The organism is Corynebacterium sp. LK14, assembly GCF_008042215.1.
Classification (GTDB): domain Bacteria; phylum Actinomycetota; class Actinomycetes; order Mycobacteriales; family Mycobacteriaceae; genus Corynebacterium; species Corynebacterium striatum.
This window is the reverse complement of sequence record NZ_NOVQ01000012.1, coordinates 114,291-171,961: the sequence shown is the minus strand read 5'-3', so window position 1 is coordinate 171,961 and position 57,671 is coordinate 114,291. Positions and strand designations below refer to the sequence as shown.

At 59.0% G+C, this 57,671-nt stretch carries 49 protein-coding genes (2 of these 49 cut by a window edge); 31 read left to right on the top strand and 18 right to left on the bottom strand.

Annotated features, from left to right (window positions below):
- Window positions 1–222: the final stretch of a GtrA family protein gene (locus CHU71_RS08240; protein WP_046645485.1), read on the top strand. Its footprint begins 342 nt before the window's first position; only the last 222 of its 564 coding nucleotides appear in the window; its start codon lies beyond the left edge, outside the window; it ends in the stop codon at window positions 220–222.
- 29 nt (window positions 223–251) lie between these two features.
- Window positions 252–815: a hypothetical protein gene (locus tag CHU71_RS08235; protein ID WP_147760762.1), complete on the top strand. Its 564-nt coding sequence runs from the start codon at window positions 252–254 to the stop codon at window positions 813–815.
- Window positions 816–872: 57 nt separating this feature from the next.
- Here the strand turns inward: CHU71_RS08235 and CHU71_RS08230 are convergent, their stop codons facing one another.
- The 3 genes from CHU71_RS08230 to CHU71_RS08220 all read right to left on the bottom strand — a co-directional run bounded on the left by CHU71_RS08230 (window position 873) and on the right by CHU71_RS08220 (window position 4,956).
- Window positions 873–2,306 (bottom strand): amino acid permease, encoded by a 1,434-nt coding sequence (locus tag CHU71_RS08230; RefSeq protein ID WP_147760761.1) that lies wholly within the window; start codon window positions 2,304–2,306, stop codon window positions 873–875.
- Window positions 2,307–2,535: 229 nt separating this feature from the next.
- A complete protein-coding gene (dapD, locus tag CHU71_RS08225; RefSeq protein ID WP_147760760.1) occupies window positions 2,536–3,513 on the bottom strand; it encodes a 2,3,4,5-tetrahydropyridine-2,6-dicarboxylate N-succinyltransferase in 978 nt (325 codons plus the stop codon).
- 81 nt (window positions 3,514–3,594) lie between these two features.
- Entirely contained in the window at window positions 3,595–4,956 is a 1,362-nt protein-coding gene (locus CHU71_RS08220) for an amino acid permease (RefSeq protein WP_147760759.1), read from the bottom strand.
- An 89-nt stretch (window positions 4,957–5,045) separates the two neighbouring features.
- Here CHU71_RS08220 and dapE point away from each other — a divergent pair, with 89 nt between their 5' ends.
- From dapE to CHU71_RS08185, 7 genes are all read left to right on the top strand, one after another.
- Complete coding sequence (gene dapE / locus CHU71_RS08215) at window positions 5,046–6,131, top strand: succinyl-diaminopimelate desuccinylase (RefSeq protein ID WP_147760758.1); 1,086 nt, start codon at window positions 5,046–5,048, stop codon at window positions 6,129–6,131.
- A gap of 77 nt (window positions 6,132–6,208) precedes the next feature.
- Window positions 6,209–6,973, top strand: coding sequence for a TIGR00730 family Rossman fold protein (locus tag CHU71_RS08210; protein WP_147760757.1), 765 nt, complete (start codon window positions 6,209–6,211; stop codon window positions 6,971–6,973).
- A gap of 13 nt (window positions 6,974–6,986) precedes the next feature.
- A complete protein-coding gene (folP, locus tag CHU71_RS08205; protein ID WP_049160678.1) occupies window positions 6,987–7,799 on the top strand; it encodes a dihydropteroate synthase in 813 nt (270 codons plus the stop codon).
- The gene (locus tag CHU71_RS08200) at window positions 7,796–8,530 is read left to right on the top strand and encodes a glucosyl-3-phosphoglycerate synthase (protein WP_005531898.1); all 735 of its coding nucleotides are present in this window, start codon (window positions 7,796–7,798) and stop codon (window positions 8,528–8,530) included. Before folP ends, CHU71_RS08200 begins: the two co-directional genes overlap by 4 nt.
- 3 nt (window positions 8,531–8,533) lie before the next feature.
- Entirely contained in the window at window positions 8,534–8,878 is a 345-nt protein-coding gene (locus CHU71_RS08195; protein ID WP_049160596.1) for a hypothetical protein, read from the top strand.
- A 120-nt stretch (window positions 8,879–8,998) separates the two neighbouring features.
- Window positions 8,999–9,166 carry a DUF3117 domain-containing protein gene (locus CHU71_RS08190; RefSeq protein WP_005531903.1) on the top strand — a complete coding sequence of 56 codons (168 nt, stop codon included), beginning with the start codon at window positions 8,999–9,001 and terminating at the stop codon, window positions 9,164–9,166.
- 9 nt (window positions 9,167–9,175) lie between these two features.
- The gene (locus CHU71_RS08185; protein ID WP_046645493.1) at window positions 9,176–10,042 is read left to right on the top strand and encodes a methyltransferase domain-containing protein; all 867 of its coding nucleotides are present in this window, start codon (window positions 9,176–9,178) and stop codon (window positions 10,040–10,042) included.
- Window positions 10,043–10,155: 113 nt separating this feature from the next.
- Here CHU71_RS08185 and CHU71_RS08180 read toward each other — a convergent pair whose 3' ends face one another.
- Window positions 10,156–11,598, bottom strand: coding sequence for a GH32 C-terminal domain-containing protein (locus CHU71_RS08180; RefSeq protein WP_046645494.1), 1,443 nt, complete (start codon window positions 11,596–11,598; stop codon window positions 10,156–10,158).
- Between the two features lie 23 nt (window positions 11,599–11,621).
- Window positions 11,622–12,776 carry a glycogen synthase gene (gene glgA, locus CHU71_RS08175; RefSeq protein ID WP_100087685.1) on the bottom strand — a complete coding sequence of 385 codons (1,155 nt, stop codon included), beginning with the start codon at window positions 12,774–12,776 and terminating at the stop codon, window positions 11,622–11,624.
- Window positions 12,777–12,885: 109 nt separating this feature from the next.
- Between glgA and glgC the strand changes: the two genes are divergently transcribed.
- Window positions 12,886–14,103 (top strand): glucose-1-phosphate adenylyltransferase, encoded by a 1,218-nt coding sequence (gene glgC / locus CHU71_RS08170; RefSeq protein ID WP_147760756.1) that lies wholly within the window; start codon window positions 12,886–12,888, stop codon window positions 14,101–14,103.
- Window positions 14,104–14,225: 122 nt separating this feature from the next.
- Here the strand turns inward: glgC and CHU71_RS08165 are convergent, their stop codons facing one another.
- Window positions 14,226–14,870, bottom strand: a complete 645-nt coding sequence (locus tag CHU71_RS08165; RefSeq protein ID WP_005531912.1) for an O-methyltransferase — start codon at window positions 14,868–14,870, stop codon at window positions 14,226–14,228.
- 132 nt (window positions 14,871–15,002) lie between these two features.
- Between CHU71_RS08165 and sigE the strand changes: the two genes are divergently transcribed.
- The 3 genes from sigE to CHU71_RS08150 all read left to right on the top strand — a co-directional run bounded on the left by sigE (window position 15,003) and on the right by CHU71_RS08150 (window position 16,908).
- Window positions 15,003–15,668, top strand: a complete 666-nt coding sequence (gene sigE, locus CHU71_RS08160) for an RNA polymerase sigma factor SigE (protein WP_005531914.1) — start codon at window positions 15,003–15,005, stop codon at window positions 15,666–15,668.
- 99 nt (window positions 15,669–15,767) lie between these two features.
- The gene (locus CHU71_RS08155; RefSeq protein ID WP_070419873.1) at window positions 15,768–16,253 is read left to right on the top strand and encodes an anti-sigma factor; all 486 of its coding nucleotides are present in this window, start codon (window positions 15,768–15,770) and stop codon (window positions 16,251–16,253) included.
- 67 nt (window positions 16,254–16,320) lie between these two features.
- Window positions 16,321–16,908 (top strand): Sec-independent protein translocase TatB, encoded by a 588-nt coding sequence (locus tag CHU71_RS08150; protein WP_147760755.1) that lies wholly within the window; start codon window positions 16,321–16,323, stop codon window positions 16,906–16,908.
- 22 nt (window positions 16,909–16,930) lie between these two features.
- Here CHU71_RS08150 and CHU71_RS08145 read toward each other — a convergent pair whose 3' ends face one another.
- Entirely contained in the window at window positions 16,931–18,067 is a 1,137-nt protein-coding gene (locus CHU71_RS08145; RefSeq protein WP_147760754.1) for an Mrp/NBP35 family ATP-binding protein, read from the bottom strand.
- 158 nt (window positions 18,068–18,225) lie between these two features.
- Here CHU71_RS08145 and CHU71_RS08140 point away from each other — a divergent pair, with 158 nt between their 5' ends.
- A complete protein-coding gene (locus tag CHU71_RS08140) occupies window positions 18,226–19,011 on the top strand; it encodes a hypothetical protein (protein ID WP_147760753.1) in 786 nt (261 codons plus the stop codon).
- Window positions 19,012–19,183: 172 nt separating this feature from the next.
- Here the strand turns inward: CHU71_RS08140 and CHU71_RS08135 are convergent, their stop codons facing one another.
- Both CHU71_RS08135 and CHU71_RS08130 read right to left on the bottom strand, forming a co-directional pair.
- Window positions 19,184–22,903: a multifunctional oxoglutarate decarboxylase/oxoglutarate dehydrogenase thiamine pyrophosphate-binding subunit/dihydrolipoyllysine-residue succinyltransferase subunit gene (locus CHU71_RS08135; RefSeq protein ID WP_187272051.1), complete on the bottom strand. Its 3,720-nt coding sequence runs from the start codon at window positions 22,901–22,903 to the stop codon at window positions 19,184–19,186.
- Between the two features lie 173 nt (window positions 22,904–23,076).
- Window positions 23,077–23,880, bottom strand: coding sequence for a hypothetical protein (locus CHU71_RS08130; protein ID WP_147760751.1), 804 nt, complete (start codon window positions 23,878–23,880; stop codon window positions 23,077–23,079).
- Between the two features lie 181 nt (window positions 23,881–24,061).
- On the opposite strand from CHU71_RS08130, the gene CHU71_RS08125 reads away from it, so the two are divergent.
- The 3 genes from CHU71_RS08125 to CHU71_RS08115 all read left to right on the top strand — a co-directional run bounded on the left by CHU71_RS08125 (window position 24,062) and on the right by CHU71_RS08115 (window position 27,725).
- On the top strand, window positions 24,062–25,756 hold the full coding sequence (locus CHU71_RS08125) for a carboxylesterase/lipase family protein (protein ID WP_147760750.1): 1,695 nt from the start codon (window positions 24,062–24,064) through the stop codon (window positions 25,754–25,756).
- 60 nt (window positions 25,757–25,816) lie between these two features.
- Window positions 25,817–26,686: a DNA primase gene (locus CHU71_RS08120; protein WP_147760749.1), complete on the top strand. Its 870-nt coding sequence runs from the start codon at window positions 25,817–25,819 to the stop codon at window positions 26,684–26,686.
- Between the two features lie 322 nt (window positions 26,687–27,008).
- Window positions 27,009–27,725, top strand: a complete 717-nt coding sequence (locus CHU71_RS08115; protein WP_147760748.1) for a hypothetical protein — start codon at window positions 27,009–27,011, stop codon at window positions 27,723–27,725.
- Window positions 27,726–27,752: 27 nt separating this feature from the next.
- On the opposite strand, the gene CHU71_RS08110 is transcribed toward CHU71_RS08115, so the two are convergent.
- Window positions 27,753–28,316 (bottom strand): hypothetical protein, encoded by a 564-nt coding sequence (locus CHU71_RS08110; RefSeq protein WP_223197284.1) that lies wholly within the window; start codon window positions 28,314–28,316, stop codon window positions 27,753–27,755.
- A 124-nt stretch (window positions 28,317–28,440) separates the two neighbouring features.
- On the opposite strand from CHU71_RS08110, the gene CHU71_RS08105 reads away from it, so the two are divergent.
- From CHU71_RS08105 to CHU71_RS08095, 3 genes are all read left to right on the top strand, one after another.
- Window positions 28,441–29,691 (top strand): MFS transporter, encoded by a 1,251-nt coding sequence (locus tag CHU71_RS08105; RefSeq protein ID WP_147760747.1) that lies wholly within the window; start codon window positions 28,441–28,443, stop codon window positions 29,689–29,691.
- Window positions 29,692–30,080: 389 nt separating this feature from the next.
- Window positions 30,081–31,430, top strand: coding sequence for a TRAP transporter large permease subunit (locus CHU71_RS08100; RefSeq protein ID WP_147760746.1), 1,350 nt, complete (start codon window positions 30,081–30,083; stop codon window positions 31,428–31,430).
- Window positions 31,431–31,445: 15 nt separating this feature from the next.
- Window positions 31,446–31,706 carry a hypothetical protein gene (locus CHU71_RS08095; protein ID WP_005531942.1) on the top strand — a complete coding sequence of 87 codons (261 nt, stop codon included), beginning with the start codon at window positions 31,446–31,448 and terminating at the stop codon, window positions 31,704–31,706.
- Window positions 31,707–31,723: 17 nt separating this feature from the next.
- Here CHU71_RS08095 and CHU71_RS08090 read toward each other — a convergent pair whose 3' ends face one another.
- Entirely contained in the window at window positions 31,724–32,515 is a 792-nt protein-coding gene (locus tag CHU71_RS08090; RefSeq protein WP_147760745.1) for a GntR family transcriptional regulator, read from the bottom strand.
- 129 nt (window positions 32,516–32,644) lie between these two features.
- Between CHU71_RS08090 and CHU71_RS08085 the strand changes: the two genes are divergently transcribed.
- Window positions 32,645–35,608 carry an FAD-binding and (Fe-S)-binding domain-containing protein gene (locus CHU71_RS08085; RefSeq protein WP_147760744.1) on the top strand — a complete coding sequence of 988 codons (2,964 nt, stop codon included), beginning with the start codon at window positions 32,645–32,647 and terminating at the stop codon, window positions 35,606–35,608.
- A gap of 242 nt (window positions 35,609–35,850) precedes the next feature.
- Here the strand turns inward: CHU71_RS08085 and CHU71_RS08080 are convergent, their stop codons facing one another.
- Window positions 35,851–38,964 carry a DUF3427 domain-containing protein gene (locus CHU71_RS08080; protein WP_147760743.1) on the bottom strand — a complete coding sequence of 1,038 codons (3,114 nt, stop codon included), beginning with the start codon at window positions 38,962–38,964 and terminating at the stop codon, window positions 35,851–35,853.
- A gap of 26 nt (window positions 38,965–38,990) precedes the next feature.
- On the bottom strand, window positions 38,991–39,395 hold the full coding sequence (locus tag CHU71_RS08075; protein ID WP_147760742.1) for a (deoxy)nucleoside triphosphate pyrophosphohydrolase: 405 nt from the start codon (window positions 39,393–39,395) through the stop codon (window positions 38,991–38,993).
- A 133-nt stretch (window positions 39,396–39,528) separates the two neighbouring features.
- Between CHU71_RS08075 and CHU71_RS08070 the strand changes: the two genes are divergently transcribed.
- Window positions 39,529–40,875, top strand: a complete 1,347-nt coding sequence (locus CHU71_RS08070) for a YjiH family protein (RefSeq protein WP_147760741.1) — start codon at window positions 39,529–39,531, stop codon at window positions 40,873–40,875.
- A gap of 98 nt (window positions 40,876–40,973) precedes the next feature.
- Window positions 40,974–41,408, top strand: a complete 435-nt coding sequence (locus tag CHU71_RS08065; RefSeq protein WP_239238765.1) for a hypothetical protein — start codon at window positions 40,974–40,976, stop codon at window positions 41,406–41,408.
- A 40-nt stretch (window positions 41,409–41,448) separates the two neighbouring features.
- Here CHU71_RS08065 and hutG read toward each other — a convergent pair whose 3' ends face one another.
- Window positions 41,449–42,381, bottom strand: a complete 933-nt coding sequence (gene hutG, locus CHU71_RS08060) for a formimidoylglutamase (RefSeq protein WP_062039024.1) — start codon at window positions 42,379–42,381, stop codon at window positions 41,449–41,451.
- Between the two features lie 98 nt (window positions 42,382–42,479).
- On the opposite strand from hutG, the gene CHU71_RS08055 reads away from it, so the two are divergent.
- The 5 genes from CHU71_RS08055 (at window position 42,480) to hutI (ending at window position 48,094) form a co-directional block, all read left to right on the top strand.
- The gene (locus CHU71_RS08055) at window positions 42,480–43,187 is read left to right on the top strand and encodes an IclR family transcriptional regulator (protein ID WP_147760801.1); all 708 of its coding nucleotides are present in this window, start codon (window positions 42,480–42,482) and stop codon (window positions 43,185–43,187) included.
- A gap of 78 nt (window positions 43,188–43,265) precedes the next feature.
- Window positions 43,266–44,819: a histidine ammonia-lyase gene (gene hutH, locus CHU71_RS08050; protein WP_147760740.1), complete on the top strand. Its 1,554-nt coding sequence runs from the start codon at window positions 43,266–43,268 to the stop codon at window positions 44,817–44,819.
- 1 nt (window position 44,820) lies between these two features.
- On the top strand, window positions 44,821–45,060 hold the full coding sequence (locus CHU71_RS08045; RefSeq protein ID WP_222709850.1) for a hypothetical protein: 240 nt from the start codon (window positions 44,821–44,823) through the stop codon (window positions 45,058–45,060).
- A gap of 164 nt (window positions 45,061–45,224) precedes the next feature.
- A complete protein-coding gene (gene hutU, locus CHU71_RS08040; RefSeq protein ID WP_147760739.1) occupies window positions 45,225–46,901 on the top strand; it encodes a urocanate hydratase in 1,677 nt (558 codons plus the stop codon).
- Window positions 46,902–46,915: 14 nt separating this feature from the next.
- The gene (hutI, locus tag CHU71_RS08035) at window positions 46,916–48,094 is read left to right on the top strand and encodes an imidazolonepropionase (protein WP_147760800.1); all 1,179 of its coding nucleotides are present in this window, start codon (window positions 46,916–46,918) and stop codon (window positions 48,092–48,094) included.
- Here the strand turns inward: hutI and CHU71_RS08030 are convergent.
- The gene (locus CHU71_RS08030) at window positions 48,091–48,939 is read right to left on the bottom strand and encodes an SGNH/GDSL hydrolase family protein (protein ID WP_147760738.1); all 849 of its coding nucleotides are present in this window, start codon (window positions 48,937–48,939) and stop codon (window positions 48,091–48,093) included. The genes hutI and CHU71_RS08030 overlap by 4 nt on opposite strands.
- 234 nt (window positions 48,940–49,173) lie before the next feature.
- Here CHU71_RS08030 and CHU71_RS08025 point away from each other — a divergent pair, with 234 nt between their 5' ends.
- Window positions 49,174–51,210 carry a DEAD/DEAH box helicase gene (locus tag CHU71_RS08025; RefSeq protein ID WP_005531973.1) on the top strand — a complete coding sequence of 679 codons (2,037 nt, stop codon included), beginning with the start codon at window positions 49,174–49,176 and terminating at the stop codon, window positions 51,208–51,210.
- Between the two features lie 291 nt (window positions 51,211–51,501).
- Here the strand turns inward: CHU71_RS08025 and CHU71_RS08020 are convergent, their stop codons facing one another.
- The 3 genes from CHU71_RS08020 to putP form a co-directional block, all read right to left on the bottom strand.
- On the bottom strand, window positions 51,502–51,945 hold the full coding sequence (locus CHU71_RS08020; protein ID WP_147760737.1) for a DUF2269 domain-containing protein: 444 nt from the start codon (window positions 51,943–51,945) through the stop codon (window positions 51,502–51,504).
- Between the two features lie 37 nt (window positions 51,946–51,982).
- The gene (locus CHU71_RS08015; protein ID WP_052953135.1) at window positions 51,983–52,519 is read right to left on the bottom strand and encodes an HNH endonuclease family protein; all 537 of its coding nucleotides are present in this window, start codon (window positions 52,517–52,519) and stop codon (window positions 51,983–51,985) included.
- Between the two features lie 64 nt (window positions 52,520–52,583).
- A complete protein-coding gene (gene putP, locus CHU71_RS08010) occupies window positions 52,584–54,146 on the bottom strand; it encodes a sodium/proline symporter PutP (protein WP_147760736.1) in 1,563 nt (520 codons plus the stop codon).
- A 237-nt stretch (window positions 54,147–54,383) separates the two neighbouring features.
- Here putP and CHU71_RS08005 point away from each other — a divergent pair, with 237 nt between their 5' ends.
- Window positions 54,384–57,425, top strand: a complete 3,042-nt coding sequence (locus CHU71_RS08005; RefSeq protein WP_005531979.1) for a DEAD/DEAH box helicase — start codon at window positions 54,384–54,386, stop codon at window positions 57,423–57,425.
- On the top strand, window positions 57,425–57,671 hold the 5' end (the start) of the coding sequence (locus CHU71_RS08000) for a hypothetical protein (protein ID WP_110333308.1). It continues 596 nt past the right edge of the window; only the first 247 of its 843 coding nucleotides appear in the window; its start codon is at window positions 57,425–57,427; its stop codon lies off the right edge, out of view. Before CHU71_RS08005 ends, CHU71_RS08000 begins: the two co-directional genes overlap by 1 nt.

The window sequence follows — 57,671 nt, the reverse complement described above, 5'->3', positions numbered from 1 at the left end:
GTTTCGCAGATTGTTATGGTCGCTTTGATCAACACGAACTCGCCGGTCCAGCTACCAAGCGATATCTTCGATGACTCCTCTGGATTAAGAAACAAGAGCTACTGGGCGAATGCGATTTCCATCGTGGTCGCTATGCCGATAAATTTTGTCATCAATAAGCTGTGGACATTCCGCTCGAAGCCAAAGTCGCCTGTCGTCGTTGCCCAAGAGGATCCGCTCTAAAAGTACTTTGGCGGCAGTAAGGTGAAGGTATGAATAAGCTGTTTTCTCTCCTTTCCTGCGCTGCCCTCGCTGGTGCGTTGACTGCTTGCTCGTCTGGTTCCTCCGACAATTCGCAGGATTCTGAGCCTAGATTCGCGGCCGCTGTGTCTGCGTCGGTGACGAGCTCGGCGACGTCGGAAGAGAGCACCGCTGCACCGAGCCTGAAGGTTGTGGACGAACAGTACTTTATGGTTAATGAGATAACTTGGGTCGTGCTCATCCGCGACGGTTATTGCTTCGTTAAGCAGAGTGGCAGTTATGCAACTTGCCAAATGACAATGGTTGATACGCCACAAGTGGAAACCCCTGTGGGAATGGATTCGGCCGATACCGTCGCTAAGAGTGAATCAGGACAACTGGAATTTGTTAAGTCGATGACCGCAGGCCTACCGGGCGGCGGCCTGGCGGACTCGGCGCCTAAGACAATGGAACCGGGCACTCGCACCACCATTCAAGGCATCACACTGACTAATGACTTTGATGGAACGTTCGCCATGGAAAGCGGAGGCAGTGTAGCGACTTTTACTCCTGACGGACATGTGTCTATAAACTAGGAGGTCCTAAAAAGGCAGTAGCACCGGCGAGGGGCCGGTGCGATCTGTTGAGGATGGCTAGTCCTCGAGCTGCTTATTGAGGCGCTTTTCGACGTCGGGAAGCGGCAGCGTCGAGGTCGGGGAAATCCCGCGCATCTTCGCATTGATGACGCTGGCGACTGCGAGAATTGCAAACATCGCTGCGGCCGAGAGCAGCTGAACACGGGCACTGGCGTCGGTCAGCATGAGCACCGCAATGGCCGCGAAGATGGCCAGGGAGAACCACGTGAGGTACGGGAAAGCCCACATACGAATGGGCAGCGGGTGGATAGCTTCCAGGCGGCGGCGCAGGCGCAGCTGGCTCACCGCGATGAATACCCACACGATGAGCAGGGAAGCGCCAGCAGAATTGAGCATGAAGCGGAGCAACCAGCCCGTGTCGGCGTAGTTGAGCACGACCATGACCACAGAGAGGAGCACCGACAGGGCGATGGCGTTGGTGGGGACGCCGCGCTCGTTGGTCTTGGTAAAGATCTGCGGTGCCTCGTGGCGAGAGGCCAGCGAGTGCATCATGCGCGAGGAGGCGTAGATCTGCGCGTTGAATGCGGAGAGCAGTGCCAACACGATGATGACTTCCATGAAGCCGGCCGCCACCGGAATGCCAGCGCGGTCGAGCACCTGAGTAAACGGTGACTGTGCTGCGGTGTCAGCGCCGCCGAGAGTGGAATACGGTAACAGGAAGGTGATGACCAGGACGGAGCCCAGGTAGAAAACCGAGATACGCAAGATGGTGGAGCGCACCGCGTTGACGAGGGACTTCTCAGGGTCCTCAGACTCGGCGGCCGCAATGGCTACTACCTCGATGCCGCCGAATGCGAAGGCAACGGCGAGCAGACCTGCAGCGACACCGCCGAGGCCATTCGGCATGAAACCGTCTTCGAGGAACACCTTGGTACCGATGAACTCGTGCCCTGGTAAAAGGCCGAAAATGAGCAGGAAGCCCACGAACAGGAAGGCGACGATGACAATGACCTTGATGGCAGCGAACCAGTATTCAAACTCGCCGAAGAGGCGTACACGCATGAGATTGACGATGCCGAAGAATGCTACGCACACTGCGGCCGGAATCCACGGCGACACATTGAACCACGAACCGATGAAGCCGGCCGCTCCGGTGATTTCAGCGCCTAGGACTGCAACGGTAGCGAGCCAGTAAATCCAGCCTTGGGTAAATCCGGCCCAGCGTCCGATGCCGTGCTCGGCATACTCGGAGAAGGAACCGGAGGCGGGGATAACGGTGCCCATCTCGCCGAGCATCTGCATCACGAGGATGGCGAGGAAACCAGCGATGAGGTAAGCGAGGAGCACTGCGGGGCCTGCGGCGGAAATACCAACGCCGGTTCCAAGGAAAAGGCCCGCGCCTATAGTGGAGCCGAGGCCCATCATGGTGAGGTGGCGGACCTTGAGGCCGCTGCCAAGAGCGTCTGATGAGGAAGATGTCGATGCAGTCATCTTCCCAGTTTAGAACTCGGCTGCGAGGGGTCTATGAACCGGGGTCTCGGCGGCTTGAGGAGAAGTGTGCATTTGCTGCACGCTAGGGCGGGTTTGGGCCCAAATGTGGGCCTTGCATGCGGAAATGCACAACAAAACCAGCAAAACCGGCAAACCTGTACAAGTACCCCGAAAACTAAGAACCCCGCGCCCGCAGCATTGTCGCTGCGCACGCGGGGTTGACAGAAGTCTAGTTCTTGTGCAGATCCTCGTTGAGAGCGATTGCGTCAGACTTCCACTCTGTGGCCTCGACGGCACCGGAGACGGAGTTGCGGCGCAGCAGGACGCCAGACGCGCCGGAGAGCTGTGAGCCCTTGACGGTGTCGCCTTCCTTGACGCCAAGAGCCTCGGCGATCTTGCCGAACACGGCGATCTTCGTGCCAGCGGTGACGTAGAGGCCGGCCTCGACTACGGCGTCGTCGCCAAGCGAGATGCCAATACCCGAGTTGGCGCCCAGCAGGCAGCGCTCGCCGATGGAGATGACTTCTTTGCCGCCACCAGAAAGCGTGCCCATGATGGAAGCGCCGCCGCCAACATCAGAGCCGTCACCGACCACAACACCCGCGGAGATGCGGCCCTCAACCATGGAGGCGCCCAGGGTTCCGGCGTTGAAGTTCACGAAGCCCTCGTGCATAACCGTGGTGCCCTCAGCGAGGTGAGCACCGAGGCGGACTCGGTCGGCGTCGCCAATGCGGACGCCGGTCGGCACGACGTAGTCCACCATGCGCGGGAACTTGTCCACCGAGTAGACGGTAACCGGGCCGCGGGAGGACAGGCGGCCGCGGACCATCTGGAAGTCGGCAACCGCGCAAGGACCGTAGTTGGTCCACACAACGTTAGCCAGCAGGCCAAAGATGCCGTCCATGTTCAGGCCGTGCGGCTTGACCGCGCGGTGGGAGAGAAGGTGGAGGCGCAGGTATGCGTCGTAGGTGTCCACCGGGGCCTCGTCCAGATCCTTGATGGCGGTCTCAACTGCAACGCGAGCCACGCCGCGTTCCTCGTCCGGGCCCACCAGCGCAGCGAATTGCTGTGGGGTCTGCTCCAAGCGGGTGGTGCCGGTCTCCGTGACGTTAGCGTCCTCGCCGATGTGAACGGCAGGGAACCACACGTCAAGGACGGTTCCATCGTGGGTCAGGGTGGCAAGGCCGCGGGCGGATGCAGAAGTCATATCTAGAAGTGAACCTTTTGATTGCCGGGAATCGCCCGAGAAACCCCGGGCGACATCTTTTCACCGCTACAGCTTACACAGCTAGTTAGTTTCCGTAGCTACTTGGCGTGGTTTTGTGAACTGCGACGCAACGACGAGGAAGACCGTTAGAACGAGCACGGCAATGACCTGGTTGCGGGCAGAAGGATCGAAGAGCATGAGCACGACCAGCGCTGCCATGGCCAACAAAGTGGCCCATGGCAGTACCGGGTAGGCGATGACGCGGATGGTGGTCAGCTCGTTATTGGCAACCATGATGGGGTGCAGCTTCAGGTAGGAAGCAACCACGAAGATCCAGATCACCAGCAGGCAGCCGCCGACCGCATTGAAGAGGAAGGACAGAAGTCCTGGTGGGTTCCAGAACTGCAGGAGAACCGAAGCGAAGGCGAAAACAATCGAGAGGATGACCGCAAGGACCGGGGAGCCGGAAGGGTTCTTCTTGAGGAAGACCTTAGGTGCGGAGCCGTCCTTGGCCATGTCATGAACCAGGCGGGAGGTGGCGTAGATCTGCGCGTTGAACGCGGACAGCAGTGCCAGGGCGATGATGACTTCCATGAAGCCCGCAGCGAATGGGATCTTGGCCGCTTCCAGAACCAGGGTGAACGGGGAATCCGCGGCAGCGTCGGCATCCTGAATCTTGGCGAATGGCAGGATCATCGTGATGACCACGATGGCGCCGATGTAGAAGACCATGATGCGGAAGATGACCGCGCGGACTGCGGTTGCCACGTTGTGTGCTGGGTCCTCAGACTCAGCGGCGGCGATGGTCACTAGCTCAATACCGCCGAAGGCGAAGGCCACAGCAAGCAGTCCAGCCGCAAAGCCAGGTAGGCCATTAGGTAGGAAGTTCTCAGTGAAGTTTGTGAGGGCCAAGTCGCCGTTGAATCCAGGCAGCACGCCCACGAACATGAGGACACCAACGACGAGGAAAGCGATGATAACCGCGACCTTGATGATGGCAAACCAGAACTCGAACTCACCGAATCCGCGGACTGCGGCGAAGTTCACCACGGCGAAGAAGGACACAGCGATGAGCGCTGGGATCCAGGGGGCGATGTCAAACCACGAGGAGATAATGGCGGCAGCGCCGGTAATCTCTGCGCCCATAACCATGACTAGCATGAACCAAAAAATCCAGCCCAGGGTGAAACGGGCCCAGTTGCCGAAAGCCTGTCCGGCATAGGTAGAGAAGGAGCCCAGGGAAGGGCGGGCTGCGGCCATTTCGCCGAGCATCCACATGATGACGGCTACGAGGGCGCCGGCTATCGCATAGGAGACGAGAACCGAGGTACCGGAAATCTGAATACCGAGACCAACGCCGAGGAACAGACCAGCGCCGACGGCCGATCCGAGACCCATCATGGTGAGGTGGCGAGTCTTTAGTTGCTGTGTGGCATCTGCCATATTCATCCGCCTTTTGTGACGTGCTTTAAGTTGACCAAGGGGATATTACACAATGCAGCAGACATCCGTGGACGCTACGATGGCGCTTTGTGACTTTAGATCTGTTTGCGTCCCCGATCGAATTGACCAAAGCGCTCGTTGATATTCCGAGCCCATCGCATCACGAGGAGGCGATTGCCGATGCAGTCGAAGCCGCCCTGCGCGGCCTCGACAGCGAAAAAGTCGAGGTAGTGCGCTATGGCAATACCGTATGCGCGCGCACCAACTGGGGCAAAGATTCCCGTGTGGTCTTGGCTGGCCACATCGACACCGTGCCTTTGGCTGACAACGTTCCCCACCACATGGAGGGGGACATCATGTGGGGGTGCGGCACCGTCGACATGAAATCCGGCATGGCTGTGTATTTGCATGCTTTCGCCGCGCTTTACGACGCCCCAGAGCTCGCCCACGATCTCACCGTCATCGCCTATGAGGGCGAGGAGGTGGCCACCGAGTTCAATGGCCTGGGACACCTACAAAAGGATCATCCGGAGTGGTTGCACGGTGATCTGGCGCTGCTCGGCGAACCCTCCGGCGCCATGATCGAGGCAGGCTGCCAGGGCACCATCCGCCTGCGGGTCACGGCCCACGGCACCCGCGCCCACTCTGCCCGCGCCTGGCTGGGCTCTAATGCTGCCCACACGTTGGCTCCGGTGATGATGAACGTGGCCAACTATGTTCCGCGTGTGGTCACCATCGACGGCTGTACCTATAAGGAAGGCCTGAACATCGTGCACCTGGAGTCGGGGGCGGCCACGAACACGATTCCCGACGAGGCCTGGATGTTCGTCAACTTCCGCTTCGCGCCGGACCGCAGCCTGCCCGAGGCAATGGCGCACATGCGCGAGGTCATCGGCGAGCACGAGAACGTCAGCATCGAGGTTGACGACGAAGCTGGCGCGGCACTTCCCGGGCTGGGACAGCCTGCGGCACGCGCGCTTGTCGACGCCGTCGGCGGCCAGTTCCGCGCCAAGTTTGGCTGGACCGACGTGGCCCGCTTCTCCGAGATGGGCACGCCGGCCGTGAACTTTGGCCCGGGCGATCCCGGGTTTGCTCACAAGAAGGACGAGCAGGTCCCCATCGAGCAGATCACTACCGTATCCACTGCACTCCTGCAGTACCTGACCACCGCTTAGGCGCTACAGTCGTACAAGCCACCCTCCCGCAGGACCCCGAAGCGTCCCAAAGCGCCCCGAATACAAGGAAGTATCCCATGTCGCCTGAAAGAAACCGCACCCTCCGTGGCCCACTGCTTTTGCGTACCGATGGCCAGCAAGAGTCCACCTTCGATCAGCGCCTTTTGGAGTCCGGCGCTGACCACGAATGGCAGCACGCCGATCCGTGGCGAGTGTTGCGCATCCAGGGTGAGTTCGTGGCCGGATTCGACGCTCTTTCCAAGCTGCCCAAAGCAGTTACCGTGTTTGGCTCGGCGCGCATGGGGGAGGGCACACCAGAGTACGACCTGGGCGTGCGCGTTGGCGAGGCATTGGCCAAGGCAGAATATGCCGTCATCACTGGCGGTGGCCCTGGCATCATGGAGGCCGCCAACCGCGGCGCATATGAAGCAGATGGGCTCTCCGTGGGCCTGGGCATCGAGCTCCCGCACGAGCAGGGGCTCAATGAGTACGTGGACCTGGGACTGAACTTCCGTTACTTCTTTGCTCGCAAGACGATGTTCCTCAAGTACTCTCAGGCGTTTATCTGCCTGCCTGGTGGCATGGGCACCATGGACGAGTTCTTCGAGGTGCTGTGTATGGTACAGACCGGCAAGGTGACCAACTACCCAATTGTGCTCATGGGCACCGAGTACTGGTCGGGTCTCGTTGAATGGCTCAAGTCCACCTTGGCGGCGGGTGGTTTCATCAACCCGGAGGACCTCGATCTCTTCCTCATTACCGATGACGTCGATGAGGCAGTCGCCCATATCGTGGAGCGCCACAAGGTGATGAGCGACAAGCGAGTCCGCAATGAGCGCTAGCCTCGCCCGAGTCATGGCGATTGTCAATCGCACCCCTGACTCTTTTTATGACAAAGGCGCCACCTTCGCGGAGGATCTTGCCATTGAGCGTTGCTCGGAGGTCATCAAACAAGGGGCCAGCATTGTCGACATTGGCGGAGTGAAGGCTGGGCCTGGCGAAGCCGTCGATGCACAGGAAGAAATCGATCGTGTGGTTCCCACCATCGCCGCGGCGCACGAACGCCATCCGGACGTGATCATCTCCGTCGATACGTGGCGTGCCAGCGTGGCCGAGGCAGCCATCGCTGCCGGCGCCACGCTCGTCAACGACACCTGGGCTGGATGGGACCCCGAGCTCATTGAGGTAGCCGGCCAGCACAAGGTGGGCTACGTCTGTTCCCATACAGGCGGCGTGACACCGCGTACGCGTCCGTATCGCGTGCACTTTGACGACGTCGTCGCAGACGTCATCGCCGAAACTACGGCGCTGGCGGAAAAGGCAGCCACGCTTGGCTGCCCGGAAGAGCTGGTCTATATCGATCCCACACACGACTTTGGCAAGAATACCTTCCACGGTTTGGAGCTGCTGCGTCGCATTGACGAGGTGGTGGCCACCGGTTGGCCGGTGCTCATGGCCCTATCAAACAAGGACTTCGTAGGGGAGACCTTGGATCGCGGCGTCGGCGAGCGCGTCTTTGGCACTCTGGCGGCCACGGCTTGGTCTGCCGCGCATGGCGTGGCAGCATTTCGCGTCCACGAGGTTGCGGAAACCCTCGACGTCATCCGCATGACCGCCGCCATCCAGGGGCACATGGCGCCGCTGAACACAACACGTGGGCTTGCATGAACGTCAGCGTTATCATCCCCGCGTTGAATGAGGAAGCCACCGTCGCCGATGTCGTACGCGCCTGCCGTGCGGATAACCCGGCAGAGGTCCTCGTCATCGATGCCGACTCCGTCGATCTCACTGCGCAACGCGCGCGTGACGCCGGGGCGACGGTGCACAACTGGCGGGACATCCTTCCCGACATTTCTCCTCGCCCAGGAAAAGGCGAATCCCTATGGCGCGGGGTAGCTGCCGCGCGAGGAGACATCGTGGTTTTTGTCGATGCAGACTTAGAATCTGCCCGGCCGGGAATGGTCAAGGAGCTTGTTGCTCCGTTTACTGAACCGCGAATACAAATGGTGAAGGCTACCTACCGCCGCACTATCGACGGCGCTCCCAGCGGCGGTGGCCGCGTCACGGAGCTCACAGCAAAGCCGTTGTTGCATATGTTTTTCCCTGAGCTCAGCGTCATCTCCCAACCGCTGGGCGGGGAGTATGCGCTGCGACGCGACGTCGCATGTGCCCTGCCGTTTGTCTCCGGGTACGGGGTCGAAGCAGGACTGCTAATCGACGTCGCCAAGCGCTACGGCGTGGAATCAATCGCCGAGGTGGACTTAGGAGAGCGCGTGCATCGCAACCGACACCTCCACGAGCTTGCCCCCATGGCTGATGTCGTGGCGCAGACAATCCTCTCGCGTGCCGCAGTCGTAGGTCCTATTGATCAACGCCTCGCCCTTAACAGTAAGCTCTAGCCTATGCTGTCGTGGATTTTGTTAATTGCAGTTTTGCTCGCGCTCGTGATCCTAGGAACCTGGGTGTGGGGTTCTATTTTTGGGCGTGGCGAGGTGTTTTCCGACCTTGACGAACGCCGTGACCTGGTTAAAGACAACCGGGAGGCGTTGCGCGAGGATCGCTTTGATGACATCCGCTTTGACGTTGTCTCTTATGGCTACCGTCAGACCCAAGTCGACGCTCTCCTTAACGAACTGGAAAAACGTTTGACCTCCACAGGCTCCAATTCTGAAGCTTCCACCGGCGAAACGGCTGCAGCTGCAGAGGAATCCGCCGAATCTGGAAAGCCAAAGGCCACTGAGGGCTAAGCAAGAAAGCAAAGCCGAGCTGCGCCGCTTAAAAACACTAGTCCGCAACGTGACTAGGAAAACGGCGTAGAGTGGTTGGGGTAACCCAAATAATTTGAATCCCAAAGGAGCGGAACAACTATGGCAGCTATGAAGCCACGCACGACAGGTGGGCCAATGGAAGCAGTTGAGGAGTCCCGCAAGATTGTTATGCGAATCCCCTCCGATGGTGGTGGCCGAATCGTCGTTGAACTCACCAAAGAGGAAGCAGCTGAACTCGGTTCACTCCTAACTGAAGTTTCCAGCTAGTCTGAAAGCATGCTTTCACACATCATCGATGTTCTGGCCGACCCCAATGATGGCTCTGCTCTCACCGGTGCGGATGATTTCACCCGCCTGGTATCGGGATCGGGCCATTCCTTTGATGTAGCCAAGCAAGGCTACGTCACGCTCTCGGCAGGCGCAGGGCTTAAACATAAGGGCGACTCCATCGAGATGGTCAATGCCCGCGAGACCTTCCTCTCCCTCGGGCACTTTGCTCCGTTCGTGGAAGCTGTCACTGGCGCGGTCCAGGATGCACTGGATGCAGCCGAACTACCAGAAACCGTTGCCCCGACTCTGCTTGAAGTAGGTGCTGGCACAGGCTATTACCTAGCGCACACCCTCGACTCCATCGCGGACGCACGCGGCGTCGGCCTCGATATTTCACCACATGCTGCCAAGCATTTGGCAAAGTGCCACCCACGCGTCGGCGCAGTTGTAGCGGACGTGTGGGAACGCCTTCCGTTGCAGGACGATTCGGTGGATGCGATTTCCGTAGTTTTTGCCCCTCGCAACCCAGCCGAGTTTCAGCGTATTTTGCGCCCGGGTGGCGAAGTTATCGTCTTGACCCCTGGTGTGGGGCACTTGGATGAATTGCGCGAACCTCTAGGAATCTTGGGCGTAGAGGAAGGCAAGATTGAGCGCATGTACGAGCAAGCCGCAGGCTATCTCGAACAAGCGGCCGACCCTGTGGACCTATCCTTCCCGATGAACCTCGACCGCGCTTCCATCGCAGCACAGGTGGGAATGAGCCCTTCGGCCCGCCACCTGGGCGCTGAAGTTCTTGCAGAGCGGATGGAGCTGCTTCCTGAATCTATGACGGTTACTGCGCGTGGGCGTCTCGACCGATTGCGCGCAGTATAACCCAATTAAAAGGCGTGAATTCCCGGGTCCTAGGCTAAGGGCTAGGGGGGACATGAAGAAAGGCTGGAGACCACGTGGGGGTCTCCAGCCTTTTAGTCTTTAAATGTTGTGCCTTAGAGCTTAGAGCCCTTGCGCTGCCAGGATTGCTCGATTACAGCATCGCCGGAAGTCTCAACGATGACATCGGAGCAGCCCTTCTCGAAGTAGACCCGGGAGCCCATCGCTACCTGGCCGCCGTCGGCGTAGACCTCTACAGTGGCGCCGTCGACTACGACGGTTAGGGAATCAGAGTCGCCTTCCGCGAGTTGAGCTATGGCCGGCTCGGAGTCCTTGAAATAGGAATCAAAAGCCTTAGCCATAGAACGATCAAGCGTCAAGGTGCTGCCTGCGTGGGTGACCACGGCCGCTGGTTCACCGTTGCCGTCCAACAGAGTTACCGTGACGGAAGAGCCCTCTGGGACGTCCAGTACGCCGGTCCAGGAACGGGCGCGTTCAGACTGACGGATTGCGTCCGGTAGGCCACGCGGCGGAGTCTGGAAGAGCTTTCCACCCTGCAGGGTCAGGTGGCGCGGCAGCGCCAGCGTATTGGCCCACCCCTCCTCCTTGAAGGATGGGTGCAGCGAGGGATCGTCGCCGCGGCCATTGCCGTTGAGCAAACCGAAGATGAGGGCTTCGTCGTAACGCGTCTCCTGCGGAATGGTTCCATCAGTGGTGTTGGTATTGCGCGGCCGCGAGAAGTCATGGCCGAAGTCAATGCGCTGGAAGCCAGACGCAATAGTAAAGGTGGTTCCTTCCAAGCGACCCACCAAGTATCCGGAGACGTCGCGGTTGTTGCGTTCAAGGGTAAGAAGGAGGACGTCGTAAATGCGGCCGTCCACCTCGTCACGCAGACGCACCAAGCGAGGGGAAACCACGGGCGGAATAGAGGAGTTCGCCGGCACCTCGCCCTGGTTGAAGCCTGGCTCGCCATTGAATTCGAGCGGACCCTCGACTTCCCAGGATAGGCCGTCTGCGGAACGGAGAATTACCGGAAGCGGCGCATCAGAGTGCCCAGTCAGTGCAAGCATGAGCCAGCCCGCGTGGCCCTCGTCGCGGTCCTTTGCCGCCCAATCCGGAACAACCGAAGGGGAGCGGAAGCGCGAGTAGTTGGTGACGGAGCTAGCCACTTCGCCATAACGGACAACGTTGGGATCCAACGAGTGACGATCATCAGAAATCTCGCACACGTCATGGAAGTCCGTGAAGCGGGCCAAACGCACCGAAGTGCCGGTGGAGGTCACTGAGGTGAAGTAAAGATTGATGGCGTCTTCTCCCGCTGCCACGGAGCCCGCGCGCAGGGAGAGCTCGCCGCCGACAGGGGCCAGGACGTCGTCGCATTCCAGCCAGTCGAAGGGGAGTTCTTCAGAATATGTGTGGCCCCAATGCGCCGGAGCAGAAAGCTCATGACGGTACTGGAAGAACAGATGCCAAGTGGTGCCATCGAGAAGGACCCCGGCAGGTGCTTCAAGAATTCCCGATTCCGGAACAAAGTGCAGTTCAGGACGATGAGTTGTCACGAATAACCTTCCTAAAAATGTGCCTATACGAGGGCGCGGTAGATGTCGACGGTTTGGGAAGCGATGGTGGCCCACGAGAACTCGTCGACTGCGCGTTTGCGGCCAGCTTGGCCGAATGCAGCAGCCCGCTCTTTGTCAGTAGCAACCTGATTGACAGCCGCGGCGAGGTCCGACTCAAAGGTAGCTGTATCGTTCTCGTCGTAGTGGACCAGCACGCCGGTCTCACCATTCACGACAACCTCGGGGATGCCGCCGACGTCAGAAGCGACGACGGCGGTGCCACACGCCATGGCTTCGAGATTCACGATGCCGAGCGGTTCGTAGATAGAAGGGCACACGAAAACTTCGGCGCCCGAGTAGACCTCCTGGATAAGGCTGCGCGAAAGCATCTCTTGTACCCAGAAGACCCCGTCACGGGTGGACTGTAGTTCCTCGACCAGAGCCTTGGTTTCCGCAGCGATTTCAGGGGTATCTGGAGCACCGGCGCAGAGGACCAGCTGGATGTCCTTGTCGAACTGGGCTGCAGCCTTGAGTAGGTGCTTTACGCCCTTTTGGCGGGTGATGCGGCCGACGAAAGCAACGACGGGGCGCTGCTTGTCGACGCCCAGGGTGTCGAAGTAGTCAGCCTGGCGCGGCTGCCACAGCTGGGTGTCAATACCGTTGAGAACAACGTGCACCTTGGACTCATCGATGCGGGGATAAGCATCCAAGATAGCGCCCTTCATGCCGGCAGACACAGCGATGACGGCATCGGCATATTCCATGGCGTTCTTCTCTGACCACGAGGAAATCTCGTAGCCGCCGCCGAGCTGCTCGCGCTTCCATGGGCGATGCGGCTCCAAAGAGTGCGCAGTGACTACGTGCGGGATGTCGTAGAGGCGCGCCGCAAGATGCCCAGCCAATCCGGCATACCACGTATGTGAGTGTGCGATATCGATGTCGGAGGCGGCAGTGGCCATGCGCAATCCGGTGGACAGCGTTTGGATAGCGGGGTTAGCTTGCGTCAGCTCCGGATCAACCCCGTGGGTGAAGACATCTTTTTCGTCGCGGGGCGCGCCAGTGCAATGCACTGATACGTCGATGAGTTCGCGCATAAAACGGGTTAGTTCGGCGACATGTACGCCTGCGCCACCATAAATCTCTGGTGGATATTCTTTGGAAAAAATTCCGGCTCTCATGCCCTCCCAGAATACGGATTAAGTTAACCGTGTGCAGAAAAAGACCGCGGGGGTAGTTTCACAGATATTTCTCCTGCGAAACGTTTGAAAAGTGAATAGGTTGGAATATGTGAAAACGCAGCCTAATGTCCTTGCCATTGTCCTCGCCGGCGGCGAAGGTAAGCGTCTCTTCCCGTTGACGGAGGATCGCGCGAAGCCCGCCGTTCCCTTCGGCGGCTCCTATCGCTTAATCGACTTCGTCTTGTCGAATCTCGTCAACGCGGGTTATCTCAAGATTGCGGTCTTGACTCAGTACAAGTCCCACTCCCTCGACCGTCACATCTCGCAGGCCTGGAATTTATCGGGCCCTACTTCCCAGTACATCGCTTCCGTTCCGGCGCAGCAGCGTCGTGGCAAGCGTTGGTACAACGGTTCTGCGGACGCCATTGTGCAGTCTCTAAACCTTATCTATGACGAGAAACCTGACTATGTCATCGTCTTCGGTGCTGACCACGTTTACCGCATGGATCCCCAGCAGATGGTCGAAGAACACATCGCCGCCGGCTTGGACTGTTCCGTTGCTGGTATTCGCGTACCGCGCTCAGAGGCTTCTGCATTCGGTTGTATCCAGGCTGATGGCATGGGCTCAATCACTGAGTTCTTGGAGAAGCCAGAGAACCCGCCATCAACGCCAGATGATCCGAACATGACTTATGCGTCGATGGGTAACTATGTCTTCACCGCCGACGCTTTGATTGAGGCGCTGCTTGCGGATGAGCAGAACGAGAATTCTGATCATGACATGGGTGGCGACATCATCCCTTATTTCGTTGAGCGGGGTCAGGCCCATGTTTATGACTTCATGGCTAACGAGGTTCCTGGCTCAACTGAGCGTGACCACGGTTACTGGCGCGACGTAGGTACCATCGACTCGTTCTACGAGGCGCACATGGACCTCATCTCTGTGCACCCAATCTTCAACTTGTACAACAACCGCTGGCCGATTCACTCCACCGATGAGTCCAACCTGCCGCCAGCAAAGTTTGTGCAAAATGGTATCGCACAATCGTCAATGGTGGCTCCTGGCTGCATCGTCTCTGGCGGTACGGTCCGCAACTCCGTCCTTTCTTCGGACGTCCATGTTGCAGACGGTGCAACGGTAGAGGGCTCTGTCCTTTTGCCAGGTGTGCGCGTAGGCAAGGGGGCGGTGGTTCGCCACGCCATCTTGGACAAGAACGTTGTTGTTTCCGATGGCGCAATTATCGGCGTTGACCGCGAGCGCGATGAAGCCCGCTTCAAGGTCTCTGATGGCGGCGTAGTGGTTGTGGGCAAGAACGAGACTGTCTAAAACCGCCACTTAGGACTCGGGTTGCGATAAAAGCCGGGGCGGAGCTTCCTTTCAAAGGTCGGCTCCGCCCCGGCTTTTTGTGCCCAGTTCGTCGCTAGTCTTTCAAGAGTTGTGACAGCTAGCTACTGCTTGGTGATGAGTGTAAGTCCCGAGCCCAATGGAAGACGCGTGACAATCGCGCCCTCGAGGGAGCGTGCGAGTTCATCTGCCTCGCGGGCTGCCGCAGTGTCGCGGTCAGTACGCGTGGTGTCTGCGAGCGTTCCGTCGAGGAGGGAATTGGCCAGTACCAAGGTGCCGTGCTGGCGCAGCAGAGGGAATGCGGCGTTGATGAGTGCAGGCATATCCAGTGCAGGAACGTCGGCGAAGATGAGCTGGTATGCGTCAGTTGCAAGGCGGCCCATCACCTCGAGTGGACGAGAAGGCAGGAAGCGTGCACGCGTGGTGGCGAATCCAGCCTCACGGAAGGTGGCCTTGGCCATGGCCTGGTGCTCTGCCTCCGGGTCGATACAGGTGACGATGCCGTTTTCAGGCAAACCCTGGAGGAGATAGATTCCTACCACGGCGGCAGCCGGGGTGATTGCTACTGCCTGCGCGCGCTCAGCACCAGTACTGGTGGCGGTGAGGGAGGTAAGCAGCTGTCCCGTTGCTTCATCAGGAACGGACAGGCCGTATTCCTCAGCATGGGAGCGTGCTCCGGCGAGTGCCTCAGAAACGTCGCTGGTGGATTCGATGTAAGAACGCAATGCGTCGTATGCCGTAATAGTCACAACCTAAACCTTAGGTAATTTTGTACGTGCGCGGTGTCATGACGCCAGGATTGTTACTGATGAGATAAATGATTTCTCTTCACAGAGTCTTAGCAGAATAATGTCTGGCGTTTTGAAGCTAGGTATAGAAAAATGATCGGCATGACAAAAAAGCAGATCGTTGAATCTTCTCTCGGCGAAGCACACGAGGGGGCTCCTGCATCCTTCGCTGATGCCCAAGAGGAACTGACTGGAACGGCTGCTTTTGACGCGGGCACTGCAGCCATGCCCTCCTGGGCTGAGCTGGTGGCTGAGCACGCAGACTCCGTTTACCGCTTGGCGTACCGCCTTTCTGGTAACCAGCAAGATGCGGAGGATCTCACTCAAGAAACGTTCATGCGAGTCTTCCGTTCACTGGATAAGTACCAAGCCGGCACCTTTGATGGATGGCTGCACCGCATCACCACGAACTTGTTCCTTGATATGGTCCGTCACCGCGCCAAGATCCGTATGGAGGCTTTGCCGGAGGACTACGAACGTGTCCCAGGAACGGACATGACCCCGGAGCAGGCCTATTCCGTGGCGAACTTGGATCCAGTTCTGCAAAAGGCTTTGGATGAGCTTGCCCCTGATTTCCGCGTCGCCGTAGTCCTTTGTGACGTTGTGGGCATGAGCTACGACGAAATCGCAGAGACTCTGGGGGTGAAATTGGGTACTGTTCGTTCCCGCATCCACCGTGGCCGTTCGCAGCTGCGCGCTGCCTTGGAGAACGCGGCACAGACCAACGACGACGCTCGCGTGCTGTTGCGCACTCGCTAGCGTTGCGCACCAAGCGCCGTTCGGCGTCTATGGTGGGAGATAGCAACGCGCCGCAAAATAACGGTGACGCCTCGATAAGAAGGAAGGTGGGAATAGTTCATGGAATCCTTCGAACGTAAACGCCGCGCCGCCTTCTCTCTGCGTGGGGTGGTGGGCACTGAAACCAGCATCGATAATGCCCATTCCAAAGCCCGCGATAAAGCCAAAGCTAAGGCGCGGCGTGGCGACACCATTGGTCACCTCGGACCAGAAGCTGTGGCAGCCTTTGTCGACGGTGAAATGGAGCCGAAGGCAAAACACCGCGTGCGAGTGCACTTGGTTCATTGCTCGGAGTGCCGTGCAGACGTCCACGAGCAGCGGCACGCTTCCGAGTGGCTGCGCCAGTGCAACGTCGATGCCCAAGTCCGCGCACCCAAAGATCTGATGGCCAAGCTCGCCGGCATTGCTAGTGACGCCGCGACCGTAATGCGCACTTCTAACGAAGCAAGGGCTGAAGAGGTTTGTCAGGCAGCTTCACCCCAGGATTTCCTCGATAAGTTTGAGATGGTTATCCGCGCAATTAAGCACAACCAAGGCCGTAAATAGCTTCGTCCCAATACTTGGTGGAGGTGTCGCCTCGGCAGAAGACAGCCGAGAGGGATAAGATGACACCGTGTTTTCTTCAATCGGTTGGCTCGAGATAGCGTTCATCGTTCTCATCGGAATTGTTGTCATCGGCCCGGAGCGCTTGCCTGGGGTTATTACCGATATTCGGGCTGCGATTTATGCCGCGCGCAAGGCCATCAACAACGCCAAAGCAGAGCTGGAAGGCGATCTGAGCGGCTTGGGTGAGGAATTCGACTCACTGCGCGGCCCCATCAGCCAGGCCGCAGAGTGGACTCGCATGGGCCCACGTGGCGTTATCACCAAGGCGCTTTTCGACGGTGATGAATCCGCGTGGGATGACTTCGACCCTAAGAAGATGACGGAGGGCCTAGGCAAGCCGGCGATTTCAAACCAACCGCAGCAGCCAACCTCGGGTACGCAGGGCTCGTCCACACCAACGCAGAATAAGCCGGCCTTCGACTACTCCCAGGTTTATGCACCCCAGCAAAACACCTCGCACTCCAAGCCCAGCCAGCAGGGCCAGCAAGCACAAACACAGGCGCCACAGGGGCATGAAAACGCCCACAAGCCGAAACCTTCCGATGACGGGGGTCATGCGGCAGGTTCCGGCTTCTCCTGGGCTGACGTAACCTAGCTCGTCCGAGCCCGGCTCGTGGTTAGTGGCGGGTAACCCCGAGTCCGAGGGTTTTGCCTACGAGTGAGTCGGAGCGGATGGCCAGCTTATCGGCTAGCCCCTTGACCGCCTGCGCGGAGGGGGACTCAGGCGCGGCCTTAACGATCGGCTCGCCAGCGTCGCCACCAGTGCGCAGGGCGGGATCGAGAGGGATCTCAGCCAAGACCGGTACCCCGTAGCCGAGGATGGTGGACAGGCGCTCAGCCACGACCTTGCCGCCGCCAGTGCCGAAGATATCCATCGTAGAGCCATCTGGCAGCACCATGGCGCCCATGTTCTCAATGACACCGGCAACGCGTTGACGGGTTTGCTGCGAGATGGAGCCGGCACGCTCTGCAACCTCAGCGGCTGCGGCCTGCGGGGTCGTCACGATGAGTAGCTCGGCGTTGGGGATGAGCTGCGCAACGGAGAGCGCGACGTCGCCAGTGCCGGGCGGAAGGTCGAGCAGGAGCACGTCTAGGTCGCCCCAGAAGACGTCCGCCAGGAACTGCTGCAGTGCACGGTGCAGCATCGGTCCACGCCACACCACAGGGGCGTTGCCCTTCACGAATTGGCCGATGGAGATGTGCTTGATGCCGTGGGAGATAGGTGGCAGAAGCATCTCATCATCGAGCACCGTGGGGCCAGCGGTAGAACCTAGAAGACCGGGCACGGAGTGGCCGTAGATGTCAGCATCGACGATGCCTACTTTGAGGCCCTTTGCCACCAACGCGGCAGCCAGGTTAACGGTGGTGGAGCTCTTGCCGACGCCGCCCTTACCGGAGGCGACCGCAAAGACGCGGGTGGTGGAGTCTGGTTTTGCGAAAGGAATTTCTGGCTCTGCCTGGCCGCCGCGCAGCTTCTGCTTGAGTGCGCGACGCTGCTCGTCGCTCATTGCGTCGAGTGCGACGGATACTTGGCCCACGCCCTCGAGATCCTCGAGGACAGCGCGAGTGTTGGCTTCGATGGTGTTTTTCATCGGGCAGCCAGCGATGGTGAGATAGATTTCTACAGCGACGTCATTGCCGTCAACGTTGACGGACTTGACCATATCGAGTTCAGTGATGGGGCGGCCGATCTCGGGGTCTTCAACCCTAGAAAGGGCCTCCCGAACGGCGGATTCTGTGATAGCGCTAGTCATAACCCGTCCCATCTTAGCCCTTTATTTAACACAGGAAAACGCTGGGATAAGGCGGCGTCGTTAAGCGCAAATGCGCAGTGTAGAATTTTAGGGACGTTGTGACCCCTTGTTAACTCACTGATGTCATCTTCTGGAACATCTATTAGGAGACTGTGTTGATGCAAACCCGCGCATTTCTCGCGATGCTGGCCACCGCAGGACTAGCCTTGGGCACGGCCAGTTCCTGCGCAAGGTTTGATCCTTCTGCTGATGCCAAGGTGGGTGTGGCTCAAACAGTGACGATCGCAGTTGATGCGCAGTCCACGCGCCAATTGGTGCTGGCGGAGCTCTACAAGCAAACCCTCGAGTCGGAGGGACGTGCAGCTAACATAGTCAACAACGATGTACTTTCGGAAGACACGAGCTTGAATGAAAAATTGCCGCTGTTCCAAAGCAGTGACGGGACAAGCAACCTCTACATTGGATGTACCGGTCAGCTCCTGAACGCGTTTAATCCTGATGAAGCCAGGAAGCTATCGCAGCGCTTTGTTGCGGACGAAAAGGAACCCTCTGGTGAAGATTTCCTAGCCACTACGCATATTGCATTGATGAATGCTCTGCCGCCTGAACTGGCGGTCGTCGAACCGGCCAGTGCTCACGGTTGTGAAGGCTCTGATGTGGAACTTCCAGAGAATTACGTGGCCTTGTACTACAAGGGCCTGTTCAATAGGGAAGAGCGCCTAGCGGTGTCTTCATTGACCAAGTTCCTTACTGAGGAAGAAATTGAAGAGCTCGTTGAAAAGTCCGAGAAATCGGGCTCCATCGAGGAGACCGTTGGCCAATGGATGGCGGAGTCCAACGCCGGAACAGTGATGGATACTGGCGGAGATTCGAATTCTTCTGGTGGCTCTGATCTGACATCTGATGACGGCAAGACTGATAAGAGCAGTAAGCCAAAGTCCTAAGCTTTTCATCTCTTAGCCTGCTACACCGCGTGCACGCGGAAGTTGGTTCACTATTCAACAAAAAGCGCCCTTGCCTCCCACGTGATGGGAGACAAGGGCGCTAGTGCTTGCTGGTGGGGGCGAACCTGACCCCCGTCAGCTGTGGCCGTCTCAGACGGCCACGTACACGCTCTTAGATGTCGAAGGCTTCGTCCAGCAGCTTCTTCTGCTCAATCTGGTGGACCTTAGCGATACCAGTAGCAGTGGAGGACTGTGCACGGCGGGAGACGCGGACCATTTCCGGCATATCCGGAATCAGGCGGCGCAGATGCTCGTTGTAGAACGGCCATGGACCCTGGTTAGCCGGTTCATCCTGAACAAAGCGAACCTGGGTAGCGTTCGGGTAAGCCTTGAATGCCTCAGACAGGCGGTTGAACGGAATCGGGTGCAGCATCTCGAGGCGAACGATAGCTACGTCGTCGCGACCGTCAGCTTCCTTCTTCTTTGCCAGCTCCCAGTACAACTTGCCGGAGACCAGCATAATGGTCTTGACCTTGTCAGCATCGCCGACCTTGTTGCCGTTGTGGTCAACGAAGTTCGGGTCATTGATGACGGACCGGAAGGTCTTGATCTCCGTGAACTCCTCGATGGAGGAGGCGGCAGCCTTGTTACGCAGCATGGACTTCGGGGTGAAGACAACCAGCGGGCGCTTCATGGAACCGAGAGCCTGGCGGCGTAGCAGGTGGAAGTGGTTTGCCGGGGTAGAAGGCTGAGCCACGGTCATGGAGCCTTCAGCACACAGCTGCAGGTAGCGCTCAATGCGAGCAGAGGAGTGGTCAGGGCCCTGACCCTCGTAGCCGTGCGGCAGCAGCAGGACCAGGCTGGAGAGCTGGCCCCACTTGGCCTCACCAGAGGAGATGTACTCGTCGATGATGGTCTGAGCACCGTTGGCGAAGTCGCCGAACTGTGCCTCCCATGCCACGAGAGCATCCTGGTTACCCACGGAATAGCCGTACTCAAAGCCCATGCCGGCGTACTCGGTCAGAGCGGAGTTGTAGACCAGGAAGCGGCCGCCGTTGCCCTTGGTTTGTGCAAGGTAATTCAGCGGGTTGTACTCGCTGCCATCGCGCGGGTCGATCGGGATTGCGTGACGCTGGGTGAAAGTGCCGCGGCGGGAATCCTCACCAGCCAGGCGGACCAGCTTGCCCTCGTTGGCCAGGGAACCAAAAGCGATGAGCTCGCCCCAGCCCCAGTCGATGCCGCCCTGGGTGGAGGACTTCAGTCGCTCCTTCGCGACGCGAGCAACGCGCTTGTGGTACTCGAAGCCCTCGGGGCCGTTGGCGTAGGCCTGGGCGATTTCGGCGATTTCCTCGGCAGTGATGGAGGTATCCAAACCACGGGTGAGCTCCTGTGCGGCGGTGATGCCATGCTGCTCGCCCGGAGCACCGTTCTCAGCTTCCTTGACCTGGGTGAAGACGGACTCCATCTGGTCGTGGAAGTCACGTGCAGCTGCCTCGGCTTCTGCATCAGAAAGATCGCCGCGGCCGATGAGCTCCTCGGTGTAGATCTCACGAACAGACTTGTGCTCATCGATGATGGAGTACAGCTCTGGCTGAGTCATCGAAGGATCATCCGCCTCGTTGTGGCCGCGCAGGCGGTAGCAGATGAGGTCGATGAAGACATCCTTGCCGAACTTGCGGCGGTACTCGGTGGCCAGCTGGCCTACCCACACAACTGCTTCTGGGTCGTCGCCATTGACGTGGAAGACCGGGCAGTCGAAGCCCTTAGCCAGGTCGGTGGCGTAGTGAGTGGAACGAGCGGAATCCGGGGTGGTGGTGAAGCCAACCTGGTTGTTGACCACGATGTGCACGGTGCCGCCGGTGGTGTATCCACGCAGCTGGGACAGGTTGATGGTCTCCTGAACAATGCCCAGGCCGTTGAAGGAAGAGTCGCCGTGGAGCATGACCGGAACAACGGAGAAGCCGTCCTGGCCCTTGTCCAATAGGTCTTGCTTGGCGCGGGCGATACCTTCCATGACTGGGTCAACGGCCTCGAGGTGAGACGGGTTAGCAGCCAGGGTGATGTCGATTTCGCCATCGCCGAACATCTGGATGTGGTGGCCCTCGGAGCCCAAGTGGTACTTAACGTCACCGGAGCCGCCGAGCTGGCCGCCCTTGTAGTTGCCATCGAACTCGCCAAAGAGGTCAGCCAGTGGCTTGCCCACGATGTTGAACAAGACGTTGAGGCGACCACGGTGCGGCATGCCGATAACAACCTCGTCGAGGCCCTGGCCGGCAGCGGTGTCCACGATGGCGTCCATCAGCGGGATGAGGGACTCAGCGCCCTCGAGGGAGAAGCGCTTCTGGCCCACGTACTTGGTGTGGAGGAAGTTCTCGAAAGCCTCAGCAGCGTTGACCTTCTGCAGGATGTACTTCTGCTCAGCGTTGGTCGGCTTCGGCATGCCAGCCTCGAGGCGATCCTGCAGCCAGCTGCGCTCATCGCGGTCCAAGATGTGGGCGTACTCGGAGCCGACCTTCAGCGTGTAGGCATCGCGCAGACGCTTGACGACCTCGCGCAGGGTCATGGTCTCCTGGCCACCGAAGCCGCCGACGTTGAAGGTGCGGTCCAGGTCCCAAATGGACAGGCCGTGGGTCTTGAGGTCCAGGTCGCGGTGGTCCGGCCAAGGCAGGCCCGGCTGGCGCCAGCCCAGTGGATTGACGTCCGCGAGCAGGTGGCCGCGGGAACGGTAGGACTCGATGTACTGCATGACGCGGGTGTTCTTGTCCACGCCGGTGTTCGGCACATCCTGTGCCCAACGGAAAGGCTGGTAAGGAACGCCCATGGACTCGAAGAGTTCGTCCCAGAAGCGGTCATCAACAATGAGCTGGCCGAGGGTGCGCAGGAACTCGCCGGACTCTGCACCCTGTATGACGCGGTGGTCGTAGGTGGAGGTCAGGGTGACCAAACGGCCGACGCCCAGATCTGCGAGGCGGTCTTCGGAAGTACCGGCGAACTCCGCCGGGTAATCCATGGAGCCAACGCCGATGATGGCGCCTGCGCCCTTGGTCAGACGGGCGATGGAGTGGCGGGTGCCGATGCCGCCTGGGTTGGTGAGGTTGATGGTGACGCCGGAGAAGTCATCCATCGTGAGCTTGTTCTTGCGGGAGCGGTTAACGATGTCCTGGTATGCGTCCACAAACTCGGAGAAAGACATGTTCTCGGCTTCCTTGACCGCGGCAACGACGAGTGCGCGGGAGCCGTCCTTCTGGGGAAGGTCGATAGCCAAGCCCAAGTTGATGTGCTCAGGCTGGACCACGGTGGGCTTGCCGTCTTTGACCTCGTAGCGGACGTTCATGTCCGGGTGAATTTGGGTTGCCTTAACGAGGGCGTAACCGAGGATGTGGGTGAAGGAAATCTTGCCGCCGCGGGTGCGCTTGAGGTGATCGTTGATCATTGCGCGGTTTTCCCACATAAGTTTCACCGGTACGTCGCGCACGGTGGTAGCGGTAGGAACTTCAAGGGACTCGTCCATGTTCTTGGCGATTGCCTTGAACATGCCCTTGAGCTGACGCTCGCCTGCCTCGGGGGCTTCGCCAATGCGATCGAGCGGGGATTCAGGGGTCTTCTTCTTAGAGCTGAAATCCTTGCCAGGCTTCTCAGCAACCTTGGCAGGCTTAGCTGCCGGTGTTCCGCCAGGTGCAGCGGACTTAGCAGCAGGCTTTACCGGAGCCGACTTCTTGGCGGACTTATCTGCAGAAGCAGCCGCCGGGGTAGATGCACCATTGTTTGGTGCTCCGTTGGCCTCGAAGTAATCGCGCCACTCCTTATCTACGGAGTTTGGATCCTTGGAGTACTGCTGGAACTGTTCGTCAATCAGCCACGCATTAGGGCCGAAAATGCTCGAGTTGCTCACGGCAGGAATTCGCCTCATTTCCTTGTTAATTACGGTTCGTTAATGGGACTTTAGTAGCGTCTTCGCGCGGGTGCACACGGCACCCCGAAAAGTGTCTCCTCACATGATACGTTCCGTGTTGTTTTACTCACTAGGTTAGGGGTGAAAAGGCCCCCTTAGTGGCGGACAAACACTTAAGCGGCGGGCAATGGCGATAGTTGTTCGCGGGCGTGCTCCATGACCTTCTTGGCCAATTTGCGGTTCGCAGAGGTACCTAGGACGGCGCCGATACCCATGGGCATGAGCTTAGAAACCCATGCCCATTTCAAGCGCTTGGTGATCTGCTTGGTAAAGAGCTTGGTCAAGCGTCCATTGAGGCCGTTGAGAGTGGGCGCGGAAAAGCGTGACAAGGTTGCTGCTGAGGTTACGCCCGAAACAGTGCCCAAGTCACCGACGAGAGTGTCAACCACCGCGGTTCCCTTGGAGCCGGTTAACACGAGTAGGACCAGAGCACGGCGGCGTTCTTCGTCACTAATGTTGTCGCCGCGCAGGTAGGCGGAGGACAGGATGTACCACGCAGCGGACTCTAAGAAGACTACGGACTCGGCACCGACGGCGGCCACGCCGGTAACCATGCCGACGCCTGGGATGGCAGAGGATGCGCCTGCGGCCGCACCGGTACCGGAAACAATGTTAAGGAAGTGCTTGTCCACGAGCGCCTGCAGTTGCGCCGGTGACGAGCCTGGGTTGCGCTTGCGCAGTCCTTCTACGTACTTGGTGATTACAGAAGTTTGTACAGCGACGGCCTTATCGAGCCCTGCGAGCAGCGCCTTAGTAAAAGTATTGACGTTGTCGGGGTTAATGTCATAAACGTCGAGCCCTTCTGGGGCAGTGCCCTCAGTGCCCTTAGCGCCCTCAGCGCCCTCGACACTAACCTCAGCAGTAGCTACGTTGCCGTTTCCGTTCTTTTTGTCATCTTTGTTAAAGAAAGCAGCCATTTTTGTTCACCTTTTAATATTGGTAATGGCGCTCCGAATGGGCGCCACGTTTATTTCCCACCGTAGCGTAAGATTCGGCCTTCAAACTGAAAGCTTCCTGTGGGTTAGCCAGTATTTGCTATGAGCATAGTCGCAGCTGGCTGCCAGACATTGATCGTTAAACTCTCCTAATCTTGTAGATATGAATGCTGATGGAACTTACGGCCTGAGGTCTCGCGAAGCAAGTTCCGCCGTAGCCAAAATGCATGCGGCCAGCGCGCATGCGCGGGCACGGGCGGCAGCGGTGGCCGCTGCTAATGCCTGGGAAGATGATCTGACCGTTCGTACCGACAGCGGCTGGGTGCGCGGCAGTCTTAAAGAGGATCTGCGCACCGATCGCCCTATCTCTGCCCCGGTGCGCTCCTGGCGTGGTATTCCCTTTGGCGCGGATACGGGTGGCGCCAACCGGTTTATGCCTGCTCAAAAAGTGGCGCCTTGGGAAGGTGTGCGGGAGTGTAAACAGTTCGGGGCTGTGGCTCCACAACCCATTTATTCTTGGCAGGACCGCGTCGAAGGCTCCGAAGACTGCCTTCACCTAGACGTGGTGCGCCCCAATAACGATGAGAAGCTGCCAGTGGTGGTCTACCTGCACGGGGGAAGTTTTATTGTGGGTTCGTCGCACATGTTGATGTTGCGGGGCTTCGAGTTAGCCGCGCAGATGGGCGTTGTTTACGTTTCCGTCAACTTCCGCTTGGGTGCATTGGGCTACCTGGATTTGCGCAGCCTGGGCGGGGAGTGCACGGCAAACCCTGCGGTTTCGGATCAGCTCTTGGCGTTGCAGTGGGTCAAACGCAATATTGCGGCTTTTGGCGGTGATCCTGAAAACATCACGTTGATGGGGGAGTCAGCTGGCGGTGCTGCGGTTCTGACACTGATGACGGTTCCGCGGGCTGAGGGATTGTTCAATCGTGCTATTGCGCAGTCGCCCCCTATCGGCATGTTGCATTCGCGCACGCAGTCGACGTTCTGGGCGCGGGAATTGGTATCGCGTATGGCGTTACCGCGGGCGACGAGCGTCGATGACTTGCGCACCCACGATTTCGGCGACATCGTGCGGGCCGGCCAATCCATGATGTGGCGTGCGGGCGAGCTTTTCCATTTGAACTCCTGCTACGCCCCCACAGTGGATGACGACCTCATTCCGCAGCATCCACTTGTGGCCTTTGAAGAGGGCAAGCAAATTCAGGTCCCGCTGTTGGTAGGTACGAACTCGGATGAGGCCAGCTTCGGTAAGTTCCTGTACCAGCGTCAAAGTGCTCGGCAGCGTGCGGCACTGCGGCTTTTGGCTTCCTTCGATGAAGTGAACGCGCCGGCGGTGGTCAAGGCTTACGGTGGGGCGATTGCGCGTAAGGACTTTGCGCACTTGCTTGCCGACGCCCTGTTCTGGGCGCCCACCGTTCGCGTTGCGGATGCGCATGCCCGCACGAACAACACGTGGATGTACCGCTTCGACTTTGCGCCGACGGCCTTGCGATGGCTGGGATTGGGAGCAATGCACTCGATGGAGCTTTCCAACATCTTCGGCGACCCGGGGGCGTCCCGCGTTTCGGCTCTGACTCGAATGGGAGATAGCTCACTAATGGATGATATGACGGAGTTGATGCAGTCTCAGTGGTCCTCGTTCATTCACACGGGCAAGCCGAACGAGGATTGGCCGGTGTATGCATCGCAGCAGCGTAACACGATGATTTTCGACTCCGAGCCGCGAGTGGTTCAGGCGCCTTGTGAGAGGCGTCGCCAAGCATGGGAAAACTACAACATGTTGGAGTGGGGAAGCGGGCGCCCGGAACTGCTTTCTGCCCTGGGCTTCACAACGGATGCACTGGAGAACAGGTAGGATCTGAATGGCCTTGGCGTTTGCCTTGATGACCAACTGCCACATGGATGGATTGCACTAATGAGCTTTTTCGAAGATATCGCTTCTGCGTTGGACGCTGAGGGGATTGAGTCCCGCGTCAATGATGACGTGATGTTTGTGCCCATTACCTCAGACCTTGAAATTCAGTTTGTGGAAATTGACCCTATCTTGCCAGCTGCGAACGTCTACATTGCGGCGGCGGATGTGGATGAAGATGATGAAGACTTCGAGGCGGTTTTAGTCTCGGTGGCCTTCTCCGTGGATGACGCTGTTGAGGCTGTGGCCAAGCACATCGCTACTGACCAAGTAGTAACTGTGTTACGTGACCTTTTGGAAGGCACGGACGAGCGCATTACTGATCTAGAATTTGTGCAGGACGAGTTCAACCCCAACTTGGTTGTGGCTGAGGTTGCAAATGACTCTGAACTGCGTGTTCTGGTGGAAACTGTGGACGGTGTTCCTTCCGCGATTGTCCGATTCCTTGCCTTTGATTTTGATGAAGAAGAGTTCGACGAACTCGAGGACGAGGCAATCAACGAGTTGTGGGAGTCTGATGACGCGGATGCTATCAGCGAGGAGCAGCGCTTGGCACTGTTCGAGGCAGGCGAGCTTGACGACGTCGCTCCTATCATCGAGGTTCCCGCTGAGGCCCTAGAGCTTGGCACTTACACCGACTTCGACCGTCTCTTCGACGTTTTGAACCTTGTTTCTGAGCAGGCAATGGATTGGGAAGCACAGTTGGTTTCCTTCGACGACGATGAATTCGAAGAACCGGATGTCTATGACTTGTTCGGCGCCGACGACGGTGATGACATCGACGACGATGACATTGACGACGATGACATTGACGACGATGACATCGATGGTGACGATGATGAAGACTTCGGAAACGAAGAGCGTGAGGATTAGAGTAAACGCGTCCATGAGGATTGCGAGAAGGCTCTAGCTACCTACACACCGCTTACCCGCAGATAAGCTTCATTGCAGGTCTGCTTGTAAGCGGTGTAAATTTGTGTCCCTATGCTGGCTTCTTCCCGGTAATGGTGTCTTCACCGGCTCTGCGTGCCGCCTGCCCCAATCGAACAAAGTGAAATCCACAACTATGCCGTACTTACTCCGTACCAGGTGGCGTCAGCTACTTGTTGCGCTTGCCATGTTACTTACAACAGTTTCGTGGGCTTTGACGATGAATTCGGAGTTTTGGAGCATCACCTATACTTTCGAAAGCCCCTTGACCATCGTGATTTGGGTACTGTGCCTCGTTGCCACGTTGTGCCTGTTGATTTCCAAATACGGTGCTTTACCGCGGCACATGATGTTTAACCCCATCATGGGCATGGCGGTGAACTTGATTTTTGGCTCCCTTGTGATGGGCACGAACATCCCGTTCTACTTTGACACGATCGGCACAATGGTCATTGCGATTTTGTATGGTCCGGTATTAGGCATGGCAACGGGTGTTGGCGCCACGGTTGTTGCCTCAAGCTTTGCCGCATACCCACTAGCGTTTAATCCAGTGGCGATACTAGTGGGGTTCTTGTTCGGTGTGCTTGGTGTCCGCAACTTTTTCCGATATGTGACGGGAACAATTGCAACCGGTCTCGTAGGAGGCATGCTGTGTGGAATGGTTTCCGTCTATCCGATGATTTTCTCCTTTGGAAACAGCGGTGGCGTCGGGCGTCCAGGTCTGTTGCTGTATTTCCAGCTGATCACTGGTGATGAGCGCCTGGCAATTATTTGTCAAGCACTCCTATCGCACTCCGTCGACAAGGCATTCACCTTGCTCCTTGCCTGTACGCTCATCCGCTTTGCGCCCATCGCGCTACGCACTTATTTTGTGTTCTCAGGAAATAGATCGATTGTGGAACATATCTTCCAAGAAAGTGTGGACAACAATGGCTATAGCGGGGTTGCGTATCGAGCATCCGAGTATTCGACAGGCACCTAGGCACCTAGGCAGCTAGCAGCTTGGCGGTTAAGCCGCCTGACTAAATCCAGTAAACAAAGAAGCCGGGGAGTGGACTGGGACGTAGTTGCTGTCAACCAGCCAGACGAAATTGTGCGCGTCGCCGCGGCTAGTCTCGTGAATCGAGTCAGCCAGTGCCGGCGGCACCATGGCACGCACCCATGCCTCGGCAACATTAGGCATAACGGCACTTCCTGTTGGGTCGGTAATACGTACTGAAATCAGGTAGGTGGGGACTCGCTCCTCACCGTAACCGAGAACGCGTGCGCGAGCTCGCTCGCCTACACGGTGCCGCGTCAATGTCATATTCAAGCTAGGGAAGCCTGCTACGGACGGTAGTTCCTTGAGCGGTGGGCGCCATGTGGGTGTAGGGCGGGCTAGTGAGCGCGGATGCCGAAGCGCGCCATTGAGGGCGTTGACAGTTTCGTTCTCGTGGAAAAGAATCTCAACTGCTAGTTCACCGGCCGTGAGCGAATGGGTTTCTTGAGGATGGCGGGAGTAACGCGTGGAGTTGCGGCGAGCTGGCATAGCGTTGGGGTTGAGGCGGTAGGGGGAGTTCTTGTGGTTCTTCATGACACGGATGATATTTAGGAGGCCTGACATACCGGACCTTTTTTAGAACGCACGTTCTATCTGTGAAGTTATCTTTAGTTCTGGTTACTTAAGTGCTGAACGTCGGACTATGGTGTTTGTTGCTATGACAAATAAAGAGAATTCCGCAGAGCCAATCGATGCGCTCGGGCAGCCAGCAAAGATTCCTCGTGAAATCTGGATTATGGTCTCCGCGGCTTTCCTTATTGCTTTGGGCTACGGGTTGATCGCGCCGCTGCTTCCGCAGTTTGTGGTCAGCTTCGATGTTTCGATGGCCGCGGCAGGCATGGTGGTATCCATTTTCTCCGCTAGCCGTTTGGTCTTTGCGCCGAGTGCCGGAAGCCTTGTCGATAGGTTTGGATCCCGCTGGGTCTATCTCGGCGGACTTCTTACAGTGGCCGTGACCACGGGACTCGTCGCCATCTCGCAAGAGTATTGGCACATCGTAGTATTCAGGGCCTTGGCTGGCATTGGTTCGACGATGTTCACGGTCTCCGCGATGGGGCTCATCGTGAGGCTGTCACCTCCTAGCATTCGTGGAAAGTGTTCGGCCACCTATGCCACTGCCTTTCTTCTGGGCAGCGTCATCGGCCCGTTGCTTGGCGCCAGCTTGTCTTTCCTCGGTTTTCGTTGGCCGTTTGTCATCTATGGGCTCGGCGTGGCCTTAGCTGCGGTAGTCGTGTGGATTCTGATGCCCGCAATTGAGGAAGATGACCCCAACGCGACAAAACTGCAGCCGATGAAACTTAACGAGGCATGGCACGATACCGCTTTCCGGGCGGTGTTGACCTCCAACTTTGCCCAAGGCTGGATCAACATGGGCGTACGCGTGTCTGTGCTTCCGCTGTTTGCGGCAACAGTTTTCCATAACGGTGCGGCGGCATCAGGTTTTGCGTTGGCAGTTTTCGCGTTCGGCAACGCTGTAGTGCTGCAGTTTTCAGGAAAATGGGCGGACACTTATGGTCGACGCCCTCTGATTCTGATCGGACTCATCGGCACCGGTGTATTTGTGGGATTGCTCGGCCTTGCAGATTCTGTCTTGGTGCTCCTGGTGGTGTCTGCACTGGCCGGAGCTTCTTCTGGTCTTATCAATCCCGCGCAAACGGCAGCAATCGGTGACGTAGTGGGCAACCAACGCTCCGGTGGGCAGGTCTTGTCGACATTTCAGATGGCCGGCGACTTCGGTCAAATCCTCGGCCCCATCGTGGTCGGGGGATTGGCGGACTACTTTGGTTTTGCCAAGGCTTTCGCCGTGTGCGGATTGGTCGCTGCGATGGGTGTCGTTGCGTGGACGTTTAGTCGTGAAACTTTAGCGGAGAGAAAAGCCATCCTTAAAAGAATTCCACGTAAGGGTTAGCTAGGGCGTTCCGTGTACAATCTGTCCGGTCATACCTACCGCGGTTCTGTAGAACAACTGCTTTAGATGGGGGAGAAGGACGTCGTTTGGGTCTTTGCTTAGCGCAAGTCCTTCCGTCTACTGCGCGTGTCGTCGATTGCCCAGCGTTACGAAGAGCGGGTCCAAGTTTATCAGCGGAAACTCGACGATATGTTGAAGGTCTTTGACCGTTAATCTGCACGTTTGAGGTCATCTTCCAAGCTTCCTTATGCCCCTGTACTGCCCGATTGTGGGTGGTGCGGGGGTATTTGCGTTTTGCGAAAATTGCAAATGATTGACATGTAACATGCTACTGTGAGCGCCATCACCGAAACGGTTTTCTTTAATCTGAATTATGTGAGGAGGGACTCATGGGTATTGTCGCACTAGCAATCTTCATCGCGGTAACCGTGGTCTTTAACACGCTCTTGAAGAGGGATATCTCCGAATCTCTCGTCGTAGCGCTCATCTGTACCGCTCTGCTGGGCGGCACTCGAGCACCAGCACTACTGTGGGAATCCGCCAAGGAGGCTGCGCAGTCTGAAGTCACCTTCGCCGGTATGGCATTCGTCTTCATGGGCATCATCGTTCAGGCAACTGGACTCATTGACCGCTTGATTGAGATTCTCAACTCGATCTTCGGACGCGTGCGTGGTGGCGCTGCTTATGTCTCGACGCTGGGCTCGGCAATGATCGGCCTGATGGCTGGCTCCACCGCGGGCAACTCCGCGACGGTCGGATCTGTCACCATCCCATGGATGAAGAAGGCGGGCTGGGCCTCGGAGCGCGCTGCAACGCTCGTCGCCGGCAACTCCGGCCTTGGCGTGGCGCTGCCGCCGAACTCCACCATGTTCATCATCCTGGCTTTGCCTGCCGCAGCTGGTGCCTCTGCATCCAGCGTGTACGTCGCACTTGCCTGCGGCGGCGCCTACGCGGTGCTCTACCGCCTCATCGTTGTGTTCTGGTGGACTCGCCGTGACGGCATCAAGGCAACCGAGCGCGAGGAGATGGTCAGCTTCGGCCACGCCATCAAGCACGGCTGGTCCTCACCCTCTATCTTCCTGGGCATCATCGTCCCAGTGCTCCTGACCATCGGACCGCTGGCCGGCTACCTGGGCAAGGAAGCCAACATCGGCGAGGACGGTGTGAAGGCCATTTCGATCATCGTCTGGGTTCCGATTCTTATCACCCTCATCGCCCTTATCGAAGGAGCATGGCGAATCCGTGCCAACAATGTGCACCTCGCAGCGCAGTTCAAGCGCGACCTTCCGCAGTTCGCCACCGTTGGTATCTCCCTCTTCGCGGCGCTTACCGCGGCGAAGATCATGGAGGAGCTCGGCGTCGGCGATCAGCTTTCGAGCCTGCTCGATGCAATGTCACTGCCTAAGTGGGTCATGCTCATCGCCGTGGGCATCCTGGCCGTCCTCGTGGCAACGCCGCTCTCGTCCACTGCAACCGCAGCCGCTATCGGTGCGCCCGCAGTTGCGGCGCTGACCGCCGTGGGAATCGATCCCACTGTGGCCATCGTGGTCATCCTGCTGTGCACTTCGACCGAGGGCGCTTCGCCTCCAGTCGGTGCGCCGATCTACCTCTCCGCAGCAATGGCCGAGGCGGACCCGCCAAAGATGTTCGTCCCGCTCATCCTGTTCTTCGTCCTCCCGATGATTGCGCTGGCATGGCTCATCGGCATGGGCTGGCTTCCCATCTACGTCCCGGCTTAAAGGAGCTCAAGCATCATGAAAACATTCTTCGGACTCGTCCAAGCGCTGTTCTTCCTGTTCCTCTTCGCCTTCCTCCTCGGTGGCGTGGGAATCATCGCAACCCAGAGCCTGGGCATCGTAACCCTTAACCAAGGCACCGTGACCGGCGTAGAAAACTGGTTGGCTCCGGTGACTTTTACCTGTTCTACCCTGTGCGCTGTATGCGCCTTCATCCTGAACTACCGTCCCAAGACGGACGCAGAAAAGGCCCACGTTCGCGCACACGGTGAGGATTAATTTTTAAAGCACATGCCCTAAAGCTCACGGGTGTGAGCATCCCAAATCTCTTCGACTCGCTGCTCTGCCTCGGCTTCTGATAGCTGCGGGTTGCGGCGGCGCAGAGTCTGGCGCAGGAGCAGGCGACCGGTTGCCGTGATGTGTGACGCCATGTCCTGGCGCGCCACATGGGCGTCGCCTTTTGCGATGGCATCAACGATCGGTATGTGCTCTGAATGCACCTGCTCCAAGGAGCGCTCGTTGCGCACCGTGGAATCGGTCAGAATTTGGGTGTGCGTGCGCAGCTTGTCCAGGGTGTCCCTGGCACGGGTGGAGCCACCGGCGACCAAGATGGCGTCGTGAAGCAGCTTGTCCCGAGAGAAAAACTCCGGCTCGTTGCCGGCCTGGACGCTTGCTTCCATGGATTGGAGGAGCGCGCGCATCTGCGCCAGCTGCTCGTCGCTGCGTGCCAACGCGGCGCGGGCGGCGATGCGCGGCTCTAGGGCCAAGCGCATGTCGAAGATATCGGCAACATCGGAAGGCTTGGTCTCCACAATCTGGAACCCGCGGTTGCGGGAGAATTCAATCAGTCCGGCTTCTTCTAGGCGCAGCAAGCCGTCGCGAACGGGGGAGCGGGAAATGCCCAGCTGCTCTGAAAGCTTGTAGACGCTGTACCACTCGCCGGGTGCCATTGAGCCATTCTGCGCACAATCACGAACGTAGTTCATGACCTGGGTGGCCAGGTTCTTTGCAGGGGTCACCGCAAGCGCCATGGCTCGTGCTGGCCGGGTGTCTGACGAGGGCTGCGGTGCCGGAGAGTTTGGTGCCATAGCTAATCACCATAACGAATTGCCGATGAGTTGACGCGAAGTTATTGCCCAAAGGACCCCTTCGTGAAGTAACATGTTACTTATCTTGAGGCCGAGTCCCTGATGGGTACCACATCGAAAGCTGCGAAAATGACGAATACAATTCACTTCAATCGTTTAGACCCCAGCGTCTACTCAAAGATTGCACGCACGAACCTGCGCACCGACATGGCATCACGCGCGGCTTATACCTCGGACGCCTCCATCTTCCGCCGCGTGCCCTCAGCCATTTTAGAGCCGCACAACGTGGACGAGATTCGCGATGGCTTGGACATCGCGAAGGCCAAAGGCTGGAAGGTCGTGGGGCGCGGCGGCGGCACGTCCGTTGCGGGCAATGCCATTGGCGAGGGGCTCATTATCGATACCTCGCGCTACTTCAACCGCATTCTGAATATCGACGTCGCCAAGCGCACTGCCACTATCGAACCAGGTGTGGTGGCAGATGCGCTGCGCGACGCCGCCCTCCCGCACGGCCTCACTTACGGCCCGGATCCCTCCACGCACTCGCGCTGCACCGTGGGTGGCATGGTGGCCAACAATGCCTGTGGCTCCCACTCGGTGGCTTTTGGTACGGCTGCGGAGAACCTCGTGGACGTCACGATCATGCTGGCCGATGGCCGAGAGGTGACCTTTAGCGAGGGCGGTTGCGACGACCCTGATATTGACGCACAGCTTAAGGCTTTGGTGGAGGACAACGCTGCGCTTATCGACGCCGAGCTCGGCCGCTTCCCCCGCCAGGTGTCCGGTTACGGTTTGCACTACCTCTTGGAGCGCAATGGCTTCGACACTGCCAAGGCGTTGGCGGGGTCGGAGGGAACCACCGGCATCATCACCAAGCTGACGGTTAAGTTGGTTCCGGTGCCCAAGGTCAAGGCACTTGCGGTGTTGGCCTTCGATACGGTCTTTGACGCAGCGGCTGCCGCGGCCAAGCTGCGTTTGCCTGACGTGGCGACCATTGAGGGCATGGGCGGTGATCTGCTGGGGGCGCTGCGCTCCAAAGTGGGGCAGGAGCACGCGGGCGAGAATCTGCCGGGCAACCGCAAGGGGATTGAGGCTGGCGGCTGGCTCTACTGTGAGGTTGGTGCTGAGGACCTGGAGCATGCGCTCGCGCGTGCGCAGGAGGTGGCCACTGCCGTAGAGACCGTGGACTACGTGGTGGTTCACGAGCAGAAGGAGATGCGCGAGTTGTGGCGCATCCGTGAGGCCTCCGCGGGCATTGTGACCCGTCTGCCGGATGGCGGGGAAGCCTGGCCCAACTGGGAGGACTCCGCAGTTCCCCCGGAGAACCTCGCGGACTACCTGCGGGACCTCTACGCGTTGATGGACAAGTACGAGCTGCGCGGCATTCCTTTTGGCCACTTCGGTGAGGGCTGCGTGCACGTGCGCATCTCCTTCAACTTTGGTACTGAGGAGGGCGTCAAGCAGTTTGAGTCCTTCATGAATGAGGCCGCTGAGCTGGTGTCCTCGTATGGCGGATCGCTCTCCGGTGAGCATGGCGATGGCCGTGCCCGATCGGCGCTGCTGGACCGCATGTACTCCGATGAGATGCGTGCGTTGTTTGAGGAGTTCAAGGAGATCTTCGACCCGGAGAACTTCTTCAACCCGGGCGTGCTCGTCAAGGCCGATGCCGTGACCCAGGGCCTGCGCATGGCGCCGGGGCAGCGTCGCTTTGAGCTCACTCCGGTCCACGCGCTGAGCCACGACAAGGGCTCGATGGTCAATGCAATTAACCGTTGCGTTGGCGTGTCCGCCTGTCGTAGTGAGTCGGGCTCGATGTGTCCGTCCTTCCAGATCACAGGCGATGAGATGCACTCGACCCGCGGCCGTGCCCGCATGTTCAGTGAGATGTTCCGTGGCGAGTCCATCAAGGAAGGATTCGATTCCAAGGAAGTGGAGGAAGCACTCGACCTGTGCTTGTCCTGCAAGGCGTGCGTTTCCGAATGCCCGGTGAACGTGGACATGGCGACGTATAAGGCGGAGTTCCTGCACAACCATTACAAAGGAAAGCTGCGCCCAGGCGCGCACTACGTGATGGGCTGGCTGCCGCTTTTGGGCTACGTGGCGCACAAGATTCCGGTGGTGCCCACGCTCATCGACAAGGCGATGTCCACCAAGGGCCTCGACAAGCTCATCGCGAAGGTGGGCGGCCTCGATCCGAACCGCCCGCTCATCCGCTTCGCCCACACGTCTCTGCGCAAGTGGCACAAGCAGCACACCCCCGTCGCCGCGCTTGACGACGTCGCACACAACGGCATCGCGCACAACAATGACAAGGCGACGGTACCGCCGCTGGCCGACAACGAGCGGACGGTGGTCCTGTGGCCGGACTCCTTCAACTCCTCGTTGGGTACCTCGCCTGCGACGGCCGCAGTTGAGGTTCTCGAAGCACTCGGCTACACGGTCATTATCCCTCAACAGTTCGTCTGCTGCGGCCTGACCTGGCACTCGACGGGTCAGTTGGATATGACGCAGCGCGTGCTCAAACAGACGGCGAAGGTGATGAAACCCTACCTGGACCGCGGCCTGCAGGTCATCGGCGTGGAGCCCTCATGCACCGTGATGCTGCAACATGAAGCCGCTGAGCTTTGCGACGACCCGACATACGGCGCAGTGATTAAGAACCTGGCGCGCAACACCCACTCGTTTAGCGAGTTTATTGCCAGCCGTCTTGAGCAATTCGTTGCCGCCGGCGTCATCGCGCCGGGCGATGTCTCTGCGCTGACACAGGTGCACTGCCATGAAAAGTCCTTAGGCGATCCGCAACATTCCGCTGCCGTGCTGCGGGCATTGGGGATCAACGAGGAACAGATCGCTACCGGCTGCTGCGGCCTGGCCGGCAACTGGGGCTTTGAGAAAGGCCACGCTGAAGTGTCCATGGCGCTGGGGGAGCGCGAACTATTCCCGAAGGTGAGGAAGGCAGCCGCGGAAGGCAAGGTTGTCATCGCTGATGGCTTCTCCTGCCGCACTCAGATTGAGCAGGGCACCGGCACCGATGCCAAGCACATCGCGGAAATAGTCCGCGGCATCTTAGATGAGGCGACCTATTACAACTAAGAGATGGCGACTCACAGATAGTGACTAATAGATGGTGACCTCAAGCTAGGCCACCATCCAACGAAGATTATGAGTTTTAATTAGAAACAAGGTGCTGCTGAGCCATAAGGTTCGTGCGGACGACAGCGCTTGAAACCAGTGCAGCGGACCCAGAGACGCTTCGGTGCGAGATTGTCATTTAGGTGGCATATCTCCAACCACGGAAACCGTTAAGTTCTCCAACATCGCCGGCCGGCCAGAAACTAGGCGACAGTTCGGCCCGCAACGAAGAGCTGCTTTGGCATTTCTCGCCTAAGAGCCCACTCGAACTGAATCGGCTTTTCACCCTTGTGGGAGACGTAATCGACGTTGCCCAAGAATGTGTAAGCGCTCGCAGTGCCCACAGTATTTTGCTTAGAAAATCGGGTTGCGATGATGACTGAGCCGCCAGTTTCCTGGTGATGGATATAGCGACGAGCTGCTTTCGAGTTCAATGTTGTCGTCGACTGCGATTCCCAGTGCATCAAATCAGGAGAAATTGGATAGTCGCGGTAGTTGGTTCTTGCACTGACGTTTTCATCCTTTTGGAAGGTGACCAGGAAAAGATCCGTATTGATGTCGTCGAAGTACTTCACGCCTTCGCGCGGAAGCGATGCGAGCCTGCTCAACGGACCTTGGTCGAGCGCGCCGATTAGCTCGCTCAGTGAATAGTCTGCATGGGTTTGTAGAACGCCATCTTGATCAGCCTGCGGAATCACACGAGATTGATCGAGGCGATACTCCATAATCTGTTCAAGCTCGTCCTTGACGGCGGGGCAGCGGCGGAGCGCTTCTAAAGCCTCGTCGAGAGACTCCGGAACTTTGGTGCCGGAATTAGCCCAGAAGGAAAGCACCAGCATCTGCGCGTATTTTTGCTCAGTCGCCGAGAGTTGCGCTTCACTCGGGCCTTCAGGACAAAGCAGGTGGAGATATGCCTGTGCACGAATGGAATCGTTAATGTGCAGCATTGAGCGAAGTCGCCCCAAAAGGAATTCTTCTTGTTGAGAAGACTCTCCATGCTTTAGTCCTGCTTCCCTCAAATAGGTAGTCCAGGTCTTGCCTTTTCGGCGGTAGATGTCCTCGATAGGAACGCCGCTGTCGTCGATGAATTCTCGCAAGTTGGTCGTCTTCAATTCAGAAACTAGAGAAAGAATCTTCTTGGAAGAATTCCGTGCAACCCGCTTGACGTTTGCGAGAACCTGTTCAGTTGTTTCGCGATCGAGTGAGATATGCGAGCCGGGCGCGGTCGTCGGGAAGCCTTGCTCAATTTCGTGGATGAGGTGTTTGCCTCGCTTCGGTGTCAACGACTTGAAGCGTTCTTCAAAATTGAATTCTTTATGCTGCTGGCCGATGAAGTCGAATACATTGCAGACTTCCTTGCCTCGGTGAAGGCGCAGGCCACGGCCAAGTTGCTGTACGAAGAGTACCGGGCTTTGGGTTGGGCGTAGAAGTAGCAGGGTATTAACGCTAGGGATATCGACGCCTTCGTTGAAGATGTCGACGGAGAAGAGGACCTTGGTCTTGCCTTCATGAAGTGAATCGATGGCAGTTTTGCGGTCAGCAGAGCTAAGCGCACTACTAACAGCTAGCGCCGGGATGCCGAATTTATTGAACTGTTCGGCCATGTACTCCGCATGGGCGATGGAAACGCAGAAGCCGAGGGCTTTCATTGTCGATAGATCAAAGATGCGCTTTTGCAGTTCGTTGATGATGAATCGAGTGCGCTTCTCGCCGGCCTTTAAATAAAGCTCATTGAGCTCACTGACGTTGTAGTCCTTCTTGTTGCGGTTCCACGTTAGGCTCGTGAGATCCGTGCCATCTGCAATTCCGTAATAGTGAAGTGGTGCAAGCAGCTGTAGCCGCAATGCATCCCACAAGCGAAGCTCGTGTGCGACGCGGTAATCGAAAAATTTCTGGATGTTTTCGCCGTCGCCGCGCTCCGGAGTTGCTGTTAGACCCAGTAGCTCCGTTGGAGTGAAGTGCGTAAGAATTTGTTTGTACGTGCGTGCCTCAGCGTGGTGGAACTCGTCGATGACGACAACCTCGAAGTGGTCTTCTGCGAGCGCATCCAGGCGCGCTGTATTTAGGGATTGAACGCTGGCGAAGACATGGTTCCATTCACCGGGGACTTGGCCATCTACAAGCAGTTCGCCGAAGCCGGAGTCTTGCAGAACCTCTCGGTATGTGCGAAGCGCCTGGACGAGAATTTCTTTGCGGTGTGCGACGAACAATAGCTTTGGTCGGCGTCCCTGGTCTTCGGCAATGCCTCGGTAATCAAGCGCAGCTACAACTGTCTTGCCTGTGCCGGTAGCTGCAACCAGGAGATTACGGTGGCGGTCTTTTACATCGCGTTCGGAGCGTAATGCTTCGAGCATTTCCTGTTGGTAAGGATATGGCTCGACTCGCAAGCCAGATAGCTCCACGTTCTGAAGCTTCTCGTCGTGGACTCCTTTGGCGGCTCTAAGTGCCGTCTTGAGACGGAAGAAGTCAGCGTCAGGATTGAAGTTCTGGAAGTGGTTATCGTGCCAGTAGCTGTCGAAGGTCTTGATGAACTTGGAAATAACCTCTGGGGTGCTGGCGGTTGAACCGCGGACGTTCCATTCCCAGCCGTCGACAAGCGCGGAACGCGAAAGGTTTGAGCTACCGATAAACGCGGTGTCGAAGCCAGAGTCGCGACGGAAAAGCCATGCCTTGGCGTGCAGACGCGTGGTTTGGTGTTCGTAGCAAACGCGAACTTCAGCACCGTAGTGTTCGACGAGACGCTTTACTGCAGCCGCGTCGGTCGCTCCGCAATAGGTCGACGTAATAACGCGCAACGGGATGTTGTTGTCACGCAAGTAGGACAGTTGTTCGTCGAGAACAGCAATGCCAGAGCTTTTGACGAAAGCGCAGAGTAGGTCAACGGAATCGGCAGTCTTGATTTCGCGGGCGATTTCGCTAGATAGGTTCGCGTCTCCTAGAGAGTTCGTAAATAGTGCGCTTTTGTTGAGCGATACCTCAGGAAGCTGAGGGGGCTCGGATAAAGAGTTGTTGTAGACGGCATAGAGAAGCTCTTCGCTCGAAACCTCCTCGCCTTTGCCCAATAGCTGGGAGAGACCGTTGATGAATGCGATTCGATCTTGCTGGTTGTTTAACTCAGAAAGGCGGGCCTCAATGACAGAGGAAACGTGATGAGCGAAGGCAGAAGCAAAGCGACCTTGCGCCTGCGGATCTGAGCTGCTTGCGATTCCAAAAGCGGAAGTCGGATTAATGGCTTGTGTCTGCTGAATTCGCTCGGAAATGCGTGAGGTCACCGGCGTTTCATAAATGCCGAAGGGGAGCGCGGAATCTTTATTCATGGGAAAGCTAGGAATCGGTGGGAGATTTAAGAGGAGAGCTGCTCTACCGCAGGCACGTCCGCCGGAGCCCACTCGAGTTCGAGGGCGTCAGCGATGTTGACCCAGCGGGTGGCGTCGTGGTCGGTGAGGCTGAGGGCGTCGGCTGGCAGGGAGGCGGTGGTGGTGCAATAGAAGGTGGTGAGCTCGATGGTGGCGAAATCGTACTCGTGCACGGTGGTAGTGACCTTCTCGCCGATGGTGGCTTCGATACCGAGTTCTTCCTTAAGTTCGCGCGCGAGTGCATGCTCTGGGGCTTCGCCGGGTTCGATCTTGCCGCCAGGAAATTCCCACATGCCAGCAAGGGAAGTGCCGGGCTTCTTGCGGAAGGCTAAAAGCTGTGTGCGTTCTTCATCGACGAAGACGGCGCCCACGACGCGGATAGGATTAGACATGACTCTATTGTGCCTTGGATCAAGAAAACGTCTAGACACTGAGCTGTTACTTAGATAACATGTCCCCAATGTTCGCGTAAGGCTGTCACGCGGGCTTGATTTTTGTATGCAAGCTTGAGGGGACGGTTTTACTGTGACTTCTACCGAATCGGTTTATTCCTCCCACCAGAGTCATGACGGGGAAATCCCGCAGCCTGGGGGACGGTGGAAACTCTTTTTATATAGCGCGATTGGCGCGTTCGTATTCTTCCTGCCGGTGACATATCAGGAAAAGCGCTCCATCCCTTTGGACCACATGGTCACGATGATGCGTGAGGGGATTCCAGCGGCGGTGCCGTGGACTATCTTTGCCTTGGCCGTGTACGGAACGGTGCGAAGTTTTACTTCCGGCGCATTTAAAGAAAGCGCACTTCAGGCAGTCTTTGCGGTGCTCAATATTGTCGGTGCGGTGATCTCGTTTCTTATGGTCATCGATGCGCTGCCGTGGGTGCTCGGTGACGAGGACTTGGTGCCGTTCCTGTGGAACTCCATTGCCATTCCGGTAGGCCTCATCGTGCCTATTGGTGGTGCGTTCCTAGCGTTTCTCATTGGCTTTGGCCTGCTGGAGTTCGTCGGCGTGCTCATGCAGCCCATCATGCGGCCGTTGTGGAAGACGCCGGGGCGCTCTGCCATTGATGCAGTGGCCTCGTTCGTGGGCTCATATTCACTGGGAATTTTGGTCACGGACCGCGTCTACCAAAAGGGCGGATACACCGGACGTGAGGCAGCGATTATTGCCACCGGCTTTTCGACGGTCTCTGCGGCCTTCATGGTCATCGTGGCCAAGCAGCTCGACTTGATGAAGGTATGGGGCACATACTTCATTGTCACGCTCATCGTGACCTTTGTGGTTACTGCCATTACCGTGCGGATTCCGCCGCTGCGCACCATTCCGGACGAGTATTTTGCGGATGCGCACCCGGATCCGGAAAAGCCGGTAGAAGGCTCGCGCATCAAAAACGCGTGGCGCGAGGCGATGCTGGCGCTGCAACGCGCACCGTCGTTGTGGGAGTCCATCTGGGAGAACCTACGCGATGGTGTGCGCATGGCGGCGGCCATTGTGCCGTCCATTATGTCGGTGGGTCTTATTGGCCTGCTGCTGGCGCGCTTTACGCCCATCTTCGAGTGGATTGGCTACCTGTTCTACCCATTTGCGTGGGTAGTGCGGCTGCCGGAGCCGGTACTGGCGGGCAAGGGCGCGGCCATGGGAATTGCGGAGATGTTCCTGCCCGCCACCGCAGTGGCAGGCAGCGACAGCATGGTCCTCAAGTTCGTCATCGGCGTGGTGGCAGTCTCTGCCATTATTTTCTTCTCCGCATTGGTGCCGTGCATCCTGGCAACCAAGATTCCGGTGAAGCTGACTCACTTGGTCATCATTTGGTTTGAGCGTGTAGCGCTGACCATTCTCATCGCCACCCCGATTGCCCACCTGCTTTTTTGATAAGTTGAGCCCAAGACAGGTAAGAGGATCTATATCGCTGGAGGGAAATGATGCTTATAGCCACTATCGCAGCTGAGGTAGCCTTTTGGCTTTGCTTAGTGGCTGGCTGCCTCTTGCGCTACGTGTTTAATCTGCGCAAACTTGGCTTGATACTTATGGCCGCGACCCCAATTATCGACCTGCTGCTCTTAGTATTTTTCTACGTGAGTCTGAGTCAAGGCGGTAGGGCCGAGTTCATGCACGGCTTCGCGGCCTTTTATATTGCATTCTCAGTTGTCTTCGGCAAAGACATTATTGGATTCGTAGACCAGAAAGTTTCTGGCGCCAGCACTCGCAAAGGGCCCAAAGACGACCGGCGCAGTTTCACACAATGTGTCACCGCGAGCGTTGGCGCAGCGCTTTTGCTTCTCATAGGCATTGTGGTGACTGGCTTAGCGGGTAGCTTCTGGCTTGTCTACTGGCTCATCGCTGTTGCCTTTACTCCCGCTATGTGGTGGGGAGTCCAACGTTGGATGAGTAAGAAAGCTACCTGATAAACTGCACGGCCCGGGTAAACCCCAACGCCGTTGGCGTTTAGCTAGTGAGGTGGGCCGTCACGATGTCATCGATAAGCCGCGCCGCTGCTTTGGCGGTGCGGTTATCTATGTCAAAGGTGGGATTGAGCTCGACGACGTCCACCAGAGCCAGCTTGCCCGTCCGCGCAATTGCTACGGCCATGGCGCGGATACGCTCATAGCTCACGCCCAGAGATGCCGGGGCGGATACGCCCGGCGCGGTAGAAGCCGGCAGGACATCGAGGTCGATGGACAAGTGAACCTTGTCCTTGCCCTCGGTGGCGCGGGCTGCAAGTTCGCCGCACTCGGCCGGGGTGAGGTTGGTTAGCTCTTCATCCAAAGTGATGGCCACGCCGAGAGATTCGGCTTCATCAAAAAGCACCTTGGTGTTATTGGGGCGGGAGATGCCCAGCACGGTGTAATCAAAGTCATCGCTAAGCTCCGAAATCTGCTTGAACGGGGTGCCGGAGGTGGCCTGGTCCGCGCGGCGGAGATCGAAGTGGGCGTCGAGATTGATGATCTTGGTGGCGCCTACCGCGCGATACAGGCCGCGGTGGGAGCCGAAGGCGGTTTCGTGCCCGCCGCCCAGGATGATGGGGAGGGTGCCGGCCGCGACGAGTTCTTGCACCTTATCGGAAAGGGCGTCGTGGGCACCCTCGAGGTCATCGGCCTGGGTGGTGATCGTGCCGGCGTCGGCAAGCGCATGCTCATGGTGCACCGCCAAGGAGCCAAGCGCGGAGCGCAGCGCAGCCGGGCCTGCGGCTGCACCCTGGCGCCCACCATTACGCAGCACACCCTCATCGGAAGCAAAGCCCAAGAGAGTCACTGGAGCTGGGGAAGTAGCCGACTGGTTGATAACGCTATGCCAGCGCGCGTGCTCTGGGCCCGGGCCATCGGAACGGCCGGACCATTCGGGGGCGGGGGTGAAAAGTTCAGCTGTTTCAGTGTTCATGGTTTTCGATGTTAGGTAAAACCGCGGAATGTGACAGGAAACTCTGCCTACAATCACTAAGCGTGAGTACCAACAGAGTCCCCGCGGCGCGTCACGCGATGGAGATCCTCAGGCTTTTGTCCACCATCGACGTCCCTATATCTGCCGCCCGCATTCAAGGAGAGCTTAACCTGCCGCGCTCATCTACGTACCACCTGCTGGCGGAGATGGTTGATGCTGGTTTTGTAGTCCATTTGCCGGAGCATAAGACGTATGGCTTGGGGCTGGCCGCGTATTCCATGGCTTCGGCCTATGTGACGCAGCAGCCCTTGGTGCGTATGGCCACTCGGGACTTGGAACAGTGTGCGGCGCTGGTGGGTGGATCGGGGCACCTCTCACGTATGGCCGGCTCAGAAATTTTGTATTTGCAGGAGGTGCGTGCGGCGGGTGCTACCTCCTTGGTGACTGAGGTGGGGGTGCGCCTGCAGGCACATAAGACGGCGTCGGGGCGCGTGATGCTGGCGCATCTGCCTGATGCGGAGGTGCGTGCCGCCTTTGATACTGCGGGAGGTAGCGGCTTTAACGCGTTGAAAGAACACTTGCGTTTGGTAGCTGCACGCGGGTGGGACCAGGAGATTGAAGAAATTAGCCGCGGTCAGGCCTCTGTGGCGGTGCCTATCTTGGATCACTTGGAGCGTCCGGCGGCAGCGGTGGCGGTGACGTATCCGGTAGGGACGCCGGATGTGAAGGTAGACGCCCTTATTCGAGCTTTGTTGGAGGTATCAGACAAGGTGGCGGCCAAAATGTACCGCAATCGCAAAAAGTGAGGTAGCATACATTCATCGCGTTAGGCTGTCGCGTGACACATCGAAATTATTGATCCCTTTTTTAAAGGAGTTTTTGCCATGCCTAACGCCTACCCAACCACCGTGACCGTAAATGTCGGCGCGCTGAGCATCGAGGACGTCGTTGCTGTTGCCCGCTATGGGGCGAAGGTCGAGATTGCGCCTGAGGCGCTCGAAGAGGTGGCCGCCACCCGGGAGCGCATTGAAGAACTCGCGCAGGATCCGACTCCCGTCTACGGGATTTCCACCGGTTTCGGCGCTTTGGCCCGCCGCCATATCCCGGAAGAGATGCGCGCCCAGCTGCAGCTTTCGCTGGTGCGCTCGCACGCTGCGGGCACCGGCCCGGAAGTAGAAGAAGAAGTCATCCGAGCACTGATGCTGCTGCGCCTGTCCACCCTGTGCACCGGCCGCACCGGCGTGCGCCCCGTAGTGGTGGAAACGTATGCCAAGGCCCTCAATGCCGGCATTGTGCCGGTGGTGCGCGAGTATGGCTCGCTGGGCTGCTCCGGCGATTTGGCGCCGCTTGCTCACTGTGCACTGGCCTTGTTGGGAGAGGGCGAGGTACGCGTGAATGGCGAGCTGCAGGATGCGGGCGAAGCCTTGGCCGCAGCCGGCATTGAGCCGCTGCAGTTACGCGAGAAAGAAGGCCTAGCTCTTATCAACGGCACCGATGGCATGCTTGGCCAGCTCTGCTTGGCCATTACTGACCTGCGCGCGGCCGCAAAGACCGCCGATATTGCCACCGCTATGACAGTGGAGGGCCTGCTCGGCACCCTGGTGGTCTTTGCCGATGACCTCCAGCAGCTGCGCCCGCACCCAGGACAGGCCGATGCCGCCGCGAATATCCTCCAGGTGGCCGAGGGATCTGAGATCCTGGAATCGGCCCTCGAGGAGTTCAAGAAGAATCAGGTACAAGACGCCTACTCTGTGCGCTGCGCCCCGCAGGTCGCCGGCGGTTTCCGCGATACCTTGAGCCACACTGCACAGGTGGCCGAACGCGAGCTTGCCGCCGCTGTGGATAACCCGGTGGTGGCCAAAGATGGCCGCGTGGTCTCCAACGGCAACTTCCACGGCGCGCCGGTGGCCTATGCGCTTGACTTCCTGGCAATTGTCACCGCGGACTTGGCCTCCATTTCTGAGCGCCGCACCGACCGGTTCCTGGACCCGGCGCGCAACCGCGGGCTGAACGCCTTTCTTGCCGACGACCCCGGTGTTGACTCCGGGCACATGATCGCCCAGTACGCCCAGGCCGGCATTGTGAGCGAATTGAAGCGCCTGGCCAACCCATCTTCGGCCGATTCCATTCCATCATCTGCCATGCAGGAAGACCACGTGTCCATGGGTTGGTCCGCAGCGCGCAAGCTGCGCAAGGCCGTTGACGGCTTGCAGCGCGTGCTTGCCATAGAAATCCTCACCGCCGCCCGCGCCATCGACATGCGCGAGGGCACCCCGGCTAAGGGAACCGGCGCGGTGATTGCCAAGCTGCGCGAGACCATCAAGGGCCCAGGTGTAGACCGCTATTTGTCCCCGGAAATCGAAGAGACGGTGCGCCTGGTCAAGGAGGGCGCGCTTGTCGAAGCCGTCGAGAATGCTACTGGAAAGCTGCGTGATTAATATGTCGACCATCTCTTGGCGCCCACAATCTGAGCCCAACCCCTTGCCGTTTTCCCCTTTTAAAGCCAGCACGGTACCGCGCCCCATTGGCTGGCTCTCTAGCGTGGACGGTGAAGGCCGCGAAAACATCGCGCCCTATAGCCAGTGGCAAAACCTCACCTTCGATCCACCCATGGTGATGTTTTCGGCCAACCAGTACCCGGACGGTCGCCGCGCGGACATGGTAGACCACGCCGAGTGAGTCTCATATGCGAGACAGTCTGAGGTTTTGTGGCCTGTCGCATAGCTGTGGATCACAGTAGGTTGTGACCTGTGACGCCAAACAAGCCCTCGGGGACAGCCCCGGGATACCGGCCTAGGGGGCTTGGGAGGGCGTCGAAAGCACAAGCGAAAGGAATCCTCACCATGTCTCAACCACGTGAAGTACGCTCGCCGCGCGGAACTGAACTATCCGCCAAGTCCTGGCAGACCGAAGCCCCGCTGCGCATGCTCATGAATAACCTTGACCCAGAGGTTGCCGAGCGTCCCGAGGACCTCGTGGTCTACGGTGGCACCGGCCGTGCCGCACGTAGCTGGGAAGCCTTCGATGCCATCGTAGAGTCCCTTAAGGATCTCGAGTCCGACGAAACCCTGCTCGTGCAGTCCGGCAAGCCGGTAGGCATCTGGAAGACCAACGAGTGGGCACCGCGCGTTCTCATCGCCAACTCCAACCTCGTGGGCGACTGGGCTAACTGGGAGCACTTCCGCAAGCTCGAGGACGAGGGCCTCATGATGTACGGCCAGATGACGGCCGGCTCCTGGATCTACATCGCTACCCAGGGCATCCTGCAGGGCACCTATGAGACCTTCGCAGCTGTCGCTCGCAAGCGCTTCGGCGGCACCCTCGCCGGCACCTTCACCCTTACCGGCGGATGCGGCGGCATGGGCGGCGCACAGCCGCTGTCCGTCACCCTCAACGGCGGCGCTTGCCTCATCGTGGACGTGGACGAGACCCGCCTCAAGCGCCGTCAGTCCAAGCGTTACCTCGACGAGGTTGTCACCGACCTGGACGAGGCTCTCAAACTCGTGCTTGCCGCGAAGGCGGACAAGCGGCCGCTGTCTGTTGGTCTCGTGGGCAATGCCGCAGAAGTATTCCCTGAGGTTCTGCGCCGCCAGCGTGCTGGCGAGTTCACCGTAGATGTGGTCACCGACCAGACCTCTGCGCACGATCCGCTGTCCTACCTGCCAACCGAAATCACCGTGGAAGACTGGCACAACGAGGCCAAGGCTGACCCGACCACCTTCACCAAGAAGGCACGCGAGTCCATGGCAGCGCAGGTCCAGGCCATGGTGGAGTTCCAGGACGAAGGCGCTGAGGTCTTCGACTACGGCAACTCCATCCGCGACGAGGCTCGTCACGCTGGCTACCAGCGCGCCTTCGAGTTCCCAGGTTTCGTTCCGGCCTACATCCGCCCGCTGTTCTGCGAGGGCCTTGGCCCGTTCCGCTGGGCAGCGCTGTCCGGCGACCCAGAGGACATCAAGGTCACCGACCAAGCTCTCAAGGAGCTCTTCCCGGACAACGAGCATTTGCACAACTGGCTCGACGCCGCTGAGGAGTACGTCGAGTTCGAAGGACTGCCGGCACGTATCTGCTGGCTGGGCTACAACGAGCGCCACAAGGCTGGCTTGCTCTTCAACGAGCTGGTCCGCGACGGCAAGATCTCCGCACCAATCGTCATCGGCCGCGATCACCTAGACTCCGGTTCCGTGGCCTCCCCATACCGCGAGACCGAGTCCATGCTCGACGGCACCGATGCCGTAGCTGACTGGCCGCTGCTCAACGCCATGACTGCCGTTTCCTCCGGCGCTACCTGGGTCTCGCTCCACCACGGTGGCGGCGTGGGCATGGGCCGTTCCATCCACGCGGGCCAGGTCTCCGTGGCCGACGGCACCGAGCTGGCCGCCGCCAAGCTGCGCGCGGTGCTCACCAACGACCCGGGCATGGGCGTTATCCGCCACGTGGATGCAGGCTACACTCGCGCCAAAGAAGTAGCCGACGAGCGCGGCGTACGCATCCCAATGGAGTTCAAGGCGCGCGACTAGGAGCGAAAATGACGATGAGCACCCTGTTTACTGGAATCTCTGAACTGCGCACGGTTAGTGATGCGGGCACGCTTAACGACGCCGCCCTTGTGGTCACCGACGGCACCATCTCCTGGGTGGGCCCGGCGGACAAGGCACCTGCGGCTGACGACGCCGTCGACCTCGGCGGCCGTGCCGTCCTGCCGGGCTGGGTGGACTCGCACACCCACATGATTTTCGACGGAGATCGCTCCGCCGAATTCGAAGCTCGTATGGGTGGAGGTACCTACCAAGCAGGGGGCATTGCTGTCACCATGGATGCCACGCGTTCGGCAGGTGAGGAGCGCCTCGAAGCCCTCCTCATCGACCGCATCGCGGCTGCTCACAAGGGCGGCACCACGACGCTGGAGACCAAGACCGGCTACGGCCTTAACACCGAGTCCGAGATTCTCGCCGCACAGGTGGCCTCCCGCCACGTCGACGACGTTACCTTCCTTGGTGCACACCTCGTCCCGCCAGGAGCTCAGGCCGAGTCATACCTCGACGAGGTGGTTGGCCCCATGCTCGACGGCGTCGCCCCGTATGTGCAGTGGATTGACGTCTTTTGCGAGCGCGGCGCCTTCGACGAGGCGCAGTCTCGCCGCGTCCTGGCCGCCGGCATCGAGCGCGGCCTTGGCGTCCGCGTGCACGGCAATCAGCTAGGGGAAGGCCCCGGCGTGGCGCTCGCGGTCGAAATGGGCGCAGCGTCCGTCGACCACGTCAATTACCTCAGCGACGCGGACGTCGAGGCGCTTGCTTCCTCGAACACCGTGGCCACCATGCTGCCTGCCTGCGACCTGTCTACCCGTGAGCCCCTCGCACCGGGCCGGCGTCTGCTCGATGCCGGTGCAACCGTGGCCATCGCCTCGAACCTCAACCCGGGCACCTCGTACACTTCGTCGATGAATTTCTGCGTTACCACCGCAGTCTTGCAGCAGCACCTTTCTTTGGATGAGGCGATCCGTGCCGCAACCTATGGCGGCGCGCAAGCCTTGCGTCGCCACGACGTCGGCGGTGGCGTCGACGCCCAAGGCCGCCCAGCCAAGGGCACCATCGTCGAAGGCGCGGCAGGCGATCTCCACGTCCTCGACGCACCCAGCGCCATCCACCTGGCATACCGCCCAGGCATGCCGATGACGTGGCGAACCTACGTGGCAGGAAAACGCGCCTTTTAGAGATAGGCCGCGATGGTCTTGGCCATTTCCTCCTGCCCCAGCGGGGTAGGGTGCATCGGAAACGCACCAGTTTCGGTGCCCGCGAGATCAACCCAGCGTTGATCCGCGGGCGCGCAGCCGGTGTGTTTCTCTATCTCAGGCGGCATCACGTACTGCGCACCGGCGCGCAGCGCAGCCTTTTCCACCTCGACGTTGATTTGTGAAATTTTCAGCGTGAACCACAGCCGGTCCACGTCACTGACCTTGGCGATTTCAGGGCACGTTGCCCCGGTGTCGGCGTCGGCAAGCAACGGCATATATCCCGTGGCATACACCTTGGCCCGTGGCGCGCGCCGCTCCAACTCCCGGTAGACGCCGTCCAACTTCGCGGGCAGCGCGGCCAGCGCGGCGTCGATTTCCGCCCCGTGTAGCTCCGCGCAGTTGAGGCCACTGGTGTTCATGGCGCAGCTGGTCAGAACGCCGAATCCCGCGTCGTTGCCGCCAATCGACAACGTCACCACATCCGTCGTCGAATCCACCGCATCGATTTGTGGCGGCAAATCCGCCCGCGGACCCAGCACATGATCGGTCAATGCACCCTGGCACGTCAGGTCATTGAGCTGCATCCCGGTGAGCTCTTGCAGCTTGGTGGGGTAGTTGTCCGTGGCGCGCTCGCACCACCGTGGCCCCGAGTGCGGGCCTTGGCGCGTTCCCATCGACGCATAAGAATCACCGAGTGCTACATAGCTGAGTTGTTGCGCCGGCGCGTCCTGCGGGGCGGGGGAATTCTCCGGCGCAGAAGCACACCCGCTGCCAGCTAAGACAAGAGCAAGCAGGGGTCCAATAGTTCGCGCGCGGTGTGTCATGCGGGCGATTGTACTGTTCCCTCATGATTCAAGCCCTCGTGGGCCTCCAAGACGTCGGAAACGACGGCGCCCTGGCAGGTGACGTCGGTAAGCTGCGCGTATAAATCGCCTGCCACAGCGGGGTTGTGTGACCGTTCGGTGCCTCGCTGGTCTATGTGTTTGTGCACACCTTTCGAATGGGTTTAGCTCGTTCAATAGCTAATGCGCAATGTTTAACGTACTGTGGGACGAGCAATGAGCATTACCGATAACGCCACCGGCGGCGTAAACGAGCCGGAAGAATTCAATAAGTCGGAATCTCAGGAAATCTCGCAAGGTGACGTTGAAACCACCGGGGCTGCGAATAACCCTGAGGACACCGGCGCTGAAGATACTTCAGCCAACGACAATTCCCAGGGGTTTGCAACTCTCGGCCTGCCAGAAGAAGTTCAGCAGGCGGTTGCGAAGGTCGGCTTTACCCAGCCATCCCCAATTCAGGAACAGACCATCCCGATCTTGATGGAAGGCCGCGACGTCGTGGGCCTCGCCCAGACGGGTACCGGTAAGACCGCAGCTTTCGCGCTGCCGGTTCTATCCCAGGTTGACCCAGAAGTCCGCCACCCACAGGCGCTCGTCCTCGCGCCCACGCGTGAGCTTGCCCTGCAGGTCGCAGACTCCTTCCAGTCCTTTGCTGACCACCTAGGCCGCATCGAGGTGCTGCCCATCTACGGTGGCCAGGCATACGGCATTCAGCTTTCTGGTCTGCGCCGTGGCGCACAGATCATCGTCGGCACCCCGGGCCGCGTCATCGACCACCTGGAGAAGGGCTCCCTGGACATTTCCCAGCTGCGCTTCTTGGTCCTCGATGAGGCCGACGAGATGCTGAACATGGGCTTCCAGGAAGACGTTGAGCGCATTCTGGAAGATACTCCTGAGGAGAAGCAGGTCGCGCTGTTCTCGGCAACCATGCCGAACTCGATTCGCCGCCTGTCCAAGCAGTACCTCAACGATCCTGCTGAGGTTACTGTTAAATCCGAGCGTCGTACGAACGACAACATCACCCAGCGTTACCTTTTGACCCCGCACCGTCAGAAGATGGATGCGTTCACCCGCATTCTCGAGGTCATCGAGTATGACGCAATCATCGTCTTCTGCCGTACGAAGCACGAGACCGAAGAGGTTGCAGATTCGCTTCGCGACGCTGGCTACAACGCTGCTGCCATCAACGGCGATATCGCCCAGCAGCAGCGTGAGCGCACCGTTGACCAGCTCAAGGATGGCCGCTTGGACATCCTCGTGGCTACCGACGTTGCAGCACGTGGTCTCGACGTTGACCGCATTACCCACGTGGTTAACTACGACATCCCGAACGACACCGAATCTTATGTTCACCGCATTGGCCGTACCGGCCGTGCAGGACGTACTGGTGAGGCAATCCTGTTCGTGACCCCGCGTGAGCGCCGCATGCTGCGCTCCATTGAGCGCGTGACCAACGCTCGCCTTGAGGAAATGGACCTGCCTTCTGCTGACGCAGTCAACGAGAAGCGCAAGGAAAAGTTCTTGGCCAAGATCGGCGAGTCCTTAGGCGATAAGCAGTTCGAGTTCTTCCGCGATATGGTTCGCGAGTACTCCGCTGCCAACAACGTTGCGATGGACGATATTGCTGCGGCACTCGCAGTGCAGCTGCAGGGCGGCAAGGACTTCCTGCTCAAGGAACAGCCAGCGCCGAAGCGCGACCGCCGTGACCGTGACCGCTTTGATCGTGGGGATCGCCGCGACCGTGGTGACCGCGGTGGACGTGGCGGCTTCCGTGACCGCGACCGTGGCCCGCGCCGTCCGGATGGCGACTTTGAGACCTACCGCTTGGACGTGGGCAAGCGCCAGAACGTGCGCCCGGGTGCCATCGTTGGTGCGCTGGCAAACGAGGGCGGCCTGTCCTCCAAGGACTTCGGCCGCATCACCATTGCGGTGGGCCACACCCTGGTTGACCTGCCGAAGAACCTCGACCCGGCCGTGCTGGACCGTCTGAAGGACACCCGCATTTCTGGTCAGTTGATCAACATCGCAAAGGACACTGGCCGCCCGCCGCGCCGTGACTTCGATGACCGCGGTGACCGTGGCGGACGTCGTGACGACCGCCGTGGTGGCTACCGCGACCGCAATGACCGCGGCGGCCGTGGTCGCGGTGGTTACCGTGACCGTGACGACCGTGGCCGTGGTGGTTACCGCGACCGCGACGACCGTGGCGGACATGGACGCCGTGATGACCGCCGTGGCGGTTGGCGCGACTAGTAACGTGAGCTGACGAAGGCGCTGCCTTCCCCGAAACAGGGGAGGTGGCGCCTTTTTGCTGCGCATAATCGGAGCTTTGTAGCGGGCTCTTTTCTAAAACAACAACCTTGGAAACCCAGAGCCTGAGGTCGCGGATCGTGGCCGTGGTTGGTGCTCGGATGGCGAGCTGGGGTTCTGGGTATCCAGGTCTGGGTTTCCTAGGGAGGGGAGGGCACCTGGGCCAGGCACGGACTTACCGGAAAACGCGAAAAGCCGCGAGTCCGAAGACCGCGGCTTGAGTGCTTGGGTGTCTTAGATGAACATCAGGATTGCGCAGATCATCCAGAGCAAGTTGAAGATGCCGGAGAAAGCAGACAGCTGCTTTTTCGTGCCCTCCACGTCAACAGCGCCAGCGCCCTCGAGTGCGGCGACGGCCTTCTTCTGCTTCGGGATGATTAGGAAGAAGAGCAGGCACCATGCGATGACGGCGAGCAGGATTGCAATGTGGAACTGAATATCGGACTTATATGCAGCCAGGTCAGTCAGGAACACCGCGATACCCAGCACCGGCACAATAGCGGAAATGTAGCCGTAAGTGTTGGTGATGTTGTGCAGAACGCGTGTCGCACCACTACCAGCCTGATCGCCCTTTGCCGCGTTTAACAGTTGGCCGGGGAATGCAGAGGTAGCAACGCACACCGGACCGATGAGCAAGACTGCAGCGAGAACGTGAAGAATGATCAGAAAACTAGACATGGATGCCTTTCACAAAGTCATGGGGTTCACAGGCAGTCTAGCCATTGGGCAGCCGGAAATCGAACCGACATTGCCGCCGCATCGTGCGCACATCTGCAGCGGGTAGCGCTAATTCATACTTGCGCGCGACTGCAGCCAAGCGCCGCGCGTAGTCGCATCGGTTAGCAGGCGGGAGCCACTCAGAGGGCAAAGAGTCAGACTTTGCTTGGTTCAAGGCCTTGTCCGTGGCCACGAGGTTCAAAGGATCGTTGGCAAACTCCGCCTTGCGCTTATTATCCCAACCCCACGCCCCCATGTCCCACGCCGCCGAGAGCGGAAAGACGTGGTCGATTTCCACGGCCGGGGGATTGTGCAGCCCGGAGTACGGATCCGCAAGCCCCATTGGCGTCGTCTGTGCAGCGCGAACAGTGTCCTTGGTGGAGGGCAGCCAGCCGCCGAAGAGTTCGCGGTCGTAGCCCAAGATGCGCACGCGCTCCGGGGTAGTGCTCACGCCCAGGGGAGGCCCCGGAGCCCAGAAATTGAGGGCCCACAACGCAGAAACCGCGCACAGCCCGGCCAGATAATAGTGCTTCATGCACTATTTAGACTGAAGCGGACAGGTGCGCGGTTCCGTGGCTATAGAAGCTTGTGGGGGGAAGTTAGTTCTGAACCCGCTCAGCAGCTTGCTCGAAGTCTAAGTTCTTGTTTTCTTCCACCAGTTTGGCAAGCTTGGAGGCTTCCTCGAACTCGGCCATGACCTTTGGCTCTGGAGCCTTGGTGACCAAGGAGACCACAACCGTGGCGATAAGGGAGATGGCAAAGCCTGGGACGAGCTCATAAAGGGCGTCGGAAAGTGGCGACATGCCCCAGCCGATAGCCACGATGGCACCGGTCACCATACCGGCAATCGCGCCGGTGGAGTTCAGGCGCTTCCAGTACAGGGACAGCAGCACCAGCGGGCCGAATGCGGAACCGAAGCCAGCCCAAGCGAAGCCGACCAAGCCCAGGATGGAATCGGAAGGATTAATCGCCAGGACTGCCGCGATGACTGCGATGCCCACAACCGCAGTGCGAGAGAGGTTGATCAGCACGTCCTGGGATGGCTTCTTCTTTGCGAAGATGAGGAACAGATCCTCAATCAGCGAGGTGGAAACCACGAGCATCTGGGAGGACATGGTGGACATGATCGCTGCCAGAACTGCAGTCAGAACCAGGCCTGCGAACAGTGGGTGGAACATGACCTGCGCCATGTCCAGGAAGATGGTCTCGTAGTTTTCCTGGTCAGTAATGGAGTGGTTGGTCTGGGTGAAGAAAACCGTGCCGGCCAGCGCAACGAAGACGGCGCCGATCAGGGAAAGCAGCATCCAGCCGATGCCGTAGAAGCGGCCGGCGCGGGCGTCGGAAGGCTTGCGCAGTGCCATGAAGCGCACGATGATGTGCGGCTGTCCAAAGTAGCCCAGGCCCCACGCCAGGTTGCCGATGATGACCGCGGCAGAAACACCGGAGAAGAGCGAGAAGTAGTTGGGGTTCTCAATCACACCGCCCGTGGCGTAGGGATTGTTAGCGGCGAAGCTGAAGATCTGGCCTGGGTCGTCCAAGGCCATGATGGCCATAATCGGGACGATGATGAGAGAAGCGAACATGAGCAAGCCCTGCACGGTATCGGTGTAGGAAACAGCAAGGAAGCCGCCCACGAAGGTGTAGAACACCGTCACTGCCGCGACGATGAGCATGCCGACGAGGTAATCGCCGCCGAAGGTCGACTCGAAGTAGCGGCCACCCGAGACCATGCCCGAAGAGACATAGAAGGTGAAGAAGAAGATGATGATCGCCGCGGAAAGAACACGCAGCAGACGGGACTTGTCGTGGAGGCGGTTTTCGAAGAAGGACGGCACCGTAATCGAGTTGCCGGCAATCTCAGAGTAAGAGCGCAGACGCGGCGCCACCCACTTCCAGTTGGCCCATGCGCCAACCAGTAGGCCGATGGCCATCCATAGCTCAGACATGCCTGTCAGGAACAGGGCGCCGGGTAGGCCCATGAGCAGCCAGCCGGACATGTCGGATGCGCCAGCAGACAATGCTGCAACGAACGGGTGCAACCCACGGCCGCCGAGAACATAGTCGTCATACTGATCTGTTTGCTTGTAGCTCCAGAAACCGATGGCGGCCATCGCGAGCAGATAGATAATCATCGCCACGACGTACCAGGTGGAATCTTGCACTGATTTCTCCTCGAAGTTTGAGAGTAGGACCATCCCACGTTAACGAGACGTGGGTAACAACCCAATGCTTTTCTGGGGATTTGTTGGCAAGAAGTCGCCCTGCGCACAGCTGGTTGTAATGTTTTAACAGTGTAAACGCAAAGTTATAACGAGGAGATAACGATTGCGTTCGGCGGCAATAATTGCTCGAAAACCTCAAAACATGCCCCCAAATGGTGCGCTGCTAGACTGGCAGCTATGGCTTCTTACCTTATCCATGGCCTGTGGCTCCCAGTTTCGGGACTTAGTCTATGGATTGAGCAGGTAGAAGGGCACAAAATTGTTATGCCTTCCGCCGTTCCCGAAGGGACCTTTCCTGAGGCAGTCGAAACAATTTTGGGCAAGAAATCCTTCCGTAATCGAGCGCGAGTTTCCTTGCGCACGCCCAAGGGCAAGGACGTCTCCCTCATGGTGCCCATGGCGATGTTTGCGCCCGAGGAGGCCGTGGCCACTCTGGCCAAGCTGGAGTTCCTCGATTCCCTAAGTCAGGCCGCCACGCCCGAGCAGAAGGCAACCATCGCCCCAGACCTGCTGTGGCTTATTCGCGTCTACCGTGGGCTTAGCAAGTTTGTGCGTGCCGGACGCGTGACGATCCGCTTGGCCTACCAGGCAGGCGAGTGGTACCCCATGTGGCAGCTGGCCTCTGGTTTGGGTGAGCGTGGCTGGCTCGCGGAGATGCTCGCGGCGGCGCCTGGCATTCTGACAATTAATAACAGGGCCTTGTCCGATGACATGGCGGATGAACTGACGCACTGGATTGCGTTTATGGTTTTACGCCCGCTTGCCGACGCCCCGCGCCCGGCACCGTGGCACGACTTTGCGCAGGCGATGTTGACGACGTCGCCAGTGAAAAAGGGCCGTGCGCAGCTGCTGCGCGGCCTCAACGAGTGGAAAGACTCGATTACTTCGGTGGACCTGCAGCTCGTCTTCATCGTGGAGGAGCCGCCCAAGGATGAGGACCCTGAGACCTCAGTGTGGCCGATTCGCGTGCAGGTGCGCTCCGGCACCGACGCACCACAGCCCATCGTGTTGGATCAGCTCGATAGGGGCAGCGTGGAGAAGCTACGGAACTCACAGCGCAAGGCCCTGACCTTGGCGCCGCGCCTGCGCGAGTCCTCCGGAATCCCTGACTATGACGCGGGTGACTGGGACGTATTCCTGGGCACTGATGATTTGGTGGAGTTCATCGCCAAGGACGTGTCCGCACTCAAGGCGGCTGGCTTTACCGTCATGCTGCCCAAGGCATGGGCGCACATGGAGACCAAGGCCAAGCTGGAGACCCGCGAGGTCCGCGATCCCGCTGAGGGCTCTACCAAGGCGCACTTGGGCATGGACAAGCTGGTGGAATATGACTGGCACCTGTCCGTAGGCGACACCGATCTGAGCGAAGAAGAGATGCGCCAGCTGGTGCAGTCTAAGTCCGGGCTTATTCGCCTCCGCGGCGAATGGGTCATGGCTGACACGCAGGCGCTGTCCAAGATCTCGGAGTATATGGACAAGCTCGCGGAGACGGCTCGCAAGCGCAAACAGAAGGAGCTCGAGCGCCTGGCCGCTGCCGCAGAGATGGCGCGGAAGCTGGAGCAACCGGGCTGGCAGGCGTTGGTGGCGGACGTCGAAAAACGGCTCAAAGAGTTCAACGACGGTGAGACCGCGCAGGTTTCCGTGGCGGAGCTGCGCGAGCTGGCCTTGCAATCCATGGCTGAAGAACCGGTGGAGTTCACCGGCTCGACGTGGCACGCTTCGCTGCTGGGCGGCATGGACACCGTGGCACCCGCGCGCATCGAGATTCCAGAAACCGTCAATGCCGAGCTGCGCGAGTACCAGCGGCGCGGCGTGGATTGGCTTTATTGGATGTCCCGCAACAATATTGGCGCGGTGCTGGCCGACGACATGGGCTTGGGAAAAACCCTGCAGCTGCTAACCCTGCTTGCTGTCGAGCATCAAGATAACCCCGAGGTCAAGCCCACCCTCGTGGTGGCGCCTACCTCCGTGGTGGGCAACTGGGCGCGCGAGGCCGCGAAGTTCGTCCCGCACCTGAAGGTGTTGGTCCAGCATGGTTCGAACCGACTTAAAGAGACAGAGCTGGTCAAGGCCGCCGAGTCCGCAGACCTCGTCATTACCTCCTATGGCACCGTGGGACGCGACTTCCTCACGCTGGGCAAGGTCGAGTGGGATCGCGTGGTGCTCGACGAGGCGCAGGCGATCAAGAACGCGGCCACGCGCTCGTCGAAAGCCGTGCGTTCGCTGCCGTCGCGCCACCGCATTGCGCTAACAGGCACGCCGGTGGAGAACCGCCTCTCTGAGATGCGCTCCATCCTGGACTTCTGTAATCCTGGCGTGCTGGGCAGTGCGTCCTTCTTCCGCAATCACTTTGCCAAGGCCATCGAGCGCGAGAACGACGACACCATGGCCGAGCGCCTGCGCCTGCTTACCGCGCCGTTTATCTTGCGTCGCCTGAAGACGGACCCGAATATCATCGATGACCTGCCGGAGAAGTCCGAGCAGATCATCACCGTCGCGATGACCCCCGAGCAGGCGGCCTTGTACAAGGCGCTTGTCGACGACGTGCAAAAGGCACTGGAGACACGCGAGGGCATGTCGCGGCGCGGCCTGGTGTTAGCGTCTTTGACTCGCATCAAGCAGATTTGTAACCATCCGGCGCACTACCTGGGCGACGGTTCCTCGGTCACGTTGAAGGGCAAGCATCGCTCGGGCAAGGTCGAGGAGCTTATGCGGATCGTGGACCAGGCGATTGAGTCTGAGGAGCGCATCCTCGTGTTCACGCAGTACAAGGCATTCGGTGACATCTTGCAGCCTTATCTCACCCAGCAGTTAGGGCGCGAGATTCCTTTCCTGCACGGTGGCGTGACCAAGAACAAACGCGACCAGATGGTGGAAGATTTCCAATCCCCGGACGGCCCGCCGGCGATGATTCTCTCGCTCAAGGCGGGTGGCACGGGCCTGAACCTGACGGCGGCGTCGATTGTCGTGCACATGGACCGCTGGTGGAATCCGGCCGTGGAGAACCAAGCCACCGACCGCGCGTTCCGCATTGGTCAGCAGCGCAACGTGCAGGTGTACAAGATGATCACCGCCGGTACTTTGGAGGAGTCTATTCAGGACATCCTCGACGGCAAGATGCATCTTGCTGGCGCCGTGGTGGGCGAGGGCGAGGGCTGGCTCACGGAACTCGATCCCGAGCAGCTGGCCCAGTTGATGAGCTACAAGGAGGCTGACTAATGGCGCGCTATACCTCGGGTAATTCCGGCAAGGGCTCAGAAGATAACGTCATCTACGCCAACTTTGGTGCGCGCAAACGCGTGACCTCCCCGGAGGAGGTAGGCCGCGTCTCGCGCGTGCACAGCATGTCTCCGGCTGCCACGCGCATCGTGTCCTTTGTGAACAAGGACGCGGACAGCGGGCGCATTACGCGCGGCCGGCAATACGCAACTGGCGGTCATGTTGTGGGCCTGGACGTGCGCAACG

Coding starts and splice junctions, on each gene's coding strand:
- CHU71_RS08235 (WP_147760762.1), top strand. CDS start 252: ATGAATAAGCTGTTTTCTCTCCTTTCCTGCGCTGCCCTCGCTGGTGCG.
- CHU71_RS08230 (WP_147760761.1), bottom strand. CDS start 2,306: ATGACTGCATCGACATCTTCCTCATCAGACGCTCTTGGCAGCGGCCTC.
- dapD (WP_147760760.1), bottom strand. CDS start 3,513: ATGACTTCTGCATCCGCCCGCGGCCTTGCCACCCTGACCCACGATGGA.
- CHU71_RS08220 (WP_147760759.1), bottom strand. CDS start 4,956: ATGGCAGATGCCACACAGCAACTAAAGACTCGCCACCTCACCATGATG.
- CHU71_RS08210 (WP_147760757.1), top strand. CDS start 6,209: ATGTCGCCTGAAAGAAACCGCACCCTCCGTGGCCCACTGCTTTTGCGT.
- folP (WP_049160678.1), top strand. CDS start 6,987: ATGGCGATTGTCAATCGCACCCCTGACTCTTTTTATGACAAAGGCGCC.
- CHU71_RS08200 (WP_005531898.1), top strand. CDS start 7,796: ATGAACGTCAGCGTTATCATCCCCGCGTTGAATGAGGAAGCCACCGTC.
- CHU71_RS08195 (WP_049160596.1), top strand. CDS start 8,534: ATGCTGTCGTGGATTTTGTTAATTGCAGTTTTGCTCGCGCTCGTGATC.
- CHU71_RS08190 (WP_005531903.1), top strand. CDS start 8,999: ATGGCAGCTATGAAGCCACGCACGACAGGTGGGCCAATGGAAGCAGTT.
- CHU71_RS08185 (WP_046645493.1), top strand. CDS start 9,176: ATGCTTTCACACATCATCGATGTTCTGGCCGACCCCAATGATGGCTCT.
- glgA (WP_100087685.1), bottom strand. CDS start 12,776: ATGAGAGCCGGAATTTTTTCCAAAGAATATCCACCAGAGATTTATGGT.
- sigE (WP_005531914.1), top strand. CDS start 15,003: ATGATCGGCATGACAAAAAAGCAGATCGTTGAATCTTCTCTCGGCGAA.
- CHU71_RS08155 (WP_070419873.1), top strand. CDS start 15,768: ATGGAATCCTTCGAACGTAAACGCCGCGCCGCCTTCTCTCTGCGTGGG.
- CHU71_RS08145 (WP_147760754.1), bottom strand. CDS start 18,067: ATGACTAGCGCTATCACAGAATCCGCCGTTCGGGAGGCCCTTTCTAGG.
- CHU71_RS08140 (WP_147760753.1), top strand. CDS start 18,226: ATGCAAACCCGCGCATTTCTCGCGATGCTGGCCACCGCAGGACTAGCC.
- CHU71_RS08130 (WP_147760751.1), bottom strand. CDS start 23,880: ATGGCTGCTTTCTTTAACAAAGATGACAAAAAGAACGGAAACGGCAAC.
- CHU71_RS08125 (WP_147760750.1), top strand. CDS start 24,062: ATGAATGCTGATGGAACTTACGGCCTGAGGTCTCGCGAAGCAAGTTCC.
- CHU71_RS08120 (WP_147760749.1), top strand. CDS start 25,817: ATGAGCTTTTTCGAAGATATCGCTTCTGCGTTGGACGCTGAGGGGATT.
- CHU71_RS08110 (WP_223197284.1), bottom strand. CDS start 28,316: ATGAAGAACCACAAGAACTCCCCCTACCGCCTCAACCCCAACGCTATG.
- CHU71_RS08105 (WP_147760747.1), top strand. CDS start 28,441: ATGACAAATAAAGAGAATTCCGCAGAGCCAATCGATGCGCTCGGGCAG.
- CHU71_RS08100 (WP_147760746.1), top strand. CDS start 30,081: ATGGGTATTGTCGCACTAGCAATCTTCATCGCGGTAACCGTGGTCTTT.
- CHU71_RS08095 (WP_005531942.1), top strand. CDS start 31,446: ATGAAAACATTCTTCGGACTCGTCCAAGCGCTGTTCTTCCTGTTCCTC.
- CHU71_RS08090 (WP_147760745.1), bottom strand. CDS start 32,515: ATGGCACCAAACTCTCCGGCACCGCAGCCCTCGTCAGACACCCGGCCA.
- CHU71_RS08085 (WP_147760744.1), top strand. CDS start 32,645: ATGACGAATACAATTCACTTCAATCGTTTAGACCCCAGCGTCTACTCA.
- CHU71_RS08080 (WP_147760743.1), bottom strand. CDS start 38,964: ATGAATAAAGATTCCGCGCTCCCCTTCGGCATTTATGAAACGCCGGTG.
- CHU71_RS08075 (WP_147760742.1), bottom strand. CDS start 39,395: ATGTCTAATCCTATCCGCGTCGTGGGCGCCGTCTTCGTCGATGAAGAA.
- hutG (WP_062039024.1), bottom strand. CDS start 42,381: ATGAACACTGAAACAGCTGAACTTTTCACCCCCGCCCCCGAATGGTCC.
- CHU71_RS08055 (WP_147760801.1), top strand. CDS start 42,480: ATGGAGATCCTCAGGCTTTTGTCCACCATCGACGTCCCTATATCTGCC.
- hutH (WP_147760740.1), top strand. CDS start 43,266: ATGCCTAACGCCTACCCAACCACCGTGACCGTAAATGTCGGCGCGCTG.
- CHU71_RS08045 (WP_222709850.1), top strand. CDS start 44,821: ATGTCGACCATCTCTTGGCGCCCACAATCTGAGCCCAACCCCTTGCCG.
- hutU (WP_147760739.1), top strand. CDS start 45,225: ATGTCTCAACCACGTGAAGTACGCTCGCCGCGCGGAACTGAACTATCC.
- hutI (WP_147760800.1), top strand. CDS start 46,916: ATGAGCACCCTGTTTACTGGAATCTCTGAACTGCGCACGGTTAGTGAT.
- CHU71_RS08030 (WP_147760738.1), bottom strand. CDS start 48,939: ATGACACACCGCGCGCGAACTATTGGACCCCTGCTTGCTCTTGTCTTA.
- CHU71_RS08025 (WP_005531973.1), top strand. CDS start 49,174: ATGAGCATTACCGATAACGCCACCGGCGGCGTAAACGAGCCGGAAGAA.
- CHU71_RS08020 (WP_147760737.1), bottom strand. CDS start 51,945: ATGTCTAGTTTTCTGATCATTCTTCACGTTCTCGCTGCAGTCTTGCTC.
- CHU71_RS08015 (WP_052953135.1), bottom strand. CDS start 52,519: ATGAAGCACTATTATCTGGCCGGGCTGTGCGCGGTTTCTGCGTTGTGG.
- CHU71_RS08005 (WP_005531979.1), top strand. CDS start 54,384: ATGGCTTCTTACCTTATCCATGGCCTGTGGCTCCCAGTTTCGGGACTT.